Annotated in this window: 49 protein-coding genes, 2 tRNA genes and 3 rRNA genes (1 of these 54 running past the window's edge); 37 read left to right on the top strand and 17 right to left on the bottom strand. The window is 69.6% G+C overall.

The window, feature by feature from the left end:
* Positions 1-229: the start of a hypothetical protein gene (locus O7601_RS00270; protein ID WP_281564314.1), read on the bottom strand. It extends 314 nt beyond the left edge of the window; only the first 229 of its 543 coding nucleotides appear in the window; the start codon lies at positions 227-229; its stop codon lies beyond the left edge, outside the window.
* Between the two features lie 74 nt (positions 230-303).
* Positions 304-783: an Lrp/AsnC family transcriptional regulator gene (locus O7601_RS00265; RefSeq protein ID WP_281564313.1), complete on the bottom strand. Its 480-nt coding sequence runs from the start codon at positions 781-783 to the stop codon at positions 304-306.
* Between the two features lie 148 nt (positions 784-931).
* Here O7601_RS00265 and O7601_RS00260 point away from each other — a divergent pair, with 148 nt between their 5' ends.
* The 14 genes from O7601_RS00260 to O7601_RS00195 all read left to right on the top strand — a co-directional run bounded on the left by O7601_RS00260 (position 932) and on the right by O7601_RS00195 (position 13,991).
* The gene (locus O7601_RS00260; RefSeq protein ID WP_281564312.1) at positions 932-1,825 is read left to right on the top strand and encodes a tryptophan 2,3-dioxygenase family protein; all 894 of its coding nucleotides are present in this window, start codon (positions 932-934) and stop codon (positions 1,823-1,825) included.
* A gap of 16 nt (positions 1,826-1,841) precedes the next feature.
* Positions 1,842-3,125 (top strand): kynureninase, encoded by a 1,284-nt coding sequence (gene kynU, locus O7601_RS00255; protein WP_281564311.1) that lies wholly within the window; start codon positions 1,842-1,844, stop codon positions 3,123-3,125.
* Positions 3,122-4,450: an NAD(P)/FAD-dependent oxidoreductase gene (locus tag O7601_RS00250; RefSeq protein ID WP_281564310.1), complete on the top strand. Its 1,329-nt coding sequence runs from the start codon at positions 3,122-3,124 to the stop codon at positions 4,448-4,450. Before kynU ends, O7601_RS00250 begins: the two co-directional genes overlap by 4 nt.
* A gap of 23 nt (positions 4,451-4,473) precedes the next feature.
* Complete coding sequence (locus O7601_RS00245) at positions 4,474-5,955, top strand: 2-hydroxymuconic semialdehyde dehydrogenase (RefSeq protein WP_281566739.1); 1,482 nt, start codon at positions 4,474-4,476, stop codon at positions 5,953-5,955.
* The gene (locus O7601_RS00240; RefSeq protein ID WP_281564309.1) at positions 5,952-6,740 is read left to right on the top strand and encodes a fumarylacetoacetate hydrolase family protein; all 789 of its coding nucleotides are present in this window, start codon (positions 5,952-5,954) and stop codon (positions 6,738-6,740) included. Before O7601_RS00245 ends, O7601_RS00240 begins: the two co-directional genes overlap by 4 nt.
* 43 nt (positions 6,741-6,783) lie before the next feature.
* Positions 6,784-7,716 (top strand): acetaldehyde dehydrogenase (acetylating), encoded by a 933-nt coding sequence (locus tag O7601_RS00235; protein ID WP_281564308.1) that lies wholly within the window; start codon positions 6,784-6,786, stop codon positions 7,714-7,716.
* Positions 7,713-8,768: a 4-hydroxy-2-oxovalerate aldolase gene (gene dmpG / locus O7601_RS00230; protein WP_281564307.1), complete on the top strand. Its 1,056-nt coding sequence runs from the start codon at positions 7,713-7,715 to the stop codon at positions 8,766-8,768. Before O7601_RS00235 ends, dmpG begins: the two co-directional genes overlap by 4 nt.
* Positions 8,765-9,538, top strand: coding sequence for a fumarylacetoacetate hydrolase family protein (locus O7601_RS00225; RefSeq protein WP_281564306.1), 774 nt, complete (start codon positions 8,765-8,767; stop codon positions 9,536-9,538). Before dmpG ends, O7601_RS00225 begins: the two co-directional genes overlap by 4 nt.
* 190 nt (positions 9,539-9,728) lie before the next feature.
* Positions 9,729-10,157 carry a RidA family protein gene (locus O7601_RS00220; RefSeq protein ID WP_281564305.1) on the top strand — a complete coding sequence of 143 codons (429 nt, stop codon included), beginning with the start codon at positions 9,729-9,731 and terminating at the stop codon, positions 10,155-10,157.
* Positions 10,154-10,678, top strand: coding sequence for a 3-hydroxyanthranilate 3,4-dioxygenase (locus O7601_RS00215; protein WP_281564304.1), 525 nt, complete (start codon positions 10,154-10,156; stop codon positions 10,676-10,678). Before O7601_RS00220 ends, O7601_RS00215 begins: the two co-directional genes overlap by 4 nt.
* Positions 10,678-11,700, top strand: a complete 1,023-nt coding sequence (locus O7601_RS00210; protein WP_281564303.1) for an amidohydrolase family protein — start codon at positions 10,678-10,680, stop codon at positions 11,698-11,700. Before O7601_RS00215 ends, O7601_RS00210 begins: the two co-directional genes overlap by 1 nt.
* Positions 11,701-11,772: 72 nt before the next feature.
* Positions 11,773-13,236, top strand: coding sequence for an amidase (locus O7601_RS00205; RefSeq protein ID WP_281564302.1), 1,464 nt, complete (start codon positions 11,773-11,775; stop codon positions 13,234-13,236).
* 70 nt (positions 13,237-13,306) lie between these two features.
* Complete coding sequence (locus tag O7601_RS00200) at positions 13,307-13,591, top strand: hypothetical protein (RefSeq protein WP_281566738.1); 285 nt, start codon at positions 13,307-13,309, stop codon at positions 13,589-13,591.
* Positions 13,578-13,991 (top strand): DUF5130 family protein, encoded by a 414-nt coding sequence (locus tag O7601_RS00195; RefSeq protein ID WP_093411273.1) that lies wholly within the window; start codon positions 13,578-13,580, stop codon positions 13,989-13,991. Before O7601_RS00200 ends, O7601_RS00195 begins: the two co-directional genes overlap by 14 nt.
* Positions 13,992-14,195: 204 nt before the next feature.
* Here O7601_RS00195 and pepN read toward each other — a convergent pair whose 3' ends face one another.
* Entirely contained in the window at positions 14,196-16,745 is a 2,550-nt protein-coding gene (pepN, locus tag O7601_RS00190) for an aminopeptidase N (RefSeq protein ID WP_281564301.1), read from the bottom strand.
* 215 nt (positions 16,746-16,960) lie between these two features.
* Between pepN and O7601_RS00185 the strand changes: the two genes are divergently transcribed.
* The 3 genes from O7601_RS00185 to O7601_RS00175 all read left to right on the top strand — a co-directional run bounded on the left by O7601_RS00185 (position 16,961) and on the right by O7601_RS00175 (position 19,941).
* Positions 16,961-17,584 (top strand): disulfide bond formation protein DsbA, encoded by a 624-nt coding sequence (locus tag O7601_RS00185; RefSeq protein WP_281564300.1) that lies wholly within the window; start codon positions 16,961-16,963, stop codon positions 17,582-17,584.
* Between the two features lie 623 nt (positions 17,585-18,207).
* Positions 18,208-19,404, top strand: a complete 1,197-nt coding sequence (locus tag O7601_RS00180) for a DUF1015 family protein (protein ID WP_281564299.1) — start codon at positions 18,208-18,210, stop codon at positions 19,402-19,404.
* 69 nt (positions 19,405-19,473) lie between these two features.
* Entirely contained in the window at positions 19,474-19,941 is a 468-nt protein-coding gene (locus O7601_RS00175; protein WP_281564298.1) for a ribose-5-phosphate isomerase, read from the top strand.
* A 69-nt stretch (positions 19,942-20,010) separates the two neighbouring features.
* On the opposite strand, the gene O7601_RS00170 is transcribed toward O7601_RS00175, so the two are convergent.
* Positions 20,011-20,337 (bottom strand): hypothetical protein, encoded by a 327-nt coding sequence (locus O7601_RS00170; RefSeq protein WP_281564297.1) that lies wholly within the window; start codon positions 20,335-20,337, stop codon positions 20,011-20,013.
* Between the two features lie 151 nt (positions 20,338-20,488).
* Positions 20,489-21,715 (bottom strand): GNAT family N-acetyltransferase, encoded by a 1,227-nt coding sequence (locus O7601_RS00165; RefSeq protein ID WP_281566737.1) that lies wholly within the window; start codon positions 21,713-21,715, stop codon positions 20,489-20,491.
* Between the two features lie 118 nt (positions 21,716-21,833).
* Here O7601_RS00165 and O7601_RS00160 point away from each other — a divergent pair, with 118 nt between their 5' ends.
* Positions 21,834-22,373, top strand: a complete 540-nt coding sequence (locus O7601_RS00160) for a hypothetical protein (protein ID WP_281564296.1) — start codon at positions 21,834-21,836, stop codon at positions 22,371-22,373.
* 146 nt (positions 22,374-22,519) lie between these two features.
* On the opposite strand, the gene O7601_RS00155 is transcribed toward O7601_RS00160, so the two are convergent.
* A complete protein-coding gene (locus tag O7601_RS00155) occupies positions 22,520-22,774 on the bottom strand; it encodes a DUF1028 domain-containing protein (protein WP_281564295.1) in 255 nt (84 codons plus the stop codon).
* Between the two features lie 88 nt (positions 22,775-22,862).
* On the opposite strand from O7601_RS00155, the gene O7601_RS00150 reads away from it, so the two are divergent.
* Together O7601_RS00150 and O7601_RS00145 are read left to right on the top strand one after the other, a co-directional pair.
* Positions 22,863-23,207, top strand: coding sequence for a PadR family transcriptional regulator (locus O7601_RS00150; RefSeq protein WP_247674355.1), 345 nt, complete (start codon positions 22,863-22,865; stop codon positions 23,205-23,207).
* Positions 23,204-24,262: a hypothetical protein gene (locus tag O7601_RS00145; RefSeq protein ID WP_281564294.1), complete on the top strand. Its 1,059-nt coding sequence runs from the start codon at positions 23,204-23,206 to the stop codon at positions 24,260-24,262. Before O7601_RS00150 ends, O7601_RS00145 begins: the two co-directional genes overlap by 4 nt.
* A 23-nt stretch (positions 24,263-24,285) precedes the next feature.
* Here the strand turns inward: O7601_RS00145 and O7601_RS00140 are convergent, their stop codons facing one another.
* Together O7601_RS00140 and O7601_RS00135 are read right to left on the bottom strand one after the other, a co-directional pair.
* Positions 24,286-24,921: a response regulator transcription factor gene (locus O7601_RS00140; protein ID WP_281564293.1), complete on the bottom strand. Its 636-nt coding sequence runs from the start codon at positions 24,919-24,921 to the stop codon at positions 24,286-24,288.
* The gene (locus tag O7601_RS00135; protein ID WP_281564292.1) at positions 24,873-26,129 is read right to left on the bottom strand and encodes a sensor histidine kinase; all 1,257 of its coding nucleotides are present in this window, start codon (positions 26,127-26,129) and stop codon (positions 24,873-24,875) included. The genes O7601_RS00140 and O7601_RS00135 overlap by 49 nt, the downstream gene beginning before the upstream one ends.
* 161 nt (positions 26,130-26,290) lie before the next feature.
* Here O7601_RS00135 and O7601_RS00130 point away from each other — a divergent pair, with 161 nt between their 5' ends.
* On the top strand, positions 26,291-27,304 hold the full coding sequence (locus tag O7601_RS00130) for an acyl-CoA desaturase (RefSeq protein ID WP_281564291.1): 1,014 nt from the start codon (positions 26,291-26,293) through the stop codon (positions 27,302-27,304).
* Between the two features lie 157 nt (positions 27,305-27,461).
* On the opposite strand, the gene O7601_RS00125 is transcribed toward O7601_RS00130, so the two are convergent.
* From O7601_RS00125 to O7601_RS00115, 3 genes are all read right to left on the bottom strand, one after another.
* Positions 27,462-28,034: a hypothetical protein gene (locus O7601_RS00125; RefSeq protein ID WP_281564290.1), complete on the bottom strand. Its 573-nt coding sequence runs from the start codon at positions 28,032-28,034 to the stop codon at positions 27,462-27,464.
* Complete coding sequence (locus O7601_RS00120) at positions 28,031-28,414, bottom strand: hypothetical protein (RefSeq protein WP_281564289.1); 384 nt, start codon at positions 28,412-28,414, stop codon at positions 28,031-28,033. The genes O7601_RS00125 and O7601_RS00120 overlap by 4 nt, the downstream gene beginning before the upstream one ends.
* Positions 28,415-28,797: 383 nt before the next feature.
* Positions 28,798-28,871 (bottom strand) — tRNA-Gly (locus tag O7601_RS00115).
* A 339-nt stretch (positions 28,872-29,210) separates the two neighbouring features.
* On the opposite strand from O7601_RS00115, the gene O7601_RS00110 reads away from it, so the two are divergent.
* The 6 genes from O7601_RS00110 to O7601_RS00085 all read left to right on the top strand — a co-directional run bounded on the left by O7601_RS00110 (position 29,211) and on the right by O7601_RS00085 (position 34,712).
* Positions 29,211-29,284: transfer RNA gene (locus O7601_RS00110), tRNA-Pro, on the top strand.
* Between the two features lie 157 nt (positions 29,285-29,441).
* Positions 29,442-30,788 carry a trigger factor gene (gene tig, locus O7601_RS00105; protein WP_281564288.1) on the top strand — a complete coding sequence of 449 codons (1,347 nt, stop codon included), beginning with the start codon at positions 29,442-29,444 and terminating at the stop codon, positions 30,786-30,788.
* Between the two features lie 170 nt (positions 30,789-30,958).
* Complete coding sequence (locus O7601_RS00100) at positions 30,959-31,600, top strand: ATP-dependent Clp protease proteolytic subunit (protein WP_093411495.1); 642 nt, start codon at positions 30,959-30,961, stop codon at positions 31,598-31,600.
* A 14-nt stretch (positions 31,601-31,614) separates the two neighbouring features.
* A complete protein-coding gene (locus O7601_RS00095; protein WP_093411492.1) occupies positions 31,615-32,277 on the top strand; it encodes an ATP-dependent Clp protease proteolytic subunit in 663 nt (220 codons plus the stop codon).
* Between the two features lie 207 nt (positions 32,278-32,484).
* Entirely contained in the window at positions 32,485-33,780 is a 1,296-nt protein-coding gene (gene clpX / locus O7601_RS00090; protein ID WP_210830537.1) for an ATP-dependent Clp protease ATP-binding subunit ClpX, read from the top strand.
* A gap of 134 nt (positions 33,781-33,914) precedes the next feature.
* The gene (locus tag O7601_RS00085) at positions 33,915-34,712 is read left to right on the top strand and encodes a carbon-nitrogen hydrolase family protein (RefSeq protein WP_281564287.1); all 798 of its coding nucleotides are present in this window, start codon (positions 33,915-33,917) and stop codon (positions 34,710-34,712) included.
* A gap of 4 nt (positions 34,713-34,716) precedes the next feature.
* Here O7601_RS00085 and O7601_RS00080 read toward each other — a convergent pair whose 3' ends face one another.
* A complete protein-coding gene (locus tag O7601_RS00080) occupies positions 34,717-34,944 on the bottom strand; it encodes a hypothetical protein (RefSeq protein WP_281564286.1) in 228 nt (75 codons plus the stop codon).
* A 715-nt stretch (positions 34,945-35,659) separates the two neighbouring features.
* Between O7601_RS00080 and O7601_RS00075 the strand changes: the two genes are divergently transcribed.
* The 3 genes from O7601_RS00075 (at position 35,660) to rrf (ending at position 40,876) form a co-directional block, all read left to right on the top strand.
* Positions 35,660-37,174, top strand: a 16S ribosomal RNA gene (locus O7601_RS00075).
* A gap of 373 nt (positions 37,175-37,547) precedes the next feature.
* Positions 37,548-40,658, top strand: a 23S ribosomal RNA gene (locus O7601_RS00070).
* Positions 40,659-40,759: 101 nt separating this feature from the next.
* Positions 40,760-40,876 (top strand): 5S ribosomal RNA (gene rrf, locus O7601_RS00065).
* The 16S, 23S and 5S rRNA genes sit together here, the layout of an rRNA operon.
* A gap of 565 nt (positions 40,877-41,441) precedes the next feature.
* On the opposite strand, the gene O7601_RS00060 is transcribed toward rrf, so the two are convergent.
* Complete coding sequence (locus tag O7601_RS00060; protein WP_281564285.1) at positions 41,442-42,125, bottom strand: hypothetical protein; 684 nt, start codon at positions 42,123-42,125, stop codon at positions 41,442-41,444.
* Between the two features lie 69 nt (positions 42,126-42,194).
* Between O7601_RS00060 and O7601_RS00055 the strand changes: the two genes are divergently transcribed.
* The 3 genes from O7601_RS00055 (at position 42,195) to O7601_RS00045 (ending at position 46,632) form a co-directional block, all read left to right on the top strand.
* Complete coding sequence (locus tag O7601_RS00055; protein ID WP_281564284.1) at positions 42,195-44,813, top strand: valine--tRNA ligase; 2,619 nt, start codon at positions 42,195-42,197, stop codon at positions 44,811-44,813.
* A gap of 185 nt (positions 44,814-44,998) precedes the next feature.
* Positions 44,999-46,270: a folylpolyglutamate synthase/dihydrofolate synthase family protein gene (locus O7601_RS00050; RefSeq protein ID WP_281567095.1), complete on the top strand. Its 1,272-nt coding sequence runs from the start codon at positions 44,999-45,001 to the stop codon at positions 46,268-46,270.
* Complete coding sequence (locus tag O7601_RS00045; protein WP_281564283.1) at positions 46,267-46,632, top strand: DUF4233 domain-containing protein; 366 nt, start codon at positions 46,267-46,269, stop codon at positions 46,630-46,632. The genes O7601_RS00050 and O7601_RS00045 overlap by 4 nt, the downstream gene beginning before the upstream one ends.
* A gap of 47 nt (positions 46,633-46,679) precedes the next feature.
* Here O7601_RS00045 and O7601_RS00040 read toward each other — a convergent pair whose 3' ends face one another.
* A complete protein-coding gene (locus tag O7601_RS00040) occupies positions 46,680-48,176 on the bottom strand; it encodes a VOC family protein (protein WP_281564282.1) in 1,497 nt (498 codons plus the stop codon).
* A gap of 141 nt (positions 48,177-48,317) precedes the next feature.
* On the opposite strand from O7601_RS00040, the gene ndk reads away from it, so the two are divergent.
* Positions 48,318-48,743: a nucleoside-diphosphate kinase gene (gene ndk, locus O7601_RS00035; protein ID WP_210941639.1), complete on the top strand. Its 426-nt coding sequence runs from the start codon at positions 48,318-48,320 to the stop codon at positions 48,741-48,743.
* Positions 48,744-48,757: 14 nt separating this feature from the next.
* Here ndk and sigJ read toward each other — a convergent pair whose 3' ends face one another.
* The gene (gene sigJ, locus O7601_RS00030; protein WP_281564281.1) at positions 48,758-49,636 is read right to left on the bottom strand and encodes an RNA polymerase sigma factor SigJ; all 879 of its coding nucleotides are present in this window, start codon (positions 49,634-49,636) and stop codon (positions 48,758-48,760) included.
* Positions 49,633-50,073 carry a carboxymuconolactone decarboxylase family protein gene (locus tag O7601_RS00025; RefSeq protein WP_281564279.1) on the bottom strand — a complete coding sequence of 147 codons (441 nt, stop codon included), beginning with the start codon at positions 50,071-50,073 and terminating at the stop codon, positions 49,633-49,635. The genes sigJ and O7601_RS00025 overlap by 4 nt, the downstream gene beginning before the upstream one ends.
* 180 nt (positions 50,074-50,253) lie before the next feature.
* Between O7601_RS00025 and O7601_RS00020 the strand changes: the two genes are divergently transcribed.
* From O7601_RS00020 to O7601_RS00010, 3 genes are all read left to right on the top strand, one after another.
* A complete protein-coding gene (locus O7601_RS00020; protein ID WP_281564278.1) occupies positions 50,254-51,804 on the top strand; it encodes an alkaline phosphatase D family protein in 1,551 nt (516 codons plus the stop codon).
* 380 nt (positions 51,805-52,184) lie between these two features.
* A complete protein-coding gene (gene ileS, locus O7601_RS00015; RefSeq protein WP_281564277.1) occupies positions 52,185-55,331 on the top strand; it encodes an isoleucine--tRNA ligase in 3,147 nt (1,048 codons plus the stop codon).
* A gap of 150 nt (positions 55,332-55,481) precedes the next feature.
* Positions 55,482-56,180, top strand: coding sequence for a lysophospholipid acyltransferase family protein (locus O7601_RS00010; protein WP_281564276.1), 699 nt, complete (start codon positions 55,482-55,484; stop codon positions 56,178-56,180).
* Between the two features lie 44 nt (positions 56,181-56,224).
* On the opposite strand, the gene O7601_RS00005 is transcribed toward O7601_RS00010, so the two are convergent.
* Entirely contained in the window at positions 56,225-57,592 is a 1,368-nt protein-coding gene (locus O7601_RS00005; protein ID WP_281564275.1) for a hypothetical protein, read from the bottom strand.
* Between the last annotated feature and the right edge of the window lie 79 nt (positions 57,593-57,671).

Raw genomic sequence — 57,671 nt, 5'->3', positions numbered from 1 at the left:
CCTGGCGATCGTTGGCGTTGTCGCAGCTGGCTCGGATGTGCACCCGGGAACCGGCCTGGACGCTGTTCGGCGTCACCTCGACGAAGGTGTTCTCATTCGCCCTGGCGGGCGCACCGGGCAGGACGAACCCGGCCAGGGCGAACGCGGCGATCAGGACGAACGCCCCGAACAGTCGGGCGATGGTCGACGGGGCGCGGTTGACGCCTCCGTACGGTTGCGGACCTCGCATGATCCCCTCCCTCCCGGCACCGGCGTACCGGTCCTGTTGGGGCGACCCGGGCGGCTTTCCCCCTGCTCCGGCGGCTAACCCGCCTCCCGGCGACGGGGACGGACGTCAGGTGAGGGCTCTTCCTTCGGGGTGACGGGCTGCCAGGCGAGCGGGGTGGAGAGGACCATCGTGCTCGACGGCTGTCCGTAGGGGGCGAGGCGGTCGATGACCGCCTCGAAGTCCGTGATCGAACCGGCCGCTACCTTGAGCACGCTGCACGCGTCACCGGTGATCCGGTGGATCTCCAGAATTTCCGGCCACCGCGCGATGTCGGGGTCGTGCAGGATGCAGCGGGCGCCGTAACAGGACATCCGGATCAGCGCGACCACGTTGCGACCGGCCCGGGCCAGGTCGACGTGGGCGTGGTAACCACTGATCACGCCGGTCTCCTCCAGCCGACGCACCCGCTCGGCCACCGCGGGTGGGGACAGGTGCACCCGCCGGGACAGCTCGCTGAAGGACAGCCGTGCATCGGCCTGCAACTCCCGGAGCAGGGCCCAGTCCATCTCGTCCATGCTCGTGACCTTACGTCCGGCAGGTCAAACCCGGCGAGCGGCTTCCGTTTCGTAGGTCGACCACGGAAAGCGCCGTTGAACAGGCATTCCGTCCGACCGACCTGGCGGGAGATCATGACTGGACGGGCGAGCCGGAAGGAGCGGACGCATGGAGCAGACGGAACTGCGCCCCCGGACGGAGGTGCGTCCGGTCACCGCACGGCAGCGCGTGGCCCGCGCCGCACGTAACGGCGGCGAGCCCACCCTGGAGTTCGCCGAGCGGGTGCCGTACGACGCGTACGTGCAGGCCAGCACGCTGCATCGCCTGCAACAGCCGCTAAGCGCGGACCCGGGCGAGATGTCCTTCCTGATGGTCAGCCAGATCATGGAGTTGTACTTCGGCCTGACCTGCCACGAACTGCGGGAGACATCCCGGCTGTTGCGCGCCGATCGGGTGTGGGAGGCGTTGGCCCCGCTGCGCCGCGCCGCGCTGCACCTGGAAGGGCTGAACGCGGCCTGGCGGGGCCTGCGTTGGATGACCCCGGCCGACTTCAACCGCTTCCGCAACCTGCTCGGCGAGGGGTCGGGCTTCCAGTCGGCCATGTACCGACACCTGGAGTTCCTGCTCGGGCTGCGGGACCCGGCACTGATCCGCCCGTTCCGTCGGCAGACCGAGGTGCACGCCGAGCTCACCGACGCCCTGGCCACCCCGAGCGTCTGGGACGAGGTGGTCGCGCTGCTCGCCCGGCACGGTCACGACCTGCCGGCGGACCTGCTGGAGCGCGACGTGGCCACCGAACACGAGGCGCACCCCGCCGTGGAGGCCGCCTGGGTGCGGATCTACGCCGATTCCGGCCCGGACAACCACCTGCGGCTGCTCGGCGAGGCACTGACCGAGGTGGCCGAGCAGTTCGGCGACTGGCGGCACCACCACATCAAGGCGGTGCAGCGGACCATGGGCGCCAAGGTGGGCAGCGGCGGCTCCGCCGGGCTGGCGTGGCTGCAACGCAGCATGGCCCGGGTGGTCTTCCCGGAACTGTGGTCGGCCCGGACGGCGATGTGAGGCGGACGTGACGACGATGAGCAACGACACCGAGGCCGAGGCACTCCGCCTCGACACGGCCGAACCGGGGCACCGGCATCTGTTCCACGTGCCGCCGGCCGACGGCGGTCGCTATCCCGAGGCCGCCTACCTGGCGGGCAACTCGCTCGGCCTGCAACCGAGAGCCACCCGGGACGAACTACTCGCCGACCTGGACGCCTGGAGTCGGCTCGGCGTGGAGGGGCATCTGGCGGCGGACCGCCCCTGGCTGCCGTACCACGAGTTGCTGACGGCGCCGGCCGCCCGACTGGTCGGCGCCCTGCCCACGGAGGCCGTGGTGATGAACTCACTGACGGTAAACCTGCACCTGCTGATGGTCAGCTTCTACCGACCCGTGGGTGGGCGGACCCGCATCGTCATCGAGGACGCCGCCTTTCCGTCGGACAGCTACGCGGTGCGCAGCCAGGCACGGTTCCACGGCCTCGACCCGGACACCACGATCGTCCGGCTCGCGCCGCGTCCCGGTGAGGACACCCTGCGCACCGAGGACGTCACCGGCTACCTGACGGCCGAGGGCGAGACGGTGGCGCTGGTGCTGCTCGGCGGCGTCAACTACCTCACCGGCGAGCTGATGGACATCCCGGCGATCACCGCGGCGGGCCGGGCCGCCGGTGCGGTCGTCGGGTGGGACCTGGCGCACGCGGCGGGCAACGTGCCGTTGTCGCTGCACGACTGGGACGTCGACTTCGCCGCCTGGTGTTCGTACAAGTACCTCAACTCGGGGCCCGGCGCGTTGGCCGGGGTCTTCGTGCACGAGCGGCACCACGGCGACGCCAGCCTGCCCCGCTTCGAGGGCTGGTGGAGCACGGCGGCGCAGACCCGCTTCGAGATGGCCCCGGTCAGCCGGCCACCGACCACAGTCGAGGCGTGGCAGATCTCCAACCCGCCGATCCTCGCGATGGGTCCGGTCCGCACCTCGCTGGAACTGTTCGACTCGGTCGGCATGCCGGCGCTGCGGGCGCGCAGCCTCCGGCTCACCAGCTACCTGGAGCGGCTGCTGGACGAGGTCACCGCGGACCGGCCGTTGAGCGTCATCACCCCACGTCAGCCGGGCCGGCGCGGTTGCCAGCTGTCGGTACGCATCGGCGCGGGCAGCGCCAACGAGCTGACCAAGCGACTGCGCCACGAGCACGGGGTGATCGCCGACGCCCGGGAACCGGATGTGGTCAGGTTTGCCCCGGTGCCGCTGTACTCGACGTACCACGACTGCTGGCGGGTCGCCGACGCGCTGGCCGCGACGGTTTCGGAGGTGGGCCGGTGAGCGGGGAACGCGACGAGATCGCGGTGGTCGGTGCGGGCCTGGCCGGCTGTCTGCTGGCCTGCTTCCTGGCCCGCCGGGGGCATTCGGTGGCGCTCTACGAACGGCGCCCGGACCCGCGCAGCGGCACCCCGGAACGGGGTCGCTCGATCAACCTGGCGCTCTCCGAACGGGGGCTCGACGCGCTGCGTCGCATCGGACTGGCCGAGCAGGTGATGACGGACGCGTTGCCGATGCGGGGCCGGATGATCCATCCGGTGACCGGGGCGCCGGGATTCCAGTCGTACAGCGTCTCCGGCGACCGGGCGATCAACTCGATCAGCCGGGGCGCGTTGAACAATGCCCTGCTGGATGCCGCCGCCAAGCTGCCGGGGGTGCGGATCGCCTTCGAGCACCGGCTGGTCGGGCTCGACCCGGTTACCGCGACGATGACCTTCGAGACGCCGCGGGGCGCGGTGACCGCGGGCGCGCGGGTGGTGCTCGGCACCGACGGCGCCGGTTCGGCCGTACGCGGACAGCTGCTCGCCCACGACCTGGTGAACGAGAGCGTCGACTTCCTCGACTACGGCTACAAGGAACTGACCATTCCGCCGCTGGGTGGCGACTTCGCCCTCGACCCGGGTGCGCTGCACATCTGGCCACGCGGTACCTCGATGATGATCGCGTTGCCCAACCCGGACCGCTCGTTCACCTGCACCCTGTTCTGGCCCACCCACGGCACCGCCAGCTTCGCCTCGCTGGGCAGCGCGGCGGCGATCGAGCGGCACTTCGCGCAGCACTACCCGGACCTGCCGCCGATCGCCCCGAACCTGGTGGACGACTACCAGCACAACCCGGTCGGGGTGCTCGGCACGGTGCGGTGCGATCCGTGGCAGGTCGACGGGCGGGTGGCCCTGCTTGGCGACGCGGCGCACGCCATCGTGCCGTTCTACGGCCAGGGCGCGAACTGTGCCTTCGAGGACGTGGTGGAGCTGGACCGCTGCCTCGACGAGTGTGCCGGGGACTGGTCGGCGGCGTTGCCGCTGTTCCAGCACCGCCGGCAGGACAACGCCGAGGCGATCGCCCGGATGGCGCTGGCCAACTTCGTCGAGATGCGCGACAAGGTCGCCTCCCCGGTCTTCCGGACCCGTAAGCGGGTCGAGCACGCGCTGGAGCGTGCCCTGCCCGGCCGGTACGTCTCCCAGTACGAGTTGGTGTCGTTCTCCACCGTCCCGTACGCCCAGGTGCGCCGTCGGGTTCGCCGGCAGTACCAGGTGGTCGGCCTGGCGGCGGCCGGGGTGGCGGCGGCGGCCGGCGTGGCGGCGGCGCTCGGGTTCAGGAGGCGCTGATGACGCTCTGGGATCCCCGGCTGATGGCGGGGCGGGCACCGGACGGCCCCGGTCTGCTGCGTAACTTCGTCGGCGGCGAGTTCGTCGACGCCGGAACCCGATTCACCAAGCGCAGCCCGGTGACCGGCGAACCGGTGTTCGAGGTGGCCGAGGCAGATCGTTCCACGGTGGACGACGCGGTGACGGCGGCCCGGGCGGCGTCGCGGGGCGCGTGGGGGCGGGCGGGGGAGCGGGAACGCGCCGAGGTGCTGCGCCGGATCGCCGACGAGTTGGAGCGTCGTTTCGACGACCTGGTGGCCGCCGAGGTCGCCGACACCGGCAAGTCCGTCTCGCAGGCCCGCACCCTGGACATCCCGCGGGGCGCGGCGAACTTCCGGGCCTTCGCGGAGATCGTGGCGACCGCGCCGACCGAGTCGTTCACCACTGTCACGCCGGCCGGTGGTCGGGCGCTCAACTACGCGGTGCGTAAACCGGTCGGCGTGGTCGCGGTGATCGTGCCGTGGAACCTGCCGCTGCTGCTGCTCACCTGGAAGGTCGCCCCCGCCCTGGCCTGCGGCAACGCGGTGGTGGTCAAGCCGAGCGAGGAGACGCCCGCGTCGGCCACGCTACTCGCCGAGGTGATGGCGGCGGCCGGGGTGCCGGACGGCGTGTTCAACCTGGTGCACGGCTTCGGGTCGGGATCGGCCGGCGAATTCCTCACCCGTCACCCGGGCGTCGACGCGATCACCTTCACCGGTGAGTCGGCCACCGGCGGCGCCATCATGCGCGCCGCCGCCGACGGGGTGAAGGCGGTCAGCTTCGAGTTGGGCGGCAAGAACGCCGGCCTGGTCTTCGCCGACGCCGACCTGGACGCGGCGGTGGCCGGCTCGGTCCGGTCGAGCTTCACCAACGGCGGTCAGGTGTGCCTCTGCACCGAACGGATCTACGTGCAGCGGCAGGTGTTCGAGGAGTTCACCGCGCGGCTGGCCGAGCGCGCCGGCGAGCTGACGTACGGCTGGCCGGCTGACGAGGCGACGGTGAACATGCCGCTCATCTCGCACGACCATCGGGACAAGGTGCTCGGGCATTACGACCTGGCGCGGGCCGAGGGCGCCCGGGTGCTCGCCGGCGGCGGGGTGCCGCGGTTCGACGACACCCGCGACGGCGGCGCGTACGTGCAGCCGACGGTGTTGACCGGGCTCGGCCCGGACGCCCGGACCAACCGTGAAGAGATCTTCGGCCCGGTGGTGCACGTGGCGCCGTTCGACGACGAGGACGAGGCGTACGCCCTGGCCAACGGCACCGAGTACGGCCTGGCGGCGACGGTGTGGACCCGCGACGTGGGTCGGGCGCACCGGGCCGGTGCCCGGTTGGACGCCGGCATCGTCTGGGTCAACACCTGGTTCCTGCGCGACCTGCGGACCCCGTTCGGTGGGGTGAAGGCCTCCGGCATCGGTCGTGAGGGCGGCGTGCACTCGCTTGATTTCTACTCCGAACTGACGAACGTCTGCGTGGACCTGTCATGAGTGATGTCGAGTTGGCGGCCCGGGAGCTGATCGAGGCCCGGGCGGGCGGGAAGCCGTGTCCGCCGTTGCGTGGGCGGCTCGTGCCGGAAGGGGATGTCCAGGCCGCGTACCGGGTGCAGCAGCGCCAGGTGGGCGAGTGGCTGGCGTCCGGGCAACGCCGGGTGGGCGCGAAGATCGGGCTGACCTCCCGGGCGGTCCAGGACAGCCTCGGGGTGTACGAACCGGACTTCGGGGTGCTCACCGACGCGATGGCGGTGCCCGACGGTGCCGAAGTGGCGATCGGCCGCCTGCTGCAACCCCGGGTCGAGGCGGAGGTCGCCTTCGTGCTCGGCGCCGACCTGCCCGACGACCGGGTCACCACCGCCGACCTGCTGCGCGCCGTCGACCATCTGCTGCCGGCTATCGAGATCGTCGACTCGCGGGTCGCCGGCTGGGACATCTCCATCGTGGACACGGTGGCCGACAACGCCTCCAGCGGCCTGTTCGTGCTCGGCACCACGCCCCGCCGGCCGACCGAGGTCGACCTGCGGCTGTGCGGGATGGTCCTCGAACACGCCGGTGAGCCGGTGTCGGTGGGGGCCGGGGCGGCCTGCCTGGGCAATCCGCTGCACGCGCTGGCCTGGCTGGCCGGCACGATGGCCCGCGCCGGTGATCCGCTGCGCGCCGGTGACGTGGTGCTGTCCGGTGCGCTCGGCCCGATGGTGGCGGTGTCGCCGGGTGCCGCGTACGAGGCGCGGATCTCGGGCCTCGGCTCGGTGCGGACCTGTTTCTCCAGGGAGATGTGAGCCTGTGAGCCCCGCGGTCGCGAACGGAAGGGAGCCCAGTCCCATGATGACGGGCGTGGCGGTGATCGGGTCGGGAAACATCGGCACCGACCTGATGATCAAGGTGTTGCGGCTGTCGGAGTCGCTGCGGATGGTGGCGATGGCGGGTATCGACCCGGCCTCCGACGGGCTGGCCCGGGCCGGCCGGCTCGGCGTGGCCACCACCGCGCAGGGCGTCGAGGGACTTGTCGCGATGCCCGAGTTCGCCGACGTGGACCTGGTCTTCGACGCCACCTCGGCCGGCGCGCACCGGCACAACGACGCCGTGCTGCGCGCGCACGGGCGGACCGTGATCGACCTGACTCCGGCGGCGATCGGCCCGTACGTGGTACCGCCGGTCAACCTGGAGGAACACCTGGGCGAGACCAACCTCAACATGGTCACCTGCGGTGGGCAGGCGACCGTGCCGATCGTCGCCGCGGTACGGCGGGTGACCCCGGTCGCGTACGGCGAGATCGTCGCGTCGATCGCCTCGCGGTCGGCCGGCCCGGGCACCCGGGCCAACATCGACGAGTTCACCGAGACCACGGCCCGGGCGATCGAGGTGGTCGGCGGCGCCGACCGCGGCAAGGCGATCATCGTGCTGAACCCGGCCGATCCGCCGCTGCTGATGCGCGACACCGTCTACTGCCTCTGCCCGGACCCTGACGCCGACCGCGCCGCCATCGCCGCCTCCGTCGGCGACATGGTGGCCACCGTGCAGGAGTACGTGCCCGGGTACCGGCTCAAGCAGGACGTGCAGTTCGACCGCGTCGACAGCTACGTGCCGTCGCTGGGGCGGCAGCTCACCGGGTTGCAGGTCTCGGTCTTCCTGGAGGTTTCCGGCGCCGGGCACTATCTGCCCGCGTACGCCGGGAACCTGGACATCATGACCTCGGCCGCGCTGCGCACCGCGCAGCGGCTGGTCGCTCTCCGCGCGGAGGTGCTGGCCAAGTGACCGAGTTGTACATCCAGGACGTGACGTTGCGCGACGGCATGCACGCGATCGCCCACCGTTACACCGTCGACCAGGTCCGCACCATCGCCGCCGCACTTGACGCCGCCGGGGTCGCCGCGATCGAGGTCGCCCACGGTGACGGTCTGGCCGGGTCGAGCGTCAACTACGGCCACGGTGCGGCCAGCGACGCCGACTGGATCGCGGCGGCGGCCGAGGTGATGACGAGGGCGAAGCTGACCACCCTGCTGCTGCCCGGCATCGGCACCATCGCCGACCTGAAGGCCGCCCGCGCGCTCGGGGTGACAAGCGTCCGGATCGCCACCCACTGCACCGAGGCGGACATCTCCGCCCAGCACATCTCCTGGGCCCGGGAGAACGGCATGGACGTGGCCGGCTTCCTGATGATGTCGCACATGAACGACCCGGCCGGGCTGGCTGCCCAGGCGAAGCTGATGGAGTCGTACGGCGCGCACTGCGTCTACGTCACCGATTCCGGCGGCCGGCTGCTGATGTCCGACGTGGCGCAGCGCGTCGACGCGTACCGGCAGGTGCTTGAGCCGACCACGCAGATCGGCATCCACGCGCACCACAACCTCTCCCTCGGGGTGGCCAACAGCGTGATCGCCGTCGAACACGGCCGGATCGTGGGTGACGGCCCGCCCGGGTCGCCGGCCGGCCGGACCGTCCGGGTGGACGCGTCCCTCGCCGGCATGGGCGCCGGTGCCGGCAACGCGCCGCTGGAGGTCTTCGTCGCGGTCGCGGAACTGCACGGCTGGCAGCACGGCTGCGACGTCTTCGCGCTGATGGACGCCGCCGACGACATCGTCCGTCCGTTGCAGGACCGGCCCGTCCAGGTCGACCGGGAAACTCTCTCCCTGGGGTACGCGGGGGTCTACTCCAGCTTCCTACGCCACGCCGAACGGGCCTCGGCGCGCTACGGGGTGGACGTCCGGTCGATCCTGGTGGAACTGGGCCGACGCCGGATGGTCGGCGGGCAGGAAGACATGATCGTGGACGTGGCGCTGGACCTGGCCGGCAAGGAGAACTCATGATCGGGCCGGACATCGCGGGGATCGCCGAGACGCTCGGCACGGCTGCCGACACCGCCACCGCGACGGCGCAGCTCGCCGTCGAGACCGGGCTGGACGTCGACGCCGCGTACGCGGTGCAGACCGCCCTGGTGCAGCGCCGGCTGGACCGGGGGGAGCGGCTCGTCGGGTTGAAGATGGGGCTGACCAGCAAGGCGAAGATGGCCCAGGTCGGCGTGGACGAGGTGATCTGGGGCCGGCTCACCGACGCGATGCGGGTGTCCGACGGCGGCACGGTCGACGTGGCCCAGTTCATTCATCCCCGGGTCGAGCCGGAGGTGGCGTTCCTGCTGGACCGGCTGCCCGAGACCGGCGAACCGGTGGGTGACTTCACCGACGCGGTGCGGGCGGTCGCCCCGGCGATCGAGTTGATCGACTCCCGGTACGCGAACTTCACCTTCTCCCTGCCGGACGTCATCGCGGACAACACGTCGGCCGGCGCGTTCGTGATCGGCCCCTGGTCGCCGGTGCCGGACGGGCTGGACAACCTGGGCGTGTTGCTGGAAGTCGACGGGCGGGTGGCTCAGGTCGGCTCGACGGCGGCCATCCTCGGCGACCCGCGTCGGGCGCTCGATGAGGGCATCCGGCTGGCGGGGCGGCACGGGGTGCGGCTGCGGGAGGGCTGGGTCTTCCTGGCGGGCGCGGCGACTGCTGCGGTGCCGTTGCGTGCTGGTGCTCATGTCCGGGCTGTGGTCGAGAAGCTCGGTACGGCTTCGTTGCGGAGTTCGTCGTGACCGGCCTTGGGAGTTCCGGGCAGCCCGACCGGCTCCGGGCGGTCAGGCTTGATCCCTGCGCCGGTCGGGCTGCCCGGAACCCTCGACGTGGTCGGGGTCCGTGCGCCGGTGCCAGGTGGGGTGGGTCTGGGGTGGACCGGGCCGGTGTCAGGTGGGTTGGATCTGGGGTGGTCGGCGCCGGGGGTCTGTCGTGAGTGGTGATGCTCGGGTGGTGGCGGGGAAGGCGGTGCCTCGGGGGGCTTTTCCGCACGTGAAGGTGGCGGGCGGGTTCGTCTTCGTGTCGGGGACGTCGTCCCGGCGGCCGGACAACACGTTCGCGGGCGTGTCGGTGGACGAGTTCGGCACGACCGACCTGGACATCCGGGCGCAGACCCGAGCGGTGATCGAGAACGTCGCGGACCTGCTGCGGTCGGTCGGTGCCGAGCTGACCGACCTGGTCCAGGTGACCACGTATCTGGTCAACATGAATGACTTCGGGGGATACAACCAGGTGTGGGCGGAGTTCTTCGACGGGACCGGGCCAACCCGGACGACGGTCGCCGTGCACCAGTTGCCGCATCCGCACCTGCTGATCGAGATGCAGGCCGTCGCCCTGCTCCCAGAAGGAGGCCAGTCATGAGTGAGATCGCCGAGCCGTTCAGCTTCCCCGGCTGGATCGCCGAGAACCAGCACCTGCTGAAGCCGCCGGTGGGCAACAAGGAGATGCTGCCCGGCTCCGAGGACTTCATCGTCATGGTGGTCGGCGGGCCCAACCAGCGCACCGACTTCCACGTCGACCCGTACGAGGAGTTCTTCTACCAGGTCAAGGGCAACATGCAGATCAACCTGATGCTGCCCGAGGGTCCGCGTACGGTGCACGTGCGCGAGGGTCAGATGTGGATGCTGCCCCGGAACATGCCGCACTCGCCGCAGCGACCGGAGGCCGGCTCGATCGGGATGGTGATCGAGCGGGTACGCGAGGAGGGGACGCTGGAGAAGTTCCAGTGGTACTGCCCCGAGTGCTCACACAAAGTGCACGAGGTCGAGTTGCAGGTGCGGGACATCGCCGCCGACCTGCCACCCGTCTTCGCCGCGTTCTACGCCGACGAGTCGGCGCGTACCTGCGACAACTGCGGCACCCTGCACCCGGGCAAGGGCTGATGACGGGTCCGTCGGTGTCGCCGGTGGTGGACGTGCACACGCACGTCGTACCGAAGGGATGGCCGGACCTGGCCGCGGCGTGCGGCGGGTCCGGCTGGCCCTGGCTCCGGGTCGACTCGGAACGCGCCGCCATGATCATGGTTGGCGAGAAGCCGTTCCGCCCGGTCGGCGCGGAGTGCTGGGACGCCGACACCCGGCTGGCCGACATGACGGCCGACGGGGTCGACGTCCAGGTGGTCTCGCCCACCCCGGTCTTCTTCTGCTACGACCGCCCGGCCGATCAGGCGGTGAAGGTGGCCCGGATCTTCAACGACCTGACCCTGGAGGTCACCGCCGCGGGCGGCGACCGGCTGTTGCCGTTCTGCCAGGTGCCGTTGCAGGACCCGGACGCGGCCTGTGCCGAGGTGGACCGCTGCCTCGCGGCCGGCCACGTCGGTGTGGAGATCGGCAACCACGTCGGCGATCGTGACCTCGACGACGCCGGAATCGTGACATTCCTGACCCACTGCGCCGAGGTCGGTGCGCCGGTCTTCGTCCACCCGTGGGACATGGCCGGCAGTCCCCGGCTGGACCGCTGGATGGCCCGGTGGCTCACCGGCATGCCCGCCGAGACCCACCTGTCGGTGCTGGCGATGATCCTCGGCGGGGTGTTCGACCGGGTGCCGGACACGTTGCGGATCTGCTTCGCCCACGGTGGCGGCAGTTTCCCGTTCTGGCTGGGGCGCGCCGACAACGCCTGGCACCGCCGCGGTGACCTGGTACGCGGTGCCTCCGCCGCGCCGCCCAGCTCCTACGTCGACAGGTTCTACGTCGACTCGGTGGTCTTCTCGGCTCCGGCACTGCGGCTGCTCGTCGACACCATGGGCGCGGAGCGGGTGCTGGTGGGCAGCGACTACCCGTACCCCCTGGGCGAACGCCCGGCCGGTGGGGTGGTCCGCCAGGCCGACTTCCTCACCGACGCCCAGCGCACCGACCTGCTCTCCACCAACGCCCTCCGCTTTCTCGGGCGAGGCGATATATAGGGGCGGAATGCTGACGGCCGTGACGCTCGTGTCGAGGCGGCGACGAGTGGCCTGAGCGGGCAGGATGGCGGCATGGCCGAGCCGCATGACCTGACCGCTCTGGAACAGGCCGCCGCGATCGCCCGTGGCGAGGTGTCCAGCGTGGAACTCGTCGAGCACCACCTGCGGCGGGTCGACGCGCTCGGCGACACGGTCGGTGCCTTCGTCACCGTCACCCCCGAGCTGGCGCGCGAAGCCGCCCGCGCCGCTGACGCGACGCCGGCCGATCGGCGTGGGCCACTGCACGGGGTACCGACCGCGATAAAGGACCTGACCCTGACGGCGGGCGTCCGTACCACCTTCGGTTCGGCCGCCTTCGCGGACTTCGTGCCGCCCGTCGACGCCGACGTGGTGCGCTTCATGCGGGCTGCGGGCCTGGTCAGTCTCGGTAAGACCACCACCTCCGAGCTGGGCTGCTCGCTGTACTCCGAGACCCTGGTGGCGCCGCCGGCCCGTAATCCGTGGGCGTTGGCGTACACCGCCGGCGGGTCCAGTGGTGGCGCGGCGGCGGCCGTGGCGGCGGGCCTGGTGCCCGTGGCGCAGGGCTCCGACGGCGGTGGCTCCCTGCGGATCCCCGCGTCGCTGTGCGGGCTGGTCGGCTACAAGCCCAGCCGTGGCCTGGTCTCCGGCGGTCCGCTGGGTTTCGGCGCCTTCGGCCTGCCGACCAGCGGTCCGCTCGGCCGGACCGTCGCCGACGTGGCCGCGTTGCTGGACGTGCTGGCCGAGCCGGTGCCCGGTGAGCCGTACCTGCCGCCGCCACCGCCGTCGGGCGGCTATCTTGCCGCCGCCCGGGCCGCCGAGCCCGGCCCGCTACGGATCGGTCGGTTCACCACCCCGATGCTCGCCGACGAGCCGGTCCACCCGGACTGCGTCGTCGCGGTGGACCGGGCTGCGGCGTCGCTCGCCGCCGCCGGGCACGAGGTCGTCGAAGTGCCCGCGCCGTTCGGCCCGCAGGTCTGGCCGCTGTTCGAGATCGTCTGGCACGTCCTCGCGCTCGCCCCGGTGCCGCCGCAGCGGGAGCCCGAGCTGCTGCCGCTGACCCGATTCCTGCGGACCCAGGCCGCCGGGATCTCCGCCGGCACGCTTACCGCGACCCTCGGCGAGATCCAGGCCCAGGTACGCCTCGGCGCCCGCCGTACCGCCGGCTGTGACCTGCTGCTCTGTCCGACCCTGGCGGCCCCGCAGGCACCGGTCGGCTGGTTCACCCAGGGGCGTACCCCGGCGGAGGACTTCGACCGGCAACGCCGCTTCTCCCCGTACTGCGCGGTCTTCAACGTCACCGGCCAGCCGTCGGTTTCGCTGCCGGTCGGCGTGACCGCCGAGGGGCTGCCGGTCGGCGTGTTGCTCACCGGCCGCTACGGCGACGACGCGAGGCTGATCGCGACCGCTGCGCAACTGGAGACCTCCAGTGGCGGATGGGATCGGCACCCCGCGGTCTGGCGGAGCGTCGGCTCCGCTAACGTGAATGACAGCGGAGTCGGGAGGTCACCGCGGTGATCCGCCACCCGACCCGATCGAAGATCTCTCTTTCCGCCTGGGGGCGTTGGGATTGTCTGTAACCGACACGTTGCTGGTCTTCGTCGGCATCCCGGCAGCCATCGTGCTGGTGATCGCCGGCCTCGTCTACGCGGGCAGCCAGGGCGGTGGTGGCGGTGCCAAGCGTTACCGGCCGGGCCGGCCGTTCACCTTCACGCCGGTGTGGTTCCTCGGCCGCCCCGAGGAACTGGCCGACTCCGCGGGCACCGCGCTGTCGGTGGGGGCACAGGCGCCCGCGCTGACCAGCCGCACGCAGGAACAGGCCGGCGTCGAGGCGCCGACCGGTGGAACCGGAGGCGCAAGTGACAGTTGGTGAGAAGCAGCACGCGGCCGGGACGGAGAACCCGCCTGACGTGCTCGACGGGCCGTTCTCGACCCGCCAGCTGCTGCGCATCGACGAGGCGCTGCGGGTGGCCGACCGGACGACCGGTCTGGTCTTCTCCGTCTTCGTCGGCGGACTCGACGAGCCGATCAGGGAGCACGCCGAGCGGCTGCACCGGCAGTTGGCCGAGCCCGACCGGTCGGTGCTGATCGCGATCTCACCCAACCAACGTCAGCTGGAGATCGTCACCGGCCGGTACGCCCGCAAGCGCGTCCCGGACACGTACGCCAAGATCGCCGCGCTGTCGATGGTGGCCTCGTTCGGCGGCGGCGACCTGGCCGGCGGCATCATCCAGGGCCTCGACCAGCTCTCCCGCTACGCCGGCAAGGGCTGAGCCCGACCGCTACGACAAAAGCCCGGCCCGCGTCTTGCGCGGCCGGGCTTTTGCATGGCAGGATTCCCAGCTTCGCTCCCGCCAGCCGCGTTCCGGTGGGCGCCACTCGTATGTCGGTTGTGCCATCACGTCCACCTCCTTTGGCCACGATAACGGCCCGGGAGCGTCGTGTGACCACGACGCTCCCGGGCCGGTGGAGCGCTGTCAGGCCGTTCGGGCGTCCCGGGCCTGCGCGGCGAGCGCGCGAACCACGCCGTCGCGACCCTCGGCGACCAGCCGCCGCAACGGCCCGGGGTGGCCCTCCTGCGCCAGCCAGGCGTCGGTTGCCTCGACGGTGTCGTCCTGCACCAGGTACGCCGGGTACATGAGCATGGCGAACTCCTGCGCCGGCTCGCTGTCCCGGGTCGCCCAGACCTGCCCGACCGCGGCGAAGTAGCGGTCCCGGTAGGGCGTCACCAGTTCCACCTGCGAGGGGTGGCTGAAGCCCTGCAACAGCGCCCGGTGCCGCCAGTTCGGCAGCGCCTCGGGGCCGGTCAACTGGGCCCAGACGGCGGCCTTGTTCGCCTCGGTCGGCACCAGTGCGTGCGCGTACGCGGCCTCCCGCTCACCGCTGGAGGTCTTGTCCCGGGCCAGCTCCGTCTCGATCTCCGACGCTCCGGCCACGCCGTTGGCCACCAGTGCCTGCAACACGCTCCACCGCAGCTCGGTGTCGATGGTCAGTCCCGGGGTCACCTGGGTGCCCTCCAACCAACCGCGCAGCACGGCCAGGTCCTCGCTGGACCGGGCCGCGGAGACGTACGCCCGGGCCCAGGCCAGCTGGAAGCCGCTGCCCGGTTCGGCCGCGGCGAGCGCGGTCTTCGCGGTCCGGGCCAGGTCGGCCCAGCCGGTCGGCGCCCAGGCCGGATCGGCGTAGAAGGTGAGCGCGCTGCTGGCCTGGCGCAGCGTCGCGGTGACCAGGTTGATGTCCGTCTCCGCCGGCAGCCCGGCCAGTACCAGGGCGACGTAGTCGCGGGTGGCCAGCTCGGCGTCGCGGGTCATGTCCCAGGCGGCGGTCCAGCACAGCGCGCGCGACAGCGACGATTCGAGGCCGGCGATGTGCTGGACCACCGTCGCCATGGACCGCTCGTCCAGCCGCAGCTTGGTGTAGCTGAGGTCGTCGTCGTTGAGCAGCAGCACGTCGGCCGCGGGCACGCCGGTGAGTTCGGCGAGCTCGGTCAGTTCGCCGTCGACGTCGACCTCGTACCGCTCGCGGCGGACCAACCGGCCGTCGGTGAGGTCGTAGAGCCCCACCCCGATCCGGTGGGTACGCAGGGTCGGGTAGCCCTCCGGCGCCTCCTGGCGGACGGCCACCCGCTGGTAGGTGCCGTCCGCGTCGATGGTCAGCTCCGGGCGCAGGGTGTTGACCTGGGCGGTCTCCAACCACTGCGATGCGAAGGTGGTCAACTTGCGACCGGAGGCCGTCTCCAACTCAGACAGCAGGTCGTCGAAGGTGGCGTTGCCCCAGGCATGCCGGGCGAAGTAGGCGCGCAGGCCGGCCAGGAACGGCTCCTCGCCCACGTACGCGACCAACTGCTTGAGCACGCTGGCGCCCTTGGCGTACGTGATGCCGTCGAAGTTGACCTCGACGGCCTCCAGATCCGGCATCTCGCAGTAGACCGGGTGGGTTGAGGAGAGCTGGTCCTGCCGGTAGCCCCAGTTCTTCCGGATGGACAGGAAGGTCGTCCACGCCTCGGTGAACCGGGTGGCGTGCGTGTTGCACCAGTGGCTGGCCCACTCGGCGAACGACTCGTTCAGCCACAGGTCGTTCCACCAGCGCATGGTGACCAGGTTGCCGAACCACATGTGCGCCAGCTCGTGCAGGACGGTGTTGGCCCGCTGCTCGTACTCGAAGTCGGTGACCTGCGAGCGGAACAGGTAGTGCGACTCGGCGTGGGTCACGCAGCCGAAGTTCTCCATCGCGCCGGCGTTGAAGTCCGGCACCCAGAGCTGGTCGTACTTGGGCAGCGGGTACCGCACCCCGAACTGCTCGTGGAAGAAGTCGAAGCCCTGCGTGGTGACCAGGTTCAGCTCGTCGGAGTCCAGATACTGCGCCATGCTCGCCCGGCAGAAGTAGCCCAGGTCGATGCCGTCGTGGGTGTACCTGACCTCGTGGTACGGCCCGGCGCACAGCGCGGTGATGTAGGTGCTCATCCGGGCGGAGGTGGCGAAGTGGATGGTCTTGTGGCCCTCGTCGGCCGCCTCCTCGCGCTCCACCGGCATGTTGGAGATCACCTTCCAGTGTTCCGGAACGGTGGTGTGCCAGGTGTAGACGCTCTTCAGGTCGGGCTGGTCGAAGCAGGCGAAGACCCGCTGCGCGTCGGCCGTCTCGAACTGGCTGTAGAGGTAGGTCTCGCCGTCGACCGGGTCGACGGTGCGGTGCAGCCCCTGACCGGAGTTCGAGAACGCGAAGTCCGCGTCGACGACAAGCGTGTTCTCGCCGGCCAGCCCGGTCAGCGTGAGCCCCTTCTCGGCGGAGAAGCCGGCCAGGTCCACCGGGGCGCCGTTGAGCGTCGCCGAGCGTACGGAGTCGGCCGCCACCTCGATGAACGTGCTCGCCCCCGGTTCGGCGCAGCGGAACCGCACCTCGGTGGTCGACCGGAAGGTCCGACCGTCAGCGGCGTGGACAGCACTGGACAGGTCCAGACTGATGTCGTACCCGGTCACGTCGAGCAGGCGGGCCCGCTCGGTCGCCTCGACCTGTGTCAGGTTGCGCACTCCCGGCACTGTTCGTCTCCATCCCACTCTCGCCGTCGTCACGGTCGCACGTTCCGTCGACCGCTCGTGACGGCCGGTCCGGGCCTGAGTCTTGCATGTACGGGTAGACGGTGGTGGGCGAGGTCACGGCTTGATCGTGAGGCAGGTGGCAGGGGGCAGAGCAAGGATCGGAGGTACGCCGGTGAGCCGGCGTACCACTGCGAAGGGAACTCGTCGTGAACGACCGCGTCAGCGTGGACATGTGGTTCGACCCGATCTGCCCGTGGGCGTGGCTGACGTCCAGATGGCTGTTGGAGGTGGAGCGGGTCCGCCCGGTCGACGTCCGCTTCAACGTGATGAGCCTGTCGGTGCTCAACGAGGGCCGGGAACTGTCCGACGACTACCGGGAGCTGATGCGGAACGGGTGGGGGCCGGTGCGGGTCTGCGTGGCCGTGCAGCAGCGGCACGGCGCCGACGCCGTGCGCGCGCTCTACACGGCCCTGGGCACGCGGATCCATCTCGGCAAGGAGCCGCTGGGGTCGGAGCTGTACGTCGCGGCTCTGACCGAGGCCGGACTGGACCCGGCACTGGCCGAGGCGGCCGGGGACACCGACCTCGATACTCCGCTGCGGGCCAGTCACGAGGCGGGTATGCGGCCGGTCGGTACCGATGTCGGCACCCCGGTCATCCACGCGCCCGGCCCCGACGGTCGGCAGGTCGCCTTCTTCGGGCCTGTGGTCACCCCGGCACCCAGGGGTGAGGCTGCGGGTCGGCTCTGGGACGGCGTCCTGCTGGTCGCCGGTACCCCTGGGTTCTTCGAACTCAAGCGCAGCCGCGACCTCGACCCCATCTTCGACTGAGCCGCACCCGAGCCGCACGTCGTCGCCGCACCGGTTCCGGCGGGGCGGTCGTCCTGACGCCGCAGGTCCGAGGCCCGGCAGCCACACCGCTGCCGGGTCCGGCGTCACCGGTGCGGTCGCGGACTCGTTTGTCCGGATGTCCGCATCCCACCGCTCGTGGAGGTGCCTGGTGGCCAAGCATCGTGCTCCGATCGGCGACCGCTGGAGTCGGGAGGAGGGCGGCGGCGGTGGGGGTGTGCTCGGGCCGGCGACGGGCCGGACCGCGCCGACCTCGGGGAACGGCCGGGCCGGCGGGTGGTCCGCTCCCCGGCAGGATCGCAGCCCGAACGCGGCCGGCAGGTTCGGGCGCGACGGCGCGGTGGGCGTCGCCTCGGTTCCCGCCACCTCACGGTTGACCCCTCCCGGTCGCGACGTCCGCAATCAGGGACCACGACCTGCCCCGGCCCATCGTCCCGCCGTGGTGCCAGCGCCGACCGGCCGGCACCGACGCTCGGCGGAGACGGATTCCTGACGACGGACCCCGCCACACCTGAAGCGTCAGGGCGGTGACCCTGCTTTCATCTGGTGGGCTCGGGGCGGGTCCGGCGGCGACACCTGACGCCTCGCCGGTAGCGTCAACGGTCATGACGGTCGTGCACCCGATCACCCGCGCCTGGATCACCACTGGTGGCACCGGCGCCCAGAACTACGACGAGTTCGCCGACGACGCGGAGATCACCGCGATCATCGAGGCGAATCCGCACAGCGCCCTCGGCATCGAGATGCCCCACAAGGCCCCGGAGAGCCTCGGCAGGTCGTTCGCCGACGCCCTGCCGGACGCGGTGAGCCGGCTCGCGGAGGCGAAGGCCGACGGCAGCTACACCCCGGCCGAACAGGTGGTGGTGCTGTACCGGATCAGCGCGCCGGGCGAGGAACCGGCCTACGGGCTGTTCGCCATGGTCGACACCGATCAGATCTCCACCCGGGCCGACGAGCCCGGCCTGGTCATCCGCAACGAGGACGTCTTCATCGCCAAGGTGCGCGAACGGGTCGCACTGGCCGAGGCGTTGGGGCACCTGCTCTCACCCGTACTGCTGCTGCAGACCGGGCGTGGTGACGAGTTGCACGCCGCGCTCGCGGCGGCCACCGACACGGCCGGGGCGCCCGCCGCCACCGACACCGACCAGGCCGGACGTACCCACGCCATCTGGCTGGTCGGTCCCGGCGCGCGGCAGGACGAGCTGACCGCTCTGGCCGGCGGCGGCGACCTGGTCGTCGCGGACGGCAACCACCGCAGCCTGGCCGCGCAGACCGGCGGGATGTCCCGGTTCCTGGCGGTGGTCACCACCCCGGCCTCGGTGGCCATCCAGCCGTACAACCGCCTGGTGAGCGAGCTGACCACCACCCCCGAGGAGCTGCTGGAGCGGCTGGACGCCGCCGGGGCGCGGATCACCGAGCTGGACGGCCCGGCCGAGGTCCCGGCGACCGGCGGCACCGTCGTGCTCCAGCTTCCCGAGCAGGCGTACGCGGTGACACTGCCGCACACCGGCGCCGGTCGTCTGGAGAATCTCGACCATGCCCTGGTCGAGCGGCTGTTGTTGCGCGACGCCCTCGGCCTGGATCCGGGCGACAAGCGGATCACCTACGTGGGCGGTGACTACCCGGCCAGTTGGCTCACCGGCGAGGTCCGGGCCGGTCGGGCCGAGTTGGCGATCCTCATCGCGCCGGTGACCGTCGACGATTTCGTCGCGGTGAACCTGGCCCGGGAGAAGATGCCCCGCAAGAGCACCTGGTTCACCCCGAAGGCGCGCGGCGGCCTGGTGGTCGCCGAACTGCCCTGACGCGCCGCCCGTCCCACCGGGCACCGCCCCGGCGGTGCCCGGTGGGACGGGCCTGACAGACTGCCCGGTATGCGCGTCTACCTGGGATCCGATCACGCCGGTTTCGAGTTGAAGGTGCACCTGGCCAACCACCTCGCCAAGCAGGGGTACGAGGTGGTCGACGTCGGCCCGCACGTCTACGACCCGGAGGACGACTACCCGGCTTTCTGCCTGCACGCCGGCACCCGCGTGGTGGCCGACCCAGGCAGCCTGGGTGTGGTCATCGGTGGTTCCGGCAACGGCGAGCAGATCGCCTCGAACAAGGTGGCGGGGGTGCGGGCGGCGCTGGCGTGGAACGTCGAGACGGCCCAGCTGGGCCGACAGCACAACGATGCCAACGTGGTCGCCATCGGTGCCCGTCAGCACACCCTCGACGAGGCCACCGCCATCGTCGAGGCGTTCCTGACCACCTCGTTCTCGGGCAGTGACCGACACGCTCGTCGGATCGCCCAGGTCGCCGAGTACGAGCGCACCCGGCAGCTGCCCGACCTGCCCTGATTCGCGACGCTGGGACGATCAGACCTGATCCGGGGGCGGGCAGACCACTCGACCTCGGTTCGGGACGGGTCAGCGGCGGGGCAGCTCGTCGCGGGGGGTCCAGTTACGGCGAACGATGACGACCCGGTCCGCCGCCGCGGCGAGATCCTCGTCGGTGGGTCGGGCGGCGTCCCGCGCCCGCATCGCGGCGGTCACACTGACCTGCGACGAACCGGACCCGACCAGCCCACGTAACCCCCGCTCGCCCTCCTCGTGGGCGGCGTTGCGTCGCCCGCGCGGGGCCTCACCGCCGTCGTGCACCCCGGCCGTGGTGGCCGCCGCACCAGCGTCGGCCCCGCCCGTCGGGGCACCCTGGTGCCGATGCCGCCGTCGCCGCCGTTCCCCACCATCCGCCACCCCCCGACCGTACCCCCACCCCCACCCCCACCGACCTGCCCGCCCTGCCCGACCTGCCCGCTTCGCCGATCATGCAGTTGTGGCAGTGACAAAGGGGGCGTACTGCCTCATGTCAACGACCACGACTGCATGATCGACGGGCGGGGACGGGTCAGAAGATCTCCATGGCGGAGGGGGCTCGGTGCCAGGTGAAGGCGGGGTTGGTGGCGGTGAGCGCGCCGGGGCGTAGCTCGCGTAGCCGGCCGGTCTCCGCCAGCGCGGTCGGGGTCGCGCCGCCGAGGAACAGCTCGCCGAGGCAGCGTACGTCGCAGGCCAGGTCGGCCGGCCCGCTCGCCGGTGTGCAGGTGGCCTCGGCCGGCCCGCCGCGTAGCCGCCACCGGCCGGTGTTCTCGGGCAGCAGGTGGTCGGTCACCTCGATGACCACGTCGACGTCGGTGGGGTAGCGTCGGGCGGCGAGCGCGGCCGGCACGTCCACCACCCGTACCCACAGCGCGTCGACCAGCCGGAGGTTGAGCCGACGCGGTTCGTTCACCAGCCGCAAGAGCGGCTCGTCCACGGCCGCCCGCATCCAGGCCAGCCGGCGGGTCAGGTCGAGCGAGAGCAGCATCCGCCAGATCGCCAGGTACCCGGCCGGGGTGCTCGCCACCACCTCGTCGACCGTGGTGAGGCTGTTCGGGCCGGCGTCGTCCCACTCGGCCTTGGTGCGGAACAGCCCGTAGCCGTCGACACCGTCGGGTCCCTCGTGCAGCACCACCCGCCGCTCGGTGGCGCCACCACGGTGCGCCTCCGGGTCGACAAGCACGTACCGCCACCACCTGTCGTCCCGCGCTGACCAGCCCGGACGATCGGCGCGGGCGCGGTCGTACACCCGGGCCAGGTCGGCCTGTCGGTCGGTCGGCCGGTCCAGGCGCAGCCGGCCCTCATCCGGCATCGACGCCGGTAGTCGCAGTTCGGTGGAGTCGCCGGAGACGTGGATCCGCTGCGAGGCCAGGCCGTAGCCGAAGCGCGGATAGATGCGGCCCTCGCTGGCCCAGAGCACCGCTACCGGCTCCCGGCGACTGTCGTAGATCTGACGCAGCTGCCGGTGCATCATCGCGGTGAGCAGGCCCCGCCGACGGTGGGTGGGCGCGACCCCGACCATGCTCACGTGGGCGGCGGCCAGGTCCCCGCCGGGCACGCCGAGCCGGCGGGTGAACGCGGCGGCGGTGGCCACCAGGTCGGATCCGTCCCGTATCAGCAGGCCGCGTTCGGGTTCGAAGATCGGCCGTTCGACATCCTGGGCTTCGCTGTCGACCGGGTGATGGAACAGGGATCCGAGGAATCCGTTCATCTCGTCGAAGTCGTCGGCGGTGGCGGTCTCGATCGCCAGGGTGGAGATGGTCACCGCTCGTGTCTAGCCGATGGGTGTGGGTACGGCGACCGATTTGCGGGCTGGCTACCCTCGAAGTCTCCAGCAGCGTCCGGGGGCGCCGCCGGTGGAAGGGGGAGGGAACGACATGGCCGAGCAGACGCAGCCGTGGGCGGAGCGGACCGTCGAGGTGCCGCCGCAGCCCGGTGGCGGGGTGCCGCCGCAGCGCGACCCGTACCGTCGTGGTGTCGCCCAGGTCGGTGCCCGGGCGCCGCGTACCGAGCCGTTTCCGACGGTGGAGCATGAGCGGACCGGCACCGGCTGGCCCGGCGAAGCGGCGCCGCGTCAGCCTTTGAGCTGGCACGTGGCCCGGCTGAAGCGCGGCGGCGAGTGGAGCTTCGCGGGGGCGCTGTTCGCCTTCGTCTGCTGGGGAATCTGGGCCATCTCCGGCGGTGGTGACCTCGTCGGACCAGTCGTGATCTTCGTGCTGAGCCTGTTGGTCGCGGCCGGGTTGTTCACCCTGGCCCGGCTGCTCGGCCGAGTGGTGCTGGAACGGCAGCTGGGCCGGGTCCGGCGCACCGCCCGGGGAGCGCATCTGGTCACGGCGGTGTTCCTGACCGGCCTCGGCGTCGCGTTCCTGCAACAGACGCAGTGGATCATGGACGCCTGGAACTGGCTGACGAACTAGGCTGCCGCCGCGGGATGCCCGCGTGAGGGTCCCGGCCGCCGGACGGGCCGACCCGTCGGCCGGCCCGTCCGGGAGGTGGCCGCGGCACCGCGACCGAGGTCGTCACTCCACCAGGACGGCGGCCTGCTTACCCAGACCGGCGCGGTTCATCCCCGCCGGTGCGGTTTCCCGGCCGTGCCGTCCGGCCCCGGCGCGACCTCCGGATCAGGCCAGTGCCCTCCGGGCGGCCTCGCCCATCGGGTCGTCCCGGGTGGGTAGCTGCCGTTTGGCTGGTCGCCGATCACCATCATGGTCGCCGAGCGTGCCCCGTGCCGGTCGCCGCCGGCGTCCTCACCGAGTTCGATGGCGAGCAGCAGCCGCTCGGCCAGACCGAGAGCCTCGCTGCTCTCGTATGCCCGCACGACCCGGCAGTACCCGGAGCATGCCCACCCGCCAGCCTCCACGGAGTGATGCTGGCCAAGATATATTGCCGGACACTATATTGGGCTGATGAGTTCCGGGGCGATGACCGAGCCGACCTTCTTCGTCCTCACCGCGCTGCTCGACGGCCCGCGTCACGGCTACGGCATCGTCGCCGACGCGGCGGAGTTGTCGCAGGGCCGGGTGCGGCTGAAGATCGGGTCACTGTACGGAGCCCTGGACCGGCTCGTCGGTGGCGGCCTGATCGAGCTGGACCGTGAGGAGGCCTGGCAGGGCCGGCTGCGCCGGTACTACCGACTGACCGAACGGGGACGTCACGCCCTCGACGCGGAGGCCCGACGGCTGGCCGCCAACGCCCGGCTCGCCTCGACCCGGCTGCGCCGACAGAGCCCGATCGAAGGAACGTCCGCATGAGCCGGCTGGAGGAGCGCTACCGCCGGGTGCTGCGGCTGCTGCCCGCCGGATACCGGCGGCAGTGGGAGGACGACATGGTCGCCGCCTTCCTGGAAACCATGCAGACCGGCGACGCCGAGACCGACGAGTACCTCGCCGACCACGGCCGCCCGAGCCTGGCGGAGGTGACCAGCATCGTGTCCCTCGCCGTCGGATTACGGATCGGTGGGCCTGACGCGCCACCGCGCCCGTACGCCTGGGGGCAGGCGGTCCGCCTGGCGGTGCTGGCCGGAGTGCTGACCCAGGCGGCCATGGCCACCGTCGGCCTCGCCGTCACGCTGTGGCTCACCGGCGCGCTGAGCTGGCTGCCCGCGCCCACGTCCGAATGGGCTCTCGTTCCGCCCAGCAGCAGTTGGCAGGCCACCTTGAACGTCGCCGGGTACGCCTGGCTGCCGGCCTTCCTCGCCCTTGTCCTCGGGCACCGGCGAGCGGCCCAGGCCGTCGCCGTGATCGCCATCGTGCCGAAGGCCATCGCAGTCGCCGTCGAGCAGAGCAGCGGCCCTGCACCGCTGACCGTGGCGGCGTGGGCGATGCTGCTCATCGAGCTTCTCCTGCTGGTTGCGATGTCGGCCGTCCACCGTGACGGTGCGCCGGTGGCGCGCCGACGCTGGCTCCTGGCCCTACCGGCGGGCATCCTCGCGGTTCCCGTACCGCTGTACGTCGCCCAGGCGACCACGCCGGCGCTACGGCTGCTGGACTGGCCGGGCCTGTGCTGTGCGCTGGTCGTCGTTGCCATGGTGGTCCACCTGGGCGTGTGTGCATTCCGTCCACCGGCTCGCACACTGCCCTGGTCGCTGGCGCTGGTCATGCTCGCCGCGACCGCACTCGTCCTGCGCATCGCGACCCTGCCCGACGTCGTCGGCCAGACGCAGCGCACGGCACTGCTGACGATCGCCTCGGTGCAGGCCGCCGCCGTCCTGGCGGTGGGCGTCCCCCTGGCCGTACGTGCCTTCCGGGCGCTGCGCCAACTGCCGCCGGAGTCGGCTGCCGCGGCACCACACTCCACCGCCGACTGATCGGAGCCGGTACGCGTTGCGCCTCAGGCGTTCAGGTACGCCAGCACGGCCAGCACCCGACGGTTGTGGTCATCGGAGGGCGGCATGTCCAGCTTGGTGAGGATGTTGTTGATGTGTTTGCTCACCGCCTTCTCGGTGATCCGGAGCTTGACGGCGATCCCGGCATTGGAGCGACCCGCGGCCATCTCGCCGAGCACCTCCCGTTCCCGGACGGTCAGGGCGGCCAGCGGCTCCCGACGGGCGAGGAGCTGGGTGATCACCTCGGGATCCATGGCACTGCCGCCCGCAGCGACGCGGCGCACCGCGTCGATGAACTCGCCGACGTTGGAGACCCGATCCTTGAGCAGGTAACCGACGCCACCCTGCGGAGTGCTGAGCAGTTCCCGGGCGTACAAGGGCTCGACGTGCTGGGAGAGCACCAGGATCGGCAGCCCGGGTATCCGGTTCCGGGCCGCGATCGCGGCCTGCAGGCCCTCGTCGGTGAAGGTCGGTGGGAGACGGACGTCGACCACCGCCACCTCGGGCTTGTGGGTGACCAGGGCGGGCAGCAGGGCGGGGCCGTTGTCGACGGACGCCACCACGTCGAAGTCGAAGGCCCGCAGGATGCGGGTCAGTCCGTCACGAAGGAGCGCGTGGTCCTCGGCGATGACAACGCGCACGGCAACTCCATGGTGACGACGGTGGGCCCACCGAGCGGGCTCGACAGCGCCATCGTGCCATCGAAGGCGGCGAGGCGACGCTCGATACCCCGCAGACCGGTACCGGCGGCGGAGTCGGCGCCGCCGGCACCGTCGTCGGTCACCATCATCGTCAACCGTCCCTCGACGTGGCGCAGCGACACCCACGCGTGCCGCGCGCGACTGTGCCGGACCACGTTGGTCAGGGTCTCGGCCACGGCGAAGTACGCCGCCGACTCGACCGGCGTGTCGAGCCGGCCGGGAAGATCGGCATCGACCGCGATCGGCACGGGCAGGCTGAGCGCCAGTGCCCGTACCGCGCCCTCCAGACCGCGTTCCGCCAGTACGGGCGGATGGATGCCGCGGACGAGATGCCGCAGCTCGACCAGCGCCGTACCGCTCGACGCACGCGCCTCGGCGAGCATCTCGTGAGCCGCGGCCGGATTCCGGTCGATCAGTTCGTCGGCGAGCCCGATCATCATGCCCAGCGAGACGAGCCGCGCCTGGACACCGTCGTGCAGGTCACGTTCGATGCGGCGCAACTCGGCGGCCTGAGCGTCCACCGTGCCGGCCCGGGTCACGGTCAGCTGGGTGACGCGCAGCCGCAGTTCGGCGGCCCTGGTCGGCGCGAGGAGAAGCCGGTCGAACAAGGCGTCGACGCGACGCAGCCACGGCGCCAACCACAGGCCGAGAGCCAGGATGGCCGCGCCCTGCGGAACGCAGAGCAGGGCCTCGCCCACCGAGTCGACCGACCAGACTGTGCCGTAGCCGTACCAGTCGGTGCCGAGCCAGATCCACACCGGCGTCAGCGTCAATCCCGCCAGCCCGTACAACGGTATGGCCAGCGTGACCGCGCCGAGAACGATCCCGACCAGGGCGCCCGGTACCAGCCAGCCGAGATCCCGCCAGGTGGCCGGGTCGGTGACCGTCCACCGGAAGCGGCGCCACCCGCCGGGCACGGCCCGCTCCGGAGGCGGATGGTACGGGCGTGCCAGCGGGACACCGGACTGGGCGGCGAGCCGCCGCTCGAGATCGGTGCGCCTCCTGACCAGCGTCGTCGTCCAGGACACCAGTGCCATGCCGAGGAAGGGCACGGGAACCAGCGCCAGCGCGACAATCGACAGGACGAGCAGCGGGAAGTTCGTGAGCGCCAGGCCGATCGCGGCCACCCCGGCCAGCACGGAACGCACGCCCCGGCGGATCCACGGGGCAATGCGTTCACCAGCTCCGGCCGCTTGCACAGGTCACATTCTGCCCAGGCCGGCTGCCGATTGTCGGTGGTGCCAGCACCCCCTCGACAGCGGGGGATAGCGCTCCTGACGGCGCGGCTCGTGAGCGGTTCGCTGGACCCATGACGACCACGACGACCGGCAGCGATTTCGCCGTACTCTCCCGTCGGATCACCGGAGCGGGACTGATGCGGCGGCGGCCCGCGTACTACCTCGTCCGCCTGGGCGCCGTCGCGCTCATGTACGTCGGTGGTTGGGCGGCGTTCCTTGTCATCGGCTCCTCCTGGTGGCAGATGATCACGGCCGTCTTTCTCGCCGTCACGTTCGCCCAGGTGGCACTGGTGGCGCACGACCTGGCGCACCGTCAGGTGTTTCGCACCAGGCCACCCAGCGAGCTTGCCGGGCTGCTCGCCGGGAATCTCGGCGTCGGAATGAGCTACGGCTGGTGGATGGACAAGCACACCCGCCACCACAACAACCCCAACCACGACGACCTCGATCCGGACGTGGCCCCCGAGGTGCTCATCTGGGCTGCCGAGGCAGCCACCGGCCGGCGCGGGCTGAAGGGCTTCATCACCCGGCACCAGGCCGTACTGTTCTTTCCGCTCCTGACACTGCTCGCCGTAAGCCTCAAGGTGTCGAGCGTCAAGGCTCTGCGCGACGGCACGGTGCGGCGTCGCGGCGTGGAGAGCGTCCTGCTGGTGCTGCACGCCGCCGGCTACCTCGCGGCGCTGCTCGTGGTCCTCACCCCGCTTCAGGCCGCCGCTTTCCTGCTGCTGCACCAGGCCCTGTTCGGCGTCTACCTGGGCCTGACCTTCGCCCCCAACCACAAAGGCATGCCGCACCCGACCGGCGATGAGGACTTCCTGCGCAAGCAGGTGTTGACCTCCCGCAACGTCCGCGGCAACTGGTTCACCGATGTGGCGCTCGGCGGCCTGAACTACCAGATCGAACACCACCTGTTCCCCGGCATGCCGACGCCGAACCTGCGCAAGGCGCAACCGATTGTGCAGGCGTACTGCGCCGAGATCGGCGTGGCATACGAACAGACCGGCCTCATCGACTCCTACCGCCAGGCCCTACGACACCTGCACCAGGTCGGTGCCCCCGCCCGCGCCGAACACGCGGCACGTTGACCTCCGGCACCACACGGATATCGTGCCGCTGTGTTGTTCGAGCCGGTGTCGACGGAACTGTCCTTCCGGCACGACGGCGACGAACTGGTCGGCGACCTGGTTGCAGCGCCGCCGGCCGCGGCCAGTCGTGGACGGGTGGGAGGTGGACGGGTGGGGGTCAGCGACCGCGTGCCAACTCCTCGACCTCGGCGAAGCTGACGACGCGGTCACACTCATCGTCGGTCAGCTTGTTGATCAGAGCCTTGCCGGCCTGAGCCTGCCTGGTGGTGGGCAGCGCACCGGCAACGAGGTCCGGCAGCATCAATTCGTAGCCCACCCGGGCTCTGGCCGAGTAGCGATGACGGGTACGCGCCACCGCACCCGCCACCCGCAAGGCATGTTCGTTGCCCGGCGGAACATGCTCGCGGTCGACCTCACGAGCACCGAACCGCATCCGATGATGGAACTCGCACGTCTCGCACGCGGCCGGCCCCTGGGTCAGCCGTGACTCGCACGCCGGACACCTCAACCGATCGAGCGCGCCGTCGACGGTCCGCCAGTCGTACGCCGCCGGATCATTGGCCACCAGCCAGGCCAACTCGACCGCCTCGGCAGAATCGGGCTCGACATCGAGGTCGAGGAGAAGACGTTCCCACGCCCGACGAATCTCCGTCTCGATCTCGGCGACCACGCGGGCCAGCAGCGCGCTCCGCCACGCGCCCGAGCTACCGGTCAACCAGTCGCCAGTCACGATGGCGATCGTGGCAGCGCCCCACGCTCGACCTGCTGGTCAGGACCACTCCGCCGCCGGGCGCGGTACTCAAGGATTCCGTAGGTGACCATGAGGGTCGATGCGGCCAGCAACAGCAGAACCTCGATCCACCGGCCCGGAGTACGCCAAGTGCTGGGCATGACCTCCGTGAGGTTTCCTAGTCCCAGGAGTGCGTAGAAGCCCATGCACGCCGCCCCTGCGGCCCACAGCCGGGGGTGATGCAGGGCCCGCCCGAACAGCCGAACCGTTGCGGAGCGTCGGCTGCGGATGAGCACCCAGGCAGCGCACCCGACCAAAGCGACGGCCGCGCTGGCAAGCAGGATGTCCAGGACCGTTGCGCCAGCCTCGTAGGTCGTCACGGCAGTCACGGTAGCGGGCGCCACATAGCTGTGGGCCTCGGACGTCTGGACGTCCGTCGCCTTGATTCGGATGAGAGCGCTTCGGCAGTGGCGGGATGAGACTCCAGAAGGTGGCCTCCTGAGGCTGCCACTCTCCGGAGCCACCCGGCACTGTCCGACATGGCCGCCGCCCTGCGACCATCGCCGCTCGACGATGGGCATGCTGTGGCGGGAGGCGGTAAGACCCCTCATATGGCGCTCGGTCCGTCGCGAGGGCTCTGGCGGCGCAGGTCGCATCTGGTGAGGTGATTCGCGTCCGGCTGCCGATCTCTGGGCGAGCCGGGACTGGCACGAAGGGAACGCCCAGGCTCAACGATCGCACCAATGACCTGGGCCGACGTTCGTGGAGCGGGCGACGGGAATCGAACCCGCACCGTCAGTTTGGAAGACTGAAGCTCTGCCATTGAGCTACGCCCGCGTGCACCCGCAGGACCGGGTGCGCCCGACAGCCTACCCAATACCCGCGCCGGCCGCGCGGCCGTACCCGGCTCCGCGCCGCATCGACACGACAACATCGGGGATGTTGTCGTGTCGCGCCGCCGGGAGACGACAACATCCGGGAAACTGCACCTGCCTGCTGCCTGCTGCCTGCTGCCTGCTGCCTGCTGCCTGCTGCCTGCTGCCTGCTGCCTGCTGCCTGCTGCCTGCTGCCTGCCGGCGCCCTGGAGGGGGAGTGCCCGGTTTGTCATCGTTCGGCGCGTTGGGGGACGCCCCGGCAGCCGGTTGTCGGAGGGACGGCATAGACTGCTCGTCGCCACGGGGTGTGGCGCAGCTTGGTAGCGCACTCGCTTTGGGAGCGAGGGGCCGTGGGTTCAAATCCCGCCACCCCGACTGCCGCAAGCACCGGACGGCGGCACCCGGACGACCGGCACGCGGGGCAGGCCCGCCGCCGGCCCCGGGCGCTGCTGGTCCGGCGTGCCGGCTCGCCTACACTCGATGGGCCGAAAGTGCGCCCTGAATCAACCGAGATCCGTCAAGGAGTACGCCTGTGAAGAGCACCGTCGAGACTCTGAGCCCGACGCGCGTGCGGCTCGCCATCGAGGTGCCGTTCGTCGAGCTCGAGCCGAGCCTCAAGAAGGCGTACCGGGAGATCGGTCAGCAGATCCAGATCCCCGGCTTCCGTAAGGGGAAGGTGCCGCCGGCGATCATCGATCAGCGGGTCGGCCGGGGCACCGTGCTCAACGAGGCGGTGCAGGAGGCGATTCCGCAGAACATCCTCTCCGCCGTGCGGGAGCACGACCTGAAGACGCTGGGTCGTCCCGAGGTCGAGATCACCGAGTTCAACGACGGCGACTCGCTCAACTTCACCGCCGAGGTGGACGTCCGGCCGGAGATCACCGTGCCTGACCTGGCCTCGATCGAGGTCACCGTCGACGAGTTGCAGATCGACGACAGCGAGATCGACGAGCAGGTGAACGGCCTGCGTGAGCGCTTCGCCACCCTGAAGACCGTCGAGCGGGCCGCCGCCGAGGGCGACTACGTCCAGATCGACCTGCGGGCGACCGTCGACGGCGAGGAGGTGCCGGGCGGCTCGGCCAGCAACATCTCGCACGAGGTGGGCAGCAAGCAGCTCCTGCCGGGCCTGGACGAGGCGGTCGTGGGTCTCTCCGCAGGCGAGGACACCACCTTCACCACCCAGCTGGTGGGCGGCGACTTCGCCGGCCGCGACGCCGAGGTGCTGGTGACCGTGCGTACGGTCAAGGAGAAGGAGCTGCCCGAGCTGAACGACGAGTTCGCCCAGCTCGCCAGCGAGTTCGACACCATCGAGGAGCTGCGGGCGGACCTGCGTGAGCGGGTCACCCGGGGCAAGCGGGTCGAGCAGATCTACGCCGCTCGGGACAAGGCCCTGGAGCAGCTTGTCGAGGCCGCCGACGTGCCGGCGCCGGAGGGTGTGATCCGCGACGAGGTGGAGAGCCGCAAGGAGGCGATGGCCGACCAGCTGGAGCGCATCGGCGCCTCGATGGAGGACTACCTCGCCGCCGAGGAGAAGACCGAGGAGCAGATCGATGCCGAGCTGACCGACGCGGCCACCCAGGGCGTGAAGGTCCAGCTGCTGCTCGACACCCTCGCCGACGCCGAGGACGTGCAGGTCTCCGACGACGAGTTCGGTCACGAAATCGTCCACCGCGCTCAGCGCGCTGGCATGGCCCCCCAGCAGTACTACGACCAGCTTGTTCGCTCCGGCACCGCGGGCGCGGTCTACGGCGACGTCCGGCGGGGCAAGGCACTGGCCTCGGTGATGGAGCGCATCACGATCAAGGATGCGGCCGGCAACGTGGTGACCATGGACGCGCTGCGTGAGGCGAGCGAGCAGGAGCACTCGCACGAGCACTGATCGCCGGGTGGGGCCACCGTCCGCCGGTCGCGGTGGGTGGTGGCCCGATCCCTTTTCCGGGTACGCCTTCGGCCTGCTGCGCTGAGAGCGAACAGTGCCCGGACCGGGAGTCCGGCGACCGGCCCAGCGGTTAGTGTCGGACACGACGGTACGGAGAGCGAAGGGCTGCCATGACCGACATGCACATCCCAGCGAAGCCGCTTCGGGCGATCGACGCCCGCGGCGGTGACACCATTGGCAACCTCGACGACTCGGTCTACAACCGGTTGCTCAAGGAGCGGATCGTCTTCCTGGGCAGCGAGGTGACCGACCAGGTCGCCAACCGCATCTGCGCGCAGCTGTTGCTGCTCGCCGCGGAAGATCCGGACCGCGACATCAACCTCTGGATCAACTCGCCCGGTGGCTCGGTCTACTCCGGCATGGCCATCTACGACACGATGCAGTTCATCGACAACGATGTGTCGACCGTGGCGATGGGCATGGCCGCCTCCATGGGTCAGCTGCTGCTCTGCGCGGGCACGAAGGGCAAGCGTTACGCCCTCCCGCACGCCCGGATCATGATGCACCAGCCCTCCGGCGGGATGGGCGGCACCGCCGCCGACATCGCGATCCAGGCCGAGCAGATGCTGTACACCAAGCGGATGTTCCAGGAGCGCGTCGCCTACCACACCGGTCAGCAGCCGGCGCAGATCGAGGCGGACTCGGACCGGGACCGCTGGTTCACCGCCCAGGAAGCCGTCGACTACGGCTTCATCGACAAGGTGATCACGGGGGCCGCCCAGGTTCCCGAGGGCGCCGGGACCCTGAGCTGATCGAGGAGCAGACGATGACCGACCTCAGCCTGCCGCCCCAGTTCGCGGCCGTGCACAACCGCTATGTTCTGCCGTCGTTCGTCGAGCGCACGTCGTACGGGGTCAAGGAGTCCAACCCGTACAACAAGCTCTTCGAGGACCGCATCATCTTCCTCGGCGTGCAGGTGGACGACGCGTCGGCCAACGACGTGATGGCACAGCTGCTCACCCTGGAGGGGACGGACCCCGACCGGGACATCATCATGTACATCAACTCGCCGGGCGGCTCGTTCACCGCCATGACGGCGATCTACGACACCATGCAGTACGTCCGGCCGGACATCTCGACGGTCTGCCTCGGTCAGGCCGCCTCGGCCGCCGCGGTGCTGCTCTCGGCCGGTACCCCGGGCAAGCGGATGGCCCTGCCGAACTCGCGCATCATCATCCACCAGCCGGCCACCGAGGGCGGCTACGGGCAGGGCTCGGACATCGAGATCCAGGCCAAGGAGATCCTGCGGATGCGTACCCAGCTGGAGGAGATGCTCTCCCGGCACTGCAACCGCCCGGTCGACCTGGTACGCAAGGACATCGACCGTGACAAGATCATGACAGCTGAGGAGGCCCGCGAGTACGGGCTGGTCGACACGATCCTCACCAGTCGTAAGAAGGGTCTGTTGGCCGCGAACGCGGCCAGCTGACCGCTGCCGGGTCAGAGGTCGGTCGGGCTCGTTGTCGACCGACCTCTGACACACCCGTTTTGGGGGTCGGAGAAACCTCCGGCAGCGGGTAACGTCGGGTCCGTACGCTTCGCCGGGCGACCGGCGAGCGTGGGAAAGACGGGCGGAGCGTCAGCGTCCGCAGGTCGTGGCCGGGGCTGCCGGCCGATGAGTGCAGGGAGAACGTAGGTGGCACGGATCGGTGACGGCGGCGACCTACTTAAATGCTCCTTCTGTGGGAAGTCGCAGAAGCAGGTCAAGAAGCTCATCGCAGGCCCCGGGGTCTACATCTGCGACGAGTGCATCGATCTCTGCAACGAGATCATCGAAGAGGAGCTGGCCGAGTCCGGCGAGGTGAAGTGGGAAGAGCTTCCCAAGCCGATGGAGATCTGCCAGTTCCTCGACAACTACGTCGTGGGGCAGGAGGGGGCCAAAAAGGCGCTCGCTGTCGCGGTCTACAACCACTACAAGCGAATCCAGGCCGAGGCGGCCGGCGCGCCGGGCTCCGGCAACGACGGGGTGGAGCTGGCCAAGTCGAACATCCTGTTGCTGGGTCCGACCGGTTGTGGCAAGACCCACCTGGCGCAGACTCTGGCCCGGATGTTGAACGTGCCCTTCGCGATCGCCGATGCCACCGCCCTCACCGAGGCCGGCTACGTGGGCGAGGACGTGGAGAACATCCTCCTCAAGCTGATTCAGGCAGCGGACTACGACATCAAGCGGGCCGAGACCGGCATCATCTACATCGATGAGGTCGACAAGATCGCCCGCAAGTCGGAGAATCCCTCGATCACCCGTGACGTCTCCGGTGAGGGCGTTCAGCAGGCGCTGCTGAAGATGCTTGAGGGCACCGTCGCGAACGTGCCGCCACAGGGTGGCCGCAAGCACCCCCACCAGGAGTTCATCCAGATCGACACCACAAACGTGCTGTTCATATGCGGTGGTGCCTTCGCCGGTCTGGATCAGATCATCGAGGCGCGTACGGGGCACGGGGGCACCGGCTTCGGCGCCCGTCTCCGCGCTGTCTCCGATCGCTCCACCGACGACATCTTCAGCCAGGTGATGCCGGAGGACATGCTCAAGTTCGGGCTGATCCCCGAGTTCATCGGTCGGCTACCGGTGATCACGAGTGTCCGGAGCCTGGACCGCACCGCGCTGGTGAGGATCCTCACCGAGCCGCGCAACGCCCTGGTCCGGCAATACCAGCGCCTGTTCGAGCTGGACGGCGTCGAGCTGGAGTTCGAGCGGCCCGCCCTCGAAGCGATCGCCGATCAGGCAATGCTGCGTGGCACCGGCGCTCGTGGGCTGCGCGCCATCATGGAGGAGGTGCTGCTCTCCGTGATGTACGAGGTGCCCAGTAATCCTGATGCCGCCCGGGTGCTGATCACCCGTGAGGCGGTACTGGAAAACGTGAACCCGACGATCGTTCCGCGCGAGTTCACGGGTCGTCGTGCCCGGCGCGAGCGCGAGGAAAAGTCCGCCTGAACTCGACCGGCGGCTCGGGTCTTCCCGATACCGACGACGCCGAGGTACGGGCGGCGGCGACCGCCGCGCTGCTGGGCGAGGTTCCCTCGACCGCACACTGCGGCCGGCCACCATCCACCCGTACGCTGGCAGCCATGCGCGTCGCCGTCTGCCAGCTGAACTCCCGGGATGACCGAGAGGCGAACCTCGCCGCCGCGGAAGCGCTTATCGATCGCGCCGCGAAGGCCGGCGCGGATCTGGTGCTGCTGCCGGAGTACGTCGACTATCTCGGACCAGGTGCCGGGATGCCGGCACCGGAGTCCGCGGACGGCCGGGTGGGTCAGTTCTTCGCCGCTGCCGCTCGCCGGCACGGGGTCTGGCTGATCGCCGGCTCGTACCACGAGGCGGGTCCCGACCCGGACCGCACCTGGAACACCACGCTGGTCTTCGACCGTTCCGGCGCGCTTGCCGCCTCGTACCGCAAGATCCACCTGTACGACGTGGAGATCCCCGGCCGTGTCTCCTACCGAGAGTCCACGACCGTGGCCCCCGGGGAGCAGCCGGTCGTGGTCGACGTCGAAGGGTTACGGGTGGGCCTGTCGATCTGCTATGACCTGCGCTTTCCCGAGCTCTATCGACAGTTGGCCACTGTTGGTGCCGCCAAGCTGTTGGTGGTACCGGCGGCCTTCATGATGCACACCGGGAGAGATCACTGGGAGGTGCTGCTGCGCGCCCGCGCGATCGAGAACCAGTGTTTCGTCGCGGCAGCCGGGCAGACGGGTGACCACGAGCCCGGCCGCACCTGTTACGGGCGGAGCATGGTGATCGATCCGTGGGGGACGGTGTTGTCCCAGGTGCCCGATGGTCCGGGGCTGGCGGTAACCGACATCGACCTGAGCTGTCTGGACCGAACCCGTGCCGAGCTGCCCAGTCTGGCGAATCGCCGGCTCTGACGACCTATCCCTGAAGTAGTACGCCGACCAGCGCGAAGCCGGCGATGGCGGCTGCGGTGATCAGAAGGGCGGTACCCATCCGGGACGGGCCGCGTCGGGCCAGCCGGCCGATCGAGACCAGGACCGCGAAGAGCACGAAGGCCCCGATGAGCAGTTGCCATATCGGTAACAGCAGGCCGAGCAGCGCGTCCTCGGCGAGGACCGGGCTCACGGGCCGGGACACGTCATCCATGCCTGACACTCTGGCACGTCGCGACCCCTCGTGGCCGTCCGCGCGGAGACTTACAGCAGAGCCTGCGTCCGTATCCCGTACCGGTTTCGGTCAGCCGGCTGAGTTGTCGGCCGGGTCCCGATCGCCGGGACGCCACCCGACCAGCGTTCGCCGAACTCGAATCTCCCATCGATGAGAGATGATTTGCCTTCTCGGGGGCGTCCGCGTAACTTTCTCTCTGCACGCGGGAGGCCGGGCAAACCGGCCGAGAACGGGCGCCAGCAACGCGGAGACCATGTCAGCGCGGTGCTGAGGCCGGGTGGTGCGGAGCAACTCAGCGAGATGGAGTTGCGATCGCGAAGCCAACCGGGTAGGGTTCTGGAGCCGGCAGGAGCCGGGCAGATTATCCTGAGTGATGATCGGCCGGTCTGCGGTCCTCCACGACAGTCGCTGACACCGCAAGGTGAGCGTTGGCGTGGGCCCCGAGTCAGCTACGAGCACCTGATCACTCAGGTTGACCTCGAAGCGCGGTTCGGATAGTTTGGAGCGGTTGCCCCGAACGCGGTTCCTCGAATGAGGCCGGGTTTGGTGTGTGGTTGTTCTTTGAGAACTCAACAGGGTGCTTGATAAGCCAGTGCCAAGTTTGTTTTTTTCCCGGGCTGGCCAGGTTTTTCTGGTTGGTTTGGATTCCTTTGGCAACATTTTTTGTTGCTGGGATGGATTTTTCGACAGGTTTTTGTTGGAGAGTTTGATCCTGGCTCAGGACGAACGCTGGCGGCGTGCTTAACACATGCAAGTCGAGCGGAAAGGCCCTTCGGGGTACTCGAGCGGCGAACGGGTGAGTAACACGTGAGCAACCTGCCCTAGGCTTTGGGATAACCCCGGGAAACCGGGGCTAATACCGGATATTCACTTGCGGGCGCATGTTTGTGGGTGGAAAGTTTTTCGGCTTGGGATGGGCTCGCGGCCTATCAGCTTGTTGGTGGGGTGATGGCCTACCAAGGCGACGACGGGTAGCCGGCCTGAGAGGGCGACCGGCCACACTGGGACTGAGACACGGCCCAGACTCCTACGGGAGGCAGCAGTGGGGAATATTGCACAATGGGCGGAAGCCTGATGCAGCGACGCCGCGTGAGGGATGACGGCCTTCGGGTTGTAAACCTCTTTCAGCAGGGACGAAGCGTGAGTGACGGTACCTGCAGAAGAAGCGCCGGCCAACTACGTGCCAGCAGCCGCGGTAAGACGTAGGGCGCGAGCGTTGTCCGGATTTATTGGGCGTAAAGAGCTCGTAGGCGGCTTGTCGCGTCGACTGTGAAAACCCGTGGCTCAACTGCGGGCCTGCAGTCGATACGGGCAGGCTAGAGTTCGGTAGGGGAGACTGGAATTCCTGGTGTAGCGGTGAAATGCGCAGATATCAGGAGGAACACCGGTGGCGAAGGCGGGTCTCTGGGCCGATACTGACGCTGAGGAGCGAAAGCGTGGGGAGCGAACAGGATTAGATACCCTGGTAGTCCACGCTGTAAACGTTGGGCGCTAGGTGTGGGGGGCCTCTCCGGTTCTCTGTGCCGCAGCTAACGCATTAAGCGCCCCGCCTGGGGAGTACGGCCGCAAGGCTAAAACTCAAAGGAATTGACGGGGGCCCGCACAAGCGGCGGAGCATGCGGATTAATTCGATGCAACGCGAAGAACCTTACCTGGGTTTGACATCGCCGGAAATCTCGCAGAGATGTGGGGTCCTTCGGGGCCGGTGACAGGTGGTGCATGGCTGTCGTCAGCTCGTGTCGTGAGATGTTGGGTTAAGTCCCGCAACGAGCGCAACCCTCGTCCCATGTTGCCAGCAATTCGGTTGGGGACTCATGGGAGACTGCCGGGGTCAACTCGGAGGAAGGTGGGGATGACGTCAAGTCATCATGCCCCTTATGTCCAGGGCTTCACGCATGCTACAATGGCCGGTACAATGGGCTGCGATACCGTGAGGTGGAGCGAATCCCAAAAAGCCGGTCTCAGTTCGGATCGGGGTCTGCAACTCGACCCCGTGAAGTCGGAGTCGCTAGTAATCGCAGATCAGCAACGCTGCGGTGAATACGTTCCCGGGCCTTGTACACACCGCCCGTCACGTCACGAAAGTCGGCAACACCCGAAGCCGGTGGCCCAACCCTTGTGGAGGGAGCCGTCGAAGGTGGGGCTGGCGATTGGGACGAAGTCGTAACAAGGTAGCCGTACCGGAAGGTGCGGCTGGATCACCTCCTTTCTAAGGAGCACCATCCACCGAAAGGTGGTATGGAGCCCGCGGCCTGCGGATGTCGGGTCGGGGTGCTCGATTGGCGGAGACACTGGTGAGTTTTTCCTCGGCAACGGTCAGGGCGCTTAGTACAGCCGGCTTTCGGGTTGGTGGGAACGGTTGCTGTGGTGCGGCTGGGGAGGGATGTAAAGCACCCTGTTGGGTCCTGAAGGAACAACCTGTGTGGTTGTTGTTTCAGAGCCTTGAGGCGAGCGGGAGCTTGTCGAGGCGCCAGGCATGGCTTGGTTTCTCATACCGCCGGTGGTTGCCGGGCTGGTGGGAGACGGTGGGTTGTGGGTTGGTTGTTTGTTGAGAATTGCACAGTGGACGCGAGCATCTTTGTGGTCAAGTTGTCAAGGGCGAACGGTGGATGCCTTGGCACCAGGAGCCGATGAAGGACGTGGGAGGCCGCGATAGGCCTGGGGGAGCTGTCAACCGAGCTGTGATCCCAGGGTGTCCGAATGGGGTAACCCGGCATCAGTCATGTGGTGTCACCTGCACCTGAACTCATAGGGTGTGTGGAGGGAACGCGGGGAAGTGAAACATCTCAGTACCCGTAGGAAGAGAAAACAATAGTGATTCCGTGAGTAGTGGCGAGCGAAAGCGGATTGAGGCTAAACCGGTTGCGTGTGATACCTGTCAGGGGTTGCGTGGTCGGGGTTGTGGGACCCTGCTACACGAGCTGACACTCGTGTGAGGAGTGATAAAGCCAGTTGTTAGCTGAATGGTCTGGAAAGGCTGACCGTAGACGGTGATAGTCCGGTAGGTGAAAGCAGCTGGTCTTCTGTGGGTGTTCCCGAGTAGCGGCGGACTCCTGAAATCTGCCGTGAATCTGCCAGGACCACCTGGTAAGCCTAAATACTTCCTGGTGACCGATAGCGGACGAGTACCGTGAGGGAATGGTGAAAAGTACCCCGGGAGGGGAGTGAAATAGTACCTGAAACCGTTCGCCTACAATCCGTCGGAGCCTTGCGGGGTGACGGCGTGCCTTTTGAAGAATGAGCCTGCGAGTTAGTGGCATGTGGCGAGGTTAACCCGTGTGGGGGAGCCGTAGCGAAAGCGAGTCTGAAGAGGGCGTTTGAGTCGCATGTTCTAGACCCGAAGCGGAGTGATCTAGCCATGGGCAGGCTGAAGCGCGGGTAAGACCGTGTGGAGGGCCGAACCCACCAACGTTGAAAAGTTGGGGGATGACCTGTGGTTAGGGGTGAAAGGCCAATCAAACTCCGTGATAGCTGGTTCTCCCCGAAATGCATTTAGGTGCAGCGTCGTGTGTTTCTTGCCGGAGGTAGAGCACTGGATGGTCTAGGGGGCCTACAAGCTTACCGAAATCAGCCAAACTCCGAATGCCGGTAAGTGAGAGCGCGGCAGTGAGACTGCGGGGGATAAGCTTCGTAGTCGAGAGGGAAACAGCCCAGATCACCAGCTAAGGCCCCTAAGCGTGTGCTAAGTGGAAAAGGATGTGGGGTCGCATAGACAACCAGGAGGTTGGCTTAGAAGCAGCCACCCTTTAAAGAGTGCGTAATAGCTCACTGGTCAAGTGGTTCCGCGCCGACAATGTAGCGGGGCTCAAGCACACCGCCGAAGCTGTGGCATTCACACAATGACTTCGCGAGGTCCTTTGGGGTTTCGTGCAGGTGTGTGGGTGGGTAGGGGAGCGTCGTGCCGGGGGTGAAGCAGCGGGGTGACCTAGTTGTGGACGCGGCACGAGTGAGAATGCAGGCATGAGTAGCGAAAGAAGGGTGAGAAACCCTTCCGCCGGATGACCAAGGGTTCCAGGGCCAGGTTAATCCGCCCTGGGTGAGTCGGGACCTAAGGCGAGGCCGAGAGGCGTAGTCGATGGACAACGGGTTGATATTCCCGTACCCGCGAAGGAGCGTCCCTGATGAACCTCGTTGTGCTAACCATCCGAGCTAGCCGAGACCTTCGGGTCGAGGTTGGTGAGCGTGGGAACCTGGCGGGTAGTAGTCAAGCGATGGGGTGACGCAGGAAGGTAGCTGAGCCCGGCCGGTGGTTGTGCCGGGGTAAGCGTGTAGGCCGTGCCATAGGCAAATCCGTGGCGCACAGGGCTGAGACGTGATGCCGAGCCGATTCAGGTGAAGTCAGTGATCCTATGCTGCCGAGAAAAGCCTCTAGCGAGTTTCGAGCGGCCCGTACCCCAAACCGACACAGGTGGTCAGGTAGAGAATACCGAGGCGATCGGGCGAACTGTGGTTAAGGAACTCGGCAAATTGCCCCCGTAACTTAGGGAGAAGGGGGGCCGGAGACGTGAAGCCCCGCGCGGGTGGAGCGTTGTATGGCCGCAGAGAGCAGGGGGAAGCGACTGTTTACTAAAAACACAGGTCCATGCGAAGAAGTAATTCGATGTATATGGACTGACGCCTGCCCGGTGCTGGAACGTTAAGGGGACCTGTTAGCTCTTTTGGGGCGAAGCGGAGAACTTAAGCGCCAGTAAACGGCGGTGGTAACTATAACCATCCTAAGGTAGCGAAATTCCTTGTCGGGTAAGTTCCGACCTGCACGAATGGCGTAACGACTTCCCCACTGTCTCAACCACAGGCCCGGCGAAATTGCAGTACGAGTAAAGATGCTCGTTACGCGCGGCAGGACGGAAAGACCCCGGGACCTTTACTATAGCTTGACATTGGTATTTGAGTCGGCTTGTGTAGGATAGGTGGGAGCCGGTGAAGCTCATACGCCAGTATGGGTGGAGGCAATCTTGAAATACCACTCTGGTTGATTCGGGTATCTAACTTCGGACCGTTATCCGGTTCAGGGACAGTGTCTGGTGGGTAGTTTAACTGGGGCGGTTGCCTCCTAAAGGGTAACGGAGGCGCCCAAAGGTTCCCTCAGCCTGGTTGGCAATCAGGTGTTGAGTGCAAGTGCACAAGGGAGCTTGACTGTGAGACTGACGGGTCGAGCAGGGACGAAAGTCGGGACTAGTGATCCGGCACTTGCGTGTGGAAGCGGTGTCGCTCAACGGATAAAAGGTACCCCGGGGATAACAGGCTGATCTTCCCCAAGAGTCCATATCGACGGGATGGTTTGGCACCTCGATGTCGGCTCGTCGCATCCTGGGGCTGTAGCAGGTCCCAAGGGTTGGGCTGTTCGCCCATTAAAGCGGTACGCGAGCTGGGTTTAGAACGTCGTGAGACAGTTCGGTCCCTATCCGCCGTGCGCGTAGGATACTTGAGAAGGGCTGTCCCTAGTACGAGAGGACCGGGACGGACGAACCTCTGGTGTGCCAGTTGTCCCGCCAGGGGCACGGCTGGTTAGCTACGTTCGGAAGGGATAACCGCTGAAAGCATCTAAGCGGGAAGCCTGCTTCAAGATGAGGTATCCCATCCACCTTTGGTGGGGTAAGGCCCCCAGCTAGACGACTGGGTTGATAGGCCGGAAATGTAAGCCCGGTAACGGGTTCAGTTGACCGGTACTAATAGGCCGAGGACTTGACTATCAAAGTTGCTACGCGTCCACTGTGTAACTCACAACAAACAAACAACACTCCAACAAGGAAAACGCTGTTGGTGTTGGTGTTGTTTGACATGTTGATAAGGTTACGGCGGTCATGGCGGAGGGGAAACGCCCGGTCTCATTCCGAACCCGGAAGCTAAGCCCTCCAGCGCCGATGGTACTGCACCCGGGAGGGTGTGGGAGAGTAGGACACCGCCGGACATTCTTCCGTTTAGGGCCACCCCCGCTGGGGGTGGCCCTAAACGCATTCCACGAAGCGATCGGACCGCAATGCCGAGCACCGTAGCCGGGCCGGGGGAGTGACCCCAAGAGCCCGATAAAGCGGAAGCCGTTCGCGTCGGCCTACGAATACCATCGCCCGGGTGACGGCACCTACGGCGGAACGGCCGGCCACCCGGCCGCTGTGGCGGCACCGCGACGCCACGGTGTTCTGGTCGGCTCAGACTCTCTCCGTGGTCGGCGACGGCTTCGCCACGCTGGCGATACCGTTGCCGGATCACCTCGGTGTTCTGGGCGACCCACTATGCGCTCGGTCCGGTCGGCGCGGCCGTCGTCACCTGGGGTGCCGAGGTGTACGGCGTACCTCTGGTGTGTCTTCTCGCCGGTGGCGGAATCGTCCTCGTGGCCCTCGCCGGGCTGGCCACCCCGGTGCGGCACTCCCGCCCCGGCTGGCCGGGCGGGTCGGTCCCACCGTGGCAGGTCGCGCCCTGTGCCCTGCGGCGGACGTGGCGTCGCCCGGGCATCCGGGCCAGCCGCCGCGCACCTGTCAGACGCGGGTCTGCAGGCCGTCCCGGATCTGCCGCAGCAGACCGGCGGACTCCTCGACCGAACGGGCGGGGAACATGGCCAGCACCACGCTGCCGTGGTCGGCCCAGCCGCAGACCGCGAAATCGCCGCCCTCGCCGCCGGTGCTGCCGCACTTCATCACGCCACCCAGCCGCCCCGGTGGCACGTCGCGGAGCCCGGTCACGGCTGCGGTCTCGTCGGCCATCAGCTCGAACAGACTCTCCAGGTCCCGCTCAGGCTGCCACAGCAGCGTGGTGCCGCCGAAGATCAGAACAGATCGCCGGGCGTCGGCGGGGTCCTGGTAGACGGCGCCGAAGCTGCTGTCCAGCTGAATGTCAGCAGCCAGCCCGCTACGCAGATAGTCGGCCGTGCTGGCCGCCCGGTCGCTGCTGTCCAGCCGAAGACCGGCGACCTGGTCGGGGGTGGTGATCCGGGCGTCCTTCTGCTGCACGATCCGCCAGCCCCAGGTGCTGAGCGCGCCCACCCCCACCAGCGCGATGATCGCGAGCGCCACCAGGACCAGACGTCGTCGCCGAGACCGTACGTCGGGCCGGTCGGCGCCGGCTGCCGGCTCGCGGTCGCCCAGCTCGATCGGCTCGTCGGTCAGCTCGACCGGCGGAGCGCCCTCGTCGAGCTGACGGGCCCTGAGATGTGCGTCGGACATAGCCGACACCGTACGCGAACGACAGGTGGCGCACGTCGGGTCCGTCGAAGCGCTCCGTAGACTTTCAGGGTGACCGAGAGACTGGATGCCCGACGCCCCGACGCCCCGACCCTCGCCGGCCAGTATCAGCCGAGTGAGGTAGAGCAGCGACGGTACGAGCAGTGGGTAGCCGACGGTCGATTCCGGGCCACCGCGGACAGTGATCGGCAGCCCTTCACCATCGTCATCCCACCGCCGAACGTCACCGGCTCGCTGCACATGGGTCACGCGCTGGACCACACGGTGCAGGACGCCCTGGTGCGGCGCAAGCGGATGCAGGGCTACGAGGCGCTCTGGCTGCCGGGCATGGACCACGCCGGCATCGCCACCCAGAACGTGGTCGAGCGGCAACTCGCCGCGCAGGGGCTCTCCCGCCACGACCTGGGCCGGGAGAAGTTCGTCGAGCGGGTGTGGGAGTGGAAGGCCTCCTCCGGCGGCGCGATCCTCGGCCAGATGCGCCGGCTCGGCGACTCGGTCGACTGGGACCGGGAACGCTTCACCATGGACGAGGGCCTGTCCCGCGCCGTCCAGACCATGTTCAAGAAGCTGTACGACGACGGCCTGATCTACCGGGCGAACCGCATCATCAACTGGTGCCCGCGCTGCCTGACCGCCCTGTCGGACATCGAGGTGGAGCACACCGACGACGACGGCGAACTGGTGTCGATCCGCTACAGCGACGAGGTGGTGGTGGCCACCACCCGGGCGGAGACCATGCTCGGCGACACGGCGGTCGCCGTGCACCCCGACGACGAGCGGTACCGCCACCTGATCGGAACCGAGGTCGAGTTGCCGTTGACCGGGCGGCGCATCCCGATCGTGGGCGACGCGCACGTGGACCCGTCGTTCGGCACCGGCATGGTGAAGGTGACCCCGGCGCACGACCCGAACGACTTCGAGATCGGGCAGCGGCACGACCTGCCCGCGCTGACGGTCATGGACGAGCGGGGGGTGATCACCGCACCCGGCCCGTTCGAGGGACTGGACCGGTTCGAGGCCCGGCCAGCGATCGTGGCGGCGCTGCGCGCCGAGGGACGCGTCGTCGCCGAGAAGCGGCCGTACGTGCACGCTGTCGGCCACTGCTCCCGGTGCCGTACCACCGTCGAGCCCCGGTTGTCGTTGCAGTGGTTCGTCAACACCTCGCCGCTGGCCAAGGCGGCCGGCGACGCGGTACGCGACGGTCGGGTGCGCATCGAGCCGGCGGAACTTGCCAAGCGCTACTTCGCCTGGGTCGACAACATGCACGACTGGTGCATCTCCCGGCAGCTCTGGTGGGGCCACCGGATCCCGGTCTGGTACGGCCCCGCCGGCGAGGTGGTCTGCGTCGGCCCCGATGAGCAACCGCCGACCGGCGAGGGCTGGCACCAGGACGAGGACGTGCTGGACACCTGGTTCTCCAGCGGACTCTGGCCGTTCTCCACGCTGGGCTGGCCCGAGCAGACCCCGGACCTGGCGAAGTTCTACCCGACAAGCGTGCTGGTCACCGGGTACGACATCCTGTTCTTCTGGGTCGCCCGGATGATGATGTTCGGCCTGTACGCGATGGACGGCCGGCAGCCGTTCGACGTGATCGCCCTGCACGGGATGGTTCGGGACGAGCACGGCAAGAAGATGTCCAAGTCCTTCGGCAACGTGGTGGATCCACTGGACTGGATCGACCGCTACGGTGCCGACGCCACCCGGTTCACCCTGGCCCGGGGCGCCAACCCCGGCGGCGACGTGCCGGTCAGCGAGGAGTGGTGCCAGGGGTCACGCAACTTCTGCAACAAGCTCTGGAACGCCACCCGGTTCGCCTTGATCAACGGTGCGCACACCGACGGCCCGATGCCGGACGCCGGACGGCTGTCGACCGTCGACCGGTGGATCCTGTCCCGACTGGCCCACGTCACCGCCGAGGTCGACGAGCAGTTCGAGGCGTACGAGTTCGCCAAGGTCTGTGACCTGCTGTACCACTTCGCCTGGGACGACGTCTGCGACTGGTACGTGGAGCTGAGCAAGCCGGTGCTGGCCGGCGGTGGCGAACCGGCCGAGGTCAGCCGCCGGGTCCTCGGCCACGTGCTGGACCAGCTGCTGCGGCTGCTGCACCCGGTTATCCCGTTCGTCACGGAGGAGCTGTGGACGGCACTCACCGGCGGCGAGACGGTGCTGACGGCGACCTGGCCCTCGGCTGACCGGGCGTTGATCGACGACGCCGCCGAGACGGAGGTGACCACCCTCCAGCGGGTGGTGACCGAGGTCCGCCGGTTCCGTTCCGACCAGGGCCTGCGTCCGACCCAGCGGGTCGCGGCGCGGCTCGACGGGTTGTCCGGCGCCGGGGTGGCGGCGCACGAGCCGTTGATCCGGTCGCTGGCGCGGCTGGATCCGGCCGGTGACGATTTCCAGGCCAGCGCGACGTTGGCCATGCCGGGAGAGGTAAGTGTCGCGTTGGACACCCGGGGCTCGATCGACGTCGCCGCGGAGCGGGCTCGGTTGACCAAGGATCGCGCGGCGGCGGAGAAGGAGGCGGGGCAGGCACGGGCGAAGCTGGACAACCCGGCGTTCGTCGGTAAGGCCCCCGAGCACGTCGTATACAAGATCCGCGAACGACTGGCGGTCGCCGAGGCCGACCTGGCTCGCATCGATGCTGCCCTGGAGGCACTTTCCTCGTGACCGACCCTGTCGACCGCACCGATCGCGTCCGTGCCGACCGGCCGGATGCCGAACTCAGTGAACCGACCGACCGCGCCCGTACCGTGGATCGTGCGGGCGCGGACCGCCGGGAGCGGACCGGTCGGGCCGAGCGTGCCGCCTTCGCGCAGGTGGAGGCGGAGCTGGCCGCGCGCGGCTTCACCCGGATGGTCTTCGAGCTGGACCGCATCTCGTCCCTGCTGGACCTGCTGGGCAGCCCGCAGCGGGCGTACCCGTCGATCCACCTGACCGGGACCAACGGCAAGACCTCCACGGCCAGGATGATCGACTCGCTGCTGCGGGCGTTCGGGCTGCACACCGGGCGGTACACCAGTCCGCATCTGGAGACGGTGCGGGAGCGGATCAGCCTGGATGGCGAGCCGGTGGACGAGGCCCGGTTCACCGCCGTGTACCAGGAGGTGAAGCCCCTGGCCGAACTGGTCGACGACCGTTCGGCCGAGCCGCTCACCTACTTCGACATGACCACCGCGCTGGCCTTCGCCACCTTCGCCGACGCGCCGGTCGACGTGGCCGTGGTCGAGGTGGGTCTCGGTGGTGCCGAGGACGCCACGAACGTCATCCAGGCGGGGGTGTGCGTCCTGACCCCGATCGGGCTCGACCACACCGAGTGGCTCGGTGACACGCTCCAGGACATCGCGGTGGCCAAGGCCGGCATCATCCATCCCGGTGCCACTGTGATCGCCGCCGCGCAGGAGGAGGAGGCCGCCCGGCCGATCCTGCAACGCTGCGCGGAGGTGGGCGCGACAGTGGCCCGGGAGGGCTCGGAGTTCGGCGTACTGCGCCGGGCTGTGGCGGTCGGCGGTCAGGTGCTGACCCTGCAAGGGCTGGGCGGGGTGTACGAGGAGGTGTTCGTCCCGCTGCACGGCGCGCACCAGGCGCAGAACGCGGCGGTGGCGCTGGCGGCCGTCGAGGCGTTCCTTGGTGCGGGTGCCCGCCGGCAGCTCGACGTGGAGACGGTGCGGGAAGGCTTTGCCACCGCCAGCTCCCCGGGTCGGCTGGAACGGGTGCGTTCCGCGCCGACGATCCTGCTCGACGGCGCACACAACCCGCAGGGCATGGCGGCCACGGTCACCGCGTTGCAGGAGGAGTTCGCGTTCAGCAAGCTGGTCGCCGTCATGGGCACCCTCGCCGACAAGGACGCGGCCAGCATGCTGGAGCTGCTGGAACCTGTGGTCGACCAGCTGGTGGTGACGCGGAACAGCTCACCCCGGGCGCTGCCGGTCAAGGAACTGGCCGCGCTGGCCGCGGAGGTCTTCGGTCCGGACCGGGTCGAGGTGGCCGAGGAGATGCCGGACGCCATCGAGGCGGCGGTGGCGCTGGCCGAGGAGGACGTGCCGGGCGAGCTGGCCGGGGTCGGGGTGCTCATCACCGGCTCCGTGGTGACTGTGGCCGACGCCCGTCGGCTGCTGAAGCGATGACCGGCGACGGCGACGGCCAGCCCCGCCGATCGGGCCTGCGCAATCCGCAGCGGGCGGTACGCGGGCTCGGTGCGGCTGCACTCGCCCTGGAGGCGTTGGTGCTGCTGCTGGCGATCCAGCCGATCCGGGCGGTCGGTGCTGATCTAGGTGGCGCGGCGATCGCCGTGGTCGTGACGCTGGCCGTGGTCGCCGCCGTGCTCGCCGGCATGATGCGCCGGGCGTGGGCCTGGCACGCCGGCACCGTGTTGCAGGGACTGCTGCTGCTGTCCGGCCTGCTGCACTGGTCGCTGTTCGTGCTGGGCGTGATCTTCGCGCTGGTGTGGGCGTACGCGCTGCACGTACGTCGGGTGATTCTGGGCTGAGGACCACCGTGGCGGGCGCGTCAGGCTACGGCGGCCCAGGGCCTCGATCACGCCTCGGCGAGTTCCCGCCACTGGGTCAGCGCGATGCCGTGCCCGTCGGGGTCGCGGAACGCCGCCGCCCAGACCTCCAACTTGCTGCCCCGGTTGACCACCCGGGGCGGGTAGGTGAATCGGACGCCGGACTCGCGCAGCCGCTCGTACGCCGACTGGATGTCGTCCACGTCGAGGTTGACGTGGACCAGCCGACGGCTGATCGGCTGCGCCCCGGTCACCTCGCGCAATACCAGGCGGGTCGCCCCCGAGGAGAGCACCGCGTTGGCGGCGCCCCGGTCGACCTCCGTGAAGCCGAGTCGGTCCCGGTAGAACTCCAGCGAGCGGGACAGCTCGGTCACCAGCAGGGTGATGCCCACCCCGCTGATCGGGGCCGCCGGGTCGGCGGCGTCCGGGTCGAAGCCGAAGATCGCCTCGTCCAGATCCTCCGCGTCGACCGCCTCCGCCCGGTCCCCAGCGGACTGCGGGGGATCGTCGAAGGTCGGGCGGTCGGCGGGCGTCGCCTGGCTGTTGGTCGTCGGCCGGTCGGTGGTGGCCGTCAGGCGCGGTTCCGGATCGTCCAGTGGCAGGTCGAGCGGGTCGAGGGGGTCCATCGGGTCGGTCAGGCCCGTGGACGGGCCGGCAGGAGGCGGCGCTGATCGCCCCGAGGGCACCGGATCGCCCGTCGGGTCGGCCGGTTCGTCTCCGGCGAAGCTCGCCGCCGGGCTGAACGGTTCCTCGGTGAACCGCTCGTCGGCGGGCATCCGGGGCGCGGGGGTGGCGCGGCGGGGCAGCCGCTGCTCGTCGAGGCGTTCCACCACGGTTCCCTCCAGCACGACGGGTCGGCCCGGGCGCTGGCGTACCCGCACCGTCTCGTGGTGCTCGACCGGTTCGGCCGCGGCATCGTGCGGTCGGCCGTCCGACGGACCGCCGAGTGGACCCTCGGACGGATCGGCGGCGGGGTCGTGGAAGTCGTCCTCCGGCGCCCGCCCGGCCCACGGTGGCGCCTCCTGCCCGATCAGCACCTCGTCCGGCGGCACCGTGGCGAACTCGGGGGGCAGGTCGGCGGTGCTGCCGGCCTCGGTGTGGGTGAGTACCTCGTCCCAGAGCACCCGGACGTGTCGCGGGTCGTCCAACGCCACCCGGATCGGCAGGGTCTGCCCCAGTGACGGCCACTTCGACACCGGCACCCGCGGCTCGATGATCTTCTTTGAGCGAGGTGGCAGCCCGGGAGCGTCGATCACCAGTTGCAGCTCGCAGCGACCGAAGGCGTACTGGGTCGGTGGCTCGGAGGCGCTGTGCACATGGCCGGCGCCGACCACCCAGGTGCGGCCCCCGCTGCGCACGGTGGCCAGTGCGATCGCCAGGGCCAGCAGGGCGACACCGAGTGCGACGATCGCCCAGCTGGTCATGCCCAGGCCGAAGAGGATGACGAAGGTGGCCACGGTGCCCAGCACCGCGGCGATCAACTTGCGTACCGGTGCGATGGGTCGGTTGCCGCCACCATTCGCCACAGTGGACCTCCCGGGGGTCAGGGCCAGGCTAGGCCGGATCGGGGGCCGGGGGAAGGCCGGCCACCGCGCCGGTGCCGGGACCGGGTCGCTAGGCTGACCGTACCCAGCCCGACCGGCTTCCGCTCTGAGGAGGAACCCAGCGTGTCCAGCAGCAGCCCGGACGACCGCACGCTCGTCCTGATCAAGCCCGACGCGGTCCGCCGAGGACTGGTGGGCGAGATCATCTCCCGGTTCGAGCGCAAGGGGCTGCGGATCGACGCGATGGTGTCCCGGACCATGGACGCCGCGCTGGCCGACGAGCACTACGCCGAGCACGTCGACAAGCCGTTCTATCCGCCGCTGAAGGCGTTCATGACCGGTGGCCCGCTGGTCGCGCTCGTGCTCTCGGGCGACCAGGTCATCGAGGTGGTGCGGGGCCTGATCGGCGCCACCGACGGGCGTAAGGCCGCCGCCGGCACGATTCGTGGCGACCTGTCCCTGTCCAACCGGGAGAACCTGGTGCACGCCTCCGACTCGGCCGACAGCGCCAAGCGCGAGCTGGCGCTCTGGTTCCCCGAACTGGGCTGAGCCAGCCGCCCGGCTCAGGCCGCCCAGGGCAGCTTGTCCGGGTTGGCCACCACGAAGATGTCAGTGATCCGACCGGCGGCCGTGCCGAGCGTCACCGCGTACGCGTCGCCGGACGCTGTGCTGAGCACGGCGGCCGGCTGGCCGTTGAGTTCCGTGTGCCGCACGGTGAGCGGCCAGCTCTTCGCCCGGATGCCCAGCAGGAACCGGACGACCCGGTCGGCGCCGGTGACCGGGTTGCGGGCGGCCCGCACCCGGCCCCCGCCGTCGCTCCACGCGGTCGCGTCCGCGGCGACCAGGTCGGTCAGCGCGGCCAGGTCGCCCTCGGTCGCGGCGGTGATGAACGCCTCCAGCAGCCGTTCCTGCTCGGCCCGGTCGGCGGTGAACCGGCGCTGGTCGCGCCCGATGCGGACGCTCGCCCGGTGGTGCAGCTGTCGGCAGTCCTCGGCGGAGCGCTCCAGCACCTCGGCGATCTCGGCGTAGGGCAGCTCGAAGGCGGTGTGCAGCACATAGACGGCGCGCTCCGGCGGGGTGAGCCGCTCCAGCAGGTGCAGCAGCGCGGTGGAGAGCGAGTCGCGCAACTCGGCGCGCTCCAGCGGCCCGAACGGCGACGGCGCGGTGGGCACCGGCTCCGGCAACCATGACCCGACGTACGTCTCGCGGGCGGCCTGCCGGGCCCGTAGCCGGTCCATCGACAGGTGGGTCACCACCCGGGACAGGTAGCGACGCGGCTCGCTCACCTCGGCGCGGTCGACCCGTAACCAGCGCAGGTAAGCCTCCTGGAGGACGTCCTCGGCGTCGTGGCGGCTACCCAACAACCGGTAGGCCAGCCCGAGTAGCATCGGCCGGTGCGCGTCGAGCGCACCGGCCGCCTCCGCCGCGTCGACCGGACTCACACGTCCGTCGGCAGCTCGTTGCGGAAGGTCACCGCGATCCGGTTCCACACGTTGATTGTGGCAATCGCCAGAACCAGGTCGGCGAGGGCCTTCTCCGACCACACCTTCGACGCGGCGTCCCAGACGTCGTCGGGCACACCGTGTTCGCCGAGCCGGGTGACCGCGTCGGTCAACGCGAGCGCGGCGCGTTCCCGCTCGTCGAAGAAGGGCGCCTCTCGCCAGGCGGCCACCGCGAACAGTCGTCGGCTCGACTCGCCGGCGCCGAGCGCCTCCCGGCTGTGCATGTCGACGCAGTACGTGCAGCCGTTCAGCATCGACGCGCGCAGTTTCACCAACTCCAACACGGTGTGGTCGACGTTGGCCCGGACGTACTTCTCCAGCCCCAGCACGGTGCCGAACGCCTCCGGCGCCACCTCGGCCACGTTGATCCGCTGCATGACAACCTCCCCGATAGTTCGGTCTGACACCACCACGACGGATCGCCCGGCCCGTCGCGTGACAAATGGGGCATGTGACGCCGGTCATGCACCGTTCCGGCGACGGTCACCCGGACAGACGCCGACGGCCACGTCCGCCCGGTAGACCGAAGCGGTCAGACCCCTCAATCAGGAGGAAAGATGACCGAACTCGACCGACGTACCCTGCTGCGGGCCGGCCTGCTCGCCGGCACCGGGGTGGCCGGTGGTGTGCTGTTGGGTGGACCGGGCGCGCTCGCCGGGCCGGCCTGGCGGCCCGCCGGGCGGCCGATGCTGACACACGGAGTGCAGAGCGGAGCCGCCACGGCGGACTCGACGGTGCTCTGGACCCGGGCCGACCGCCCGGGGCGGATGATGGTGGAGGTGTCCCGCCGGCCCGACCTGCGGGGTGCCCGTCGGGTACGTGGGCCGGTGCTGACCCCGGAGACCGACTTCACCGGCAGGGTGCGGCTACGCGGGCTGCCCGGCGCCGAGCGGCTGCACTACCGGGTGCGGGTGGAGAGCCTGGACCGGCCGGGCCTGGCCAGCGCGCCGCTGACCGGCTCGCTGACCACCGCCCCGATGCCGCACCAGCGGCGCGACGTGCGGTTCGTCTGGACCGGGGACATCGCCGGTCAGGGCTGGGGCATCGCACCGGACTTCGGCGGGATGGAGATCTTCCGGGCGATGCGGGAGCGCCGACCGGACTTCTTCCTGTGCAGCGGTGACACGGTGTACGCCGACAATCCGCTCGCCGAGACGGTGACGCTGCCCGACGGGCGGGTGTGGCGCAATCTGGTCGTGCCGGAGAAGCTCAAGGTTGCCGAGTCGCTTGCCGAATTCCGTGGCCAGTTCGCGTACAACCTGCTCGACGAGCACCTGCGGGCGTTCGTCGCGGAGGTGCCCCAGGTCAACCAGTGGGACGACCATGAGGTGACGAACAACTGGTATCCGGGCGAGGTGCTGACCGACAGCCGCTACACCGAGCGTCGGGTGGATGTGCTCGCCGCGCGGGCCCGGCGGGCCTTCGACGAGTGGCTGCCCACGCCGTCGGACGGGCCGCGCTACCGACGGCTGCCGTACGGCCCGTTGCTGGATCTCTTTGTGCTGGACATGCGGACCTACAAGGACCCCAACGACGGCAACACCTACGCCGATCCGAAGCGTGGCCTGCTCGGCGCCGAGCAGCGGGCCTGGCTGATCCGGGAACTGACCCGGTCCCGGGCTGCCTGGAAGGTCATCGCCATCGACCTGCCGCTGGGGCTGGTGGTGCCCGACGGCGCGGGCGCGCAGGAGGGGGTGGCGCAGGGTGACCCGGGCGCTCCCGCCGGGCGGGAGTTGGAGTTCGCGCAGGTGCTCGGCGCGGCCCACCGGGCGGGGGTGACCGGGATCGTCTTCCTCACCGCGGACGTGCACTACACCGCCGCGCACCACTACGACCCGGCGCGGGCGGCGGTCGCCGATTTCACCCCGTTCTGGGAGTTCGTCTCCGGGCCGGCGCACGCCGGTGCCTTCGGCCCCAACGCGCTGGACGGCACCTTCGGGCCGAAGGCCGTCTTCGTCAACGCCCCGCCGCGGGCCAACACCTCCCCGGCAGAGGGCTTCCAACACTTCGGCGAGGTCCAGATCGACGCCGACACCCGAGCCCTCACCGTCCACCTCCGCGACCGCGCTGGACGTTCCCTCTGGACCACCACCCTCCCCGCCCCCTGATCCACCCCTGGCCGATCATGCAGTTGTGGTTGCCGGATTGCGCTGGATGGCATGTTTTGGCAGGTGCCACAACTGCATGATCGCGGTGGCTGAGGGGTGGAGGTTATTGGGGGGAGGGGTGGGGGTGGGGTGGGTATCATGGGTGGGTAGGGCGATGATCCGGCCATCACCGGGGAGCTTCCGGAAGAACGGCCGGGTGACCGGCTCAGTAGAACCGGACGGGGCGGCCCGTTATCGCCGACCAACGAGCGGGCGGTCGAACCTGACCGCCAAGCGGGGTGGTACCGCGGGCTTGGCCCGGGGCGCCGGTGACGGCGTACCGGCAAGGCTCGTCCTCGCAGACCCACGACAGTGAGCGTCAGCGAGGAGAGCGACCCCCGATGGCCTATCCGTTGCACGACCCGACCGCCGGCGGCGTACCGGCGAGCCCGGACCTGCCCGCGGTCGAGCGCCGGGTCCTGGAGCACTGGACGGCCGACAAGACCTTCGAGGCGTCCGTGGATGCCCGCCCGGCCGGCGACCAGGGGAAGAACGAGTACGTCTTCTACGACGGCCCGCCGTTCGCCAACGGGCTGCCGCACTACGGCCACCTGTTCACCGGGTACGTCAAGGACGTGGTGCCGCGTTACCAGACCATGCGCGGCCGGCGGGTGGAGCGGCGCTTCGGTTGGGACTGCCACGGCCTTCCCGCCGAGGTGGTAGCCGAGAAGCAGCTCGGCATCACCAGCAAGGCGGAGATCCTCGACCTCGGTGTGGCCCGGTTCAACGACGCCTGCCGCAGCTCGGTGCTGGAGTTCACCCAGGACTGGGAGCGGTACGTCACCCGCCAGGCCCGATGGGTCGACTTCACCAACGACTACAAGACCCTCGACCTGGACTACATGGAAAGCGTCATGTGGGCCTTCAAGACCCTGCACGACAAGGGCCTGGTCTACGAGGGCTTCCGGGTGTTGGCGTACTGCTGGCGGTGCGAGACGCCGCTGTCGAACACCGAGACCCGGATGGACGACGTCTACCGCGACCGACACGACCCGACGCTGACGGTGTGGTTCGAGCTGACCGCCGACGACGCGGCGCCGGAACTGCTCCGGGGGCCGGTGCGGTTGGGCGTCTGGACCACCACGCCGTGGACCCTGCCGTCGAACCTGGCCCTGGCCGTCGGCCCGGACATCGAGTACGCGGTGCTGGAGCGCGACGGCGTTCGTCACCTGGTGGGCTCGGCTCGGCTCGGCGCGTACGCCAAGGAGCTCGACGGGTACCAGCAGGTCGGCACGGTGCGCGGCGCGGACCTGGTCGGCCGCCGCTACACCCCGTTGTTCGACTTCCTCGTCGAGCAGGCCGGGCCGAACGCGTACCAGGTGCTCGGGGGGGAGTTCGTGACCACCGAGGACGGCACCGGGATCGTGCACCTGGCACCCGCCTTCGGCGAGGACGACCAGAACGTGTGCAACGCCGCCGGCATCCCGACCATCGTCACCGTAGACGATCACACCCGCTTCACCGCGCTGGTGCCGCCCTTCCAGGGCGAGCAGGTCTTCGACGTCAACAAGCCGGTGATCCGCCAGCTCAGGGAGCGGGGGGTGGTGCTCAAGCAGGACACCTACACCCACTCGTACCCGCACTGCTGGCGCTGCGACACGCCGCTGGTCTACAAGGCGGTGTCGTCCTGGTTCGTGGCGGTGACCCGGTTCAAGGACCGGATGGTCGAGCTGAACCAGCAGATCAACTGGACGCCGGGGCACATCAAGGACGGCTCCTTCGGCAAGTGGCTGGCCAACGCCCGCGACTGGTCGATCAGCCGCAACCGGTTCTGGGGCTCGCCCATCCCGGTGTGGAAGTCCGACGATCCGAACTACCCACGGGTGGACGTGTACGGGTCGCTGGCCGAAATCGAACGGGACTTCGGGGTACGCCTGAGCGACCTGCACCGGCCGGTGGTGGACGAGCTGGTCCGCCCCAACCCGGACGATCCGACCGGTCGGTCGATGATGCGTCGGGTGCCGGAGGTGCTGGACTGCTGGTTCGAGTCCGGCTCGATGCCGTTCGCGCAGGTGCACTATCCGTTCGAGAACCGTGAGTGGTTCGAGCACCACTACCCGGGCGACTTCATCGTCGAGTACATCGGGCAGACCCGCGGCTGGTTCTACACGATACACGTGCTGGCCACCGCGCTGTTCGACAGGCCGGCGTTCCGCAACTGCCTCAGCCACGGCATCCTGCTCGGCTCCGACGGGCGCAAGATGTCCAAGAGCCTGCGCAACTACCCGGACGTCTACCACGTCTTCGACTCGTACGGCTCGGACGCGATGCGCTGGATGCTGATGTCCTCGCCGGTGCTGCGTGGCGGGGACATGCCGGTCACCGAGTCGAGCGTGCGTGACGCCGTCCGGCAGGTGCTGCTGCCGCTGTGGAACGTCTGGTACTTCTTCTCGCTCTACGCCAACGCGGACGGGTATCAGGCGCGTCGCCGCACCGACTCGACGAACGTGCTCGACCGGTACGTGCTGGCGAAGACGAACGAGCTGGTGTCGACGGCCGGCGCGCAGATGGACGCGTACGACATCTCGGGTGCCTGCGCCACCGTGCGGTCCTACCTGGACGCGCTGACCAACTGGTACGTGCGTCGCTCCCGGGACCGTTTCTGGGCGGGCGACGCGGACGCGTTCGACACGCTGTGGACCGTGCTGGAGACGCTCTGCCGGGTGGTGGCGCCGCTGGCGCCGCTCACCGCTGAGGAGATCTGGCGCGGGCTGACCGGCGAGCGGTCGGTGCACCTGACCGACTGGCCGGTGGCCGAGGAGTTCCCGGCCGACCATGAACTGGTGGCCGCGATGGACGCGGTACGGGCGGTGGCCTCGGCGACGCTGTCGCTGCGCAAGGCCAAGGGGCTGCGGGTGCGGCTGCCGCTGGCGAAACTGACCGTGGCCAGCCCGGCGGCCGGGCAGCTGGGGCCCTTCGCGGACCTGGTGGCCGACGAGGTCAACGTCAAGGAGGTCGACTTCACCGATGCGGTGTCGGCGTACTGCCAGCAGGTGTTGACGGTGGTGCCGCGGGCGCTCGGGCCGCGGGTCGGCAAGCAGGTGCAGCAGGTGATCAAGGCGGTCAAGGCGGGGGAGTGGGAGCTGGTCGACGGCGCTCCGGTGGCCGCCGGAGTCACCCTGGCCGAGGGCGAGTACGAGCTGCGGCTGGTCGCCGCCGACGCGGAGCATTCGGCGCCACTGCCCGGCGGCGAGGGGGTGGTGGTGCTGGACACCACGGTCACCGCCGAACTGGCCGCCGAGGGGGTGGCCCGGGACTTCGTCCGGGTGGTGCAGCAGGCCCGCCGCGACGCCGACCTCGACGTGTCCGACCGGATCGCGGTGACCGCGTCGGGCGCCGACGAGGTACGGGTTGCGGTGGCCGGGTACCGGGACTTCGTGACCCGGGAGGTGCTCGCCGACAGCATCGACTTCGCCGACGGGGTCGACGGCTTCGCCGGTGAGGTCGGCGAGGGCGTGCCGGTGACGGTGGTCGTTCGTCGCGTCTGAGTTGCCCGGAGGGGCCCCTTCCGGCCGGAGGGGCCTCTTCCCGGCGACCCGTACTCAGCCAGCGGACCAGCCCGACCTCACGCATGCTGTCGTGGGGCGGTCCGCTACGGTGACACCGCCTCTTACCTCACTCGATCCGCCGGAGGACCAGTGCCGCTGCTCTACACCATCGGCAAGCTCACCGTGGGGCCCGCGATGCGGCTGGCGTTCCGTCCGACGGTGGAGGGGCTGGAGCACATCCCGGACAAGGGCGGCGCGATCTTCGCCGGCAACCACCTGTCGGTGGCCGACGAACTGTTCCTCGGCACGGTGGTACCCCGGCACCTGGCGTTCTGGGCGAAGTCCGAGTATTTCACCGGCACCGGCGTCAAGGGCCGCTTCTCCAAGTTCGTCCTCACCGGTCTCGGTGCGATTCCGGTGGAGCGGGCCGGCGGGCGCGCCGCGCTCGCCGCGTTCGACGCCGCCATTCCGGCGCTCAAGGGCGGCGACCTGGTGGTGGTATACCCGGAGGGCACCCGTTCGCCGGACGGGCGACTGTACCGGGGGCGCACCGGTGCGGTCCGGCTCGCCATCGCGGCCGGTGTGCCGATCATTCCGGTGGGCATGATCGGCACCGAGAAGGTGCAGCCGATCGGTGCCCGGGTGCCGCGCCCCTTCACGGGCAAGATCACCATCAAGTTCGGCAAGCCGCTCGACTTCACCGGCCGGCCGGACGACCGGCTGTCGCTGCGGCAGATGACCGACGAGATGATGGGTGAGATCCAGAAGCTCACCGGTCAGGAGTACGTCTCCCGCTACGCGCCGCCGCGGGCCCATCCGCCGGTCACCGGGGAGACCGACGCCCGCTGAGCCGTCCCGCCGGGTGCGCCCACGGCGTGCCGTCGTCGATCCGATCAGCCGTCCGCGGTGACGATCTGGTCCCGTAGGGTGGCCAGCAGTCGGGAGCTGTCGTCCACGGAGAGCCCGGTGAAGACACCCGTGGTGATGCTGCCGTGGTCGACCGAGGTGCACACCACCGCGCCGAGCCCGTCGGTGCGTCCCACCGCGCAACGTTCGTGGCGACCCCGGACACCGGTCTCCATGATCTGCATGTCGCCGAGGGCGTACTGGTCGGTGAGGCGTTCGATCTCGGCGTCGGCGTCCGCCGACGGGGCGAACCGGAAACCGGTGCCGCCGAAGACGGTCACCCGCTTGCCGTTGCTCGTGTGGTAGATCCCGGCGAAGGTGTCCTCGGCGAGCCAGTGCGACTGGCGCATCTGGGTCTCCAGCTGGCGGGCGTCGCGGGTGCTGCGCGGGTCCTCCCGCAGCCGCAGGTCGGCCACCTGCTGCGGCAACGCGGCCTTCGCCGGGTACTGGCTGGCCATCGGCATGCCGTAGTAGGCCGGGCAGCCGCAGCAGCACGCGAGGGTCAGCAGCAGCAACCAGGGCCAGCGGCGACGTTTGCGGACCGGCACCGGGACGTACCCCGAGGGCGGCTGCCAACCCGGTGGGGGTGCGACCGGTCCAACCTTGGACTTCTTCCTGCCCCGCCGACCACGCGACGGTGCCGGTGGGCCGGCCGGGATGGGCGGGTAGGGCCCGGGTGGTTGCGGCTGCTGTGGCGCGACCGGCGGGGGTTGTGGCTGTGGCGCGACCGCCGGCGGCGGATGGGGCGAGACCGGTGCCGGGGACACCGGGGGCCCGGAGTACGGCCGGGTCGGCGGCGGACTCGGGTAGGACAGCGTCGGTGGCAGGGCGGGAAAGTCGGTCGAGGGAAGGTCCCAGCCGCTGGTGTCGACGCCGGCCCACGGGTCGACAGGTGTCTGGTGCTCCGGCTGCGGCACCGGCGTCGCCGGCGGCGGGGTGGGTTCCGCCGACTCGCCCCAGCCGCGTCGGCGCGGTGCGGACGGGGGTACCGGAGCCGAGCCGCTCCAGCGCGGGGCGGCCGCCTCCGGCGCAGACTCGGGCAGCACCCGGGTGCCCTGCGGACCGACCTGCGCCACCGACGGCTGGTCGTCGTCGGAGACGGCTTCGGTGGCCCCTGCGTCGGTCGGGGGGCCAACCTTGGTGGGCAGGCCGACCTTGGTGGGCGGTGCGTCGGTCGGCTCGGTGTCGGCCAGCCCGTTCCCGGTCGGCTCAGCCTCGTCTGGCCTGGCCGACTGGTCGTCGGCGGTGGTCGGGTCGGTGGGCAGTTCGTGGGTGACCGCCGGCTCCCCGTCCCGGTGTTGATCCGGACGGCTCCCGTCGACCGGCCGGTCGGCTCCCGGCTGCGGCTCCGGCATCGCGGCAATCTCCTCTCGCGCCGGTCCGAGGTTAGTACCGGTGTGCCACCGGGACCGACTCGGGATGAGGCAAGGCCGG

Source organism: Verrucosispora sp. WMMD573 (genome assembly GCF_027497175.1).
Classification (GTDB): Bacteria; Actinomycetota; Actinomycetes; order Mycobacteriales; family Micromonosporaceae; genus Micromonospora.
Note: the sequence above shows the minus strand (reverse complement) of the source record. Positions and strands in the feature narration are given on the sequence as shown.

Bases quoted from the DNA above. Each gene is read 5' to 3' on its own strand.
- O7601_RS00020 (WP_281564278.1), top strand. From the start codon at position 50,254: ATGACCGAACTCGACCGACGTACCCTGCTGCGGGCCGGCCTGCTCGCC.
- O7601_RS00240 (WP_281564309.1), top strand. From the start codon at position 5,952: ATGAGTGATGTCGAGTTGGCGGCCCGGGAGCTGATCGAGGCCCGGGCG.
- O7601_RS00265 (WP_281564313.1), bottom strand. From the start codon at position 783: ATGGACGAGATGGACTGGGCCCTGCTCCGGGAGTTGCAGGCCGATGCA.
- O7601_RS00060 (WP_281564285.1), bottom strand. From the start codon at position 42,125: ATGTCCGACGCACATCTCAGGGCCCGTCAGCTCGACGAGGGCGCTCCG.
- kynU (WP_281564311.1), top strand. From the start codon at position 1,842: ATGAGCAACGACACCGAGGCCGAGGCACTCCGCCTCGACACGGCCGAA.
- ileS (WP_281564277.1), top strand. From the start codon at position 52,185: ATGGCCTATCCGTTGCACGACCCGACCGCCGGCGGCGTACCGGCGAGC.
- O7601_RS00215 (WP_281564304.1), top strand. From the start codon at position 10,154: ATGAGTGAGATCGCCGAGCCGTTCAGCTTCCCCGGCTGGATCGCCGAG.
- O7601_RS00095 (WP_093411492.1), top strand. From the start codon at position 31,615: ATGACCGACCTCAGCCTGCCGCCCCAGTTCGCGGCCGTGCACAACCGC.
- O7601_RS00160 (WP_281564296.1), top strand. From the start codon at position 21,834: ATGGCCGAGCAGACGCAGCCGTGGGCGGAGCGGACCGTCGAGGTGCCG.
- O7601_RS00025 (WP_281564279.1), bottom strand. From the start codon at position 50,073: ATGCAGCGGATCAACGTGGCCGAGGTGGCGCCGGAGGCGTTCGGCACC.
- O7601_RS00180 (WP_281564299.1), top strand. From the start codon at position 18,208: ATGACGGTCGTGCACCCGATCACCCGCGCCTGGATCACCACTGGTGGC.
- O7601_RS00245 (WP_281566739.1), top strand. From the start codon at position 4,474: ATGGCGGGGCGGGCACCGGACGGCCCCGGTCTGCTGCGTAACTTCGTC.
- O7601_RS00085 (WP_281564287.1), top strand. From the start codon at position 33,915: ATGCGCGTCGCCGTCTGCCAGCTGAACTCCCGGGATGACCGAGAGGCG.
- O7601_RS00175 (WP_281564298.1), top strand. From the start codon at position 19,474: ATGCGCGTCTACCTGGGATCCGATCACGCCGGTTTCGAGTTGAAGGTG.
- O7601_RS00225 (WP_281564306.1), top strand. From the start codon at position 8,765: ATGATCGGGCCGGACATCGCGGGGATCGCCGAGACGCTCGGCACGGCT.
- O7601_RS00235 (WP_281564308.1), top strand. From the start codon at position 6,784: ATGATGACGGGCGTGGCGGTGATCGGGTCGGGAAACATCGGCACCGAC.
- O7601_RS00150 (WP_247674355.1), top strand. From the start codon at position 22,863: ATGAGTTCCGGGGCGATGACCGAGCCGACCTTCTTCGTCCTCACCGCG.
- O7601_RS00145 (WP_281564294.1), top strand. From the start codon at position 23,204: ATGAGCCGGCTGGAGGAGCGCTACCGCCGGGTGCTGCGGCTGCTGCCC.
- O7601_RS00260 (WP_281564312.1), top strand. From the start codon at position 932: ATGGAGCAGACGGAACTGCGCCCCCGGACGGAGGTGCGTCCGGTCACC.
- O7601_RS00205 (WP_281564302.1), top strand. From the start codon at position 11,773: ATGGCCGAGCCGCATGACCTGACCGCTCTGGAACAGGCCGCCGCGATC.
- O7601_RS00130 (WP_281564291.1), top strand. From the start codon at position 26,291: ATGACGACCACGACGACCGGCAGCGATTTCGCCGTACTCTCCCGTCGG.
- O7601_RS00100 (WP_093411495.1), top strand. From the start codon at position 30,959: ATGACCGACATGCACATCCCAGCGAAGCCGCTTCGGGCGATCGACGCC.
- O7601_RS00045 (WP_281564283.1), top strand. From the start codon at position 46,267: ATGACCGGCGACGGCGACGGCCAGCCCCGCCGATCGGGCCTGCGCAAT.
- O7601_RS00050 (WP_281567095.1), top strand. From the start codon at position 44,999: ATGGTCTTCGAGCTGGACCGCATCTCGTCCCTGCTGGACCTGCTGGGC.
- O7601_RS00005 (WP_281564275.1), bottom strand. From the start codon at position 57,592: ATGCCGGAGCCGCAGCCGGGAGCCGACCGGCCGGTCGACGGGAGCCGT.
- O7601_RS00080 (WP_281564286.1), bottom strand. From the start codon at position 34,944: ATGGATGACGTGTCCCGGCCCGTGAGCCCGGTCCTCGCCGAGGACGCG.
- O7601_RS00210 (WP_281564303.1), top strand. From the start codon at position 10,678: ATGACGGGTCCGTCGGTGTCGCCGGTGGTGGACGTGCACACGCACGTC.